This window comes from Candidatus Poriferisocius sp. (assembly GCF_965204145.1).
In the GTDB taxonomy this organism is placed as follows: Bacteria; Actinomycetota; Acidimicrobiia; order Acidimicrobiales; family Bin134; genus Poriferisocius.
In genome coordinates, this window is record NZ_OZ241977.1 from 2,850,365 (window position 1) to 2,907,686 (window position 57,322).

A 57,322-nucleotide genomic window follows, 5' to 3' on the forward strand; every position below is an offset into this window, starting at 1 on the left:
GTCGGAAAACCGCAGGTCGTAGCACACGAACGGGGTGATTCTCACTCCCTCGATGGCAACCGTCAGGCGCTCAGAACCGGCGGCGTAGTGCTCGTGCTCGCCGCCGTAGGAGAACGGGTGGATCTTGTCGTAGAAGGCGGCCACCCCGTCGGGGCCAGCCAGCACGAATCGGTTGTAGGGCAGCTCGGCGCTCGACGGATCCCGCACCGGCACCGACCCGCACACCCATACTCCGTGGGCGGCGGCCTGCTCGGCCAGAAAGCCGACGCTGGACCCGTCGGGGGACTCGGCCACCCGGTCGGAGGCCATGGAGAAGCCGGTGGAGTACATCTCGGCCAGCACCACCAGCCGGGCACCGTCGGCCGCGGCCTGGGCCACCTTGGGAGCCAGCCGTTCGAAGTTCGCCTCAGGGTCCTCCCACACGATGTCGTGCTGAACCGCGGCGACCTTCATGAGCCGGTCCCCAGCTTGGCCAGCCGCTCCACCGCCTCGTCGAGCACCTCGGGACGCTTGCAGAAGGCGAACCGCACCAGATGCCGCCCCTCGTCCTCATTGTCGTAGAACACCACGCTGGGCACGGCCACCACGCCGCACAGCTCGGGCAGCCTGCGGCACAAGGCCATCCCGTCGTCAAACCCCAGCGGCCGCACATCGGCGGTCACGAAGTAGGTGCCCGCCGGTCGGTACACCTCGAACCCGGCGGCGGCCAGCCCATCGGAAAGCTGATCGCGCCGGGCCATCAAGTTGGCCCGCAGGCCGTCGAAGTACTCGTCACCCAGCCGCAGCCCCACCGCGATGGCGTGCTGGAACGGCGCCCCGTTGACGAAGGTCAAAAACTGCTTCGTGGTGGTGACCGCGTCCCGCAACTCGGGAATCGCGCACACCCAGCCGATCTTCCACCCGGTGAACGAGAACGTCTTGCCCCCCGACGACACCGAGATGGTGCGCTCCCGCATCCCCGGCAGCGAGACCAGGGGGATGTGCTCGCCGTCGTAGGCCAGGTGCTCGTACACCTCGTCGGTCACTGCCAACAGGTCGTGCTGGCAGCACAGGTCGGCAATCAGCTCGAGCTCCTCCCGGTCGAACACCTTGCCGGTGGGGTTGTGGGGCGAGTTCACCACGATCATCCGGGTGCGGGGCCCGATGGCCGCGGCCAGCTCGTCGGGATCGAACCGATAATGGGGAGGCCGCAGCGTCACCAGCCGCCGCTGGGCCCCGGCCATGGCAATCCCGGCGATGTGGGAGTCGTAGTAGGGCTCGAACAACACCACCTCGTCGCCCGGCTCCAACAGCGACAGCATGACGGCGGCGATTGCCTCGGTAGCCCCCGCGGTAATGAGCACCTCGGTGTCCGGATCAAAATCCAGGTCATAGAACCGCTTCTGGTGCTCCGCCACCGCTAGCCGCAGATCGGCAATCCCCAGCCCCGGCGGATACTGGTTGTGCCCCGCCCGAATAGCCGCCACCGCCGCATCCGCCACCTCCCGCGGCCCATCAGTATCCGGAAACCCCTGCCCCAAATTGATAGCCCCCGTAGCCAAAGCCAAAGCCGACATCTCCGCAAAAATCGTCGTCCCAAACTCCACCAACCGCTCATTCAACAACCGCTCCGGCACAACGCCAACCTTAACCCTGGATGTGCTAGCAACCACACATGACTTCTGATGCTCAAACCTATGGCGGCAAAGTCGGCAACACCGTCGCCGACTCGACTCCGTGGTGGCCCACCCCCGTAACCCCGCCGCCGAACAGCCCCAACGTGGTAATGGTCGTCCTCGACGACGTCGGCTTCGCCGACCTGGGCTGCTTCGGCTCCGAAATCGAAACCCCCACCATGAACGCCCTCGCCGCCGCCGGCCTGCGCTACAACAACTTCCACACCACCTCCATCTGCTCCCCCACCCGGGCGTCCCTGCTCACCGGGCGCAACCACCACTCCGTGGGCATGGCGGTGGTCAGCAACTGGGACACCGGCTATCCCGGCTGCACCGGCCGCATCACCAATCGAGCGGCCACTCTGGCCGAGATCCTCCGCCCCGCGGGCTACTCCACCTTCGCAGTGGGCAAGTGGCACCTGGCCCCCATCGAGGACACCACCCCGGCCGGCCCCTTCGACCAGTGGCCCCTCCAGCGGGGCTTCGACCGGTACTACGGCTTCTTGGACGGCGCCACCAACCACTGGGACCCCGACCTGGTAGCCGACAACCACCACATCGACCGGCCCGAGCGGCCCGACTACCACGCCACCGAGGATTTGGTGGACCAGGCCATCGCCATGGTCAGCGCCCAGACCTCGGCGTGGCCCGAGCGGCCCTTCTTCCTGTACCTGTGCTTCGGCACCGGCCACTACCCGATCCACGTCCCCAAGCCCTACGTCGACCGCTACAACAGCCGCTACGACGCCGGCTGGGGCGCCATCCGAGAAGAGCGGTACCACCGCCAGAAGGACAACGGCATCGTTCCCGCCGACACCGAGCTGCCCCCGTTCAACCCTGGTGTGCCCGACTGGAGCGACCTGAGCGCCGACGAGCAGAAGGTGGCCGCCCGGATGCAGCAGGCCTATGCCGGGATGCTCACCCACACCGACGAGCACCTCGGCCGGCTCATCGCCACGCTTAAGGAGATCGGCCAGGCCGACAACACCGTTGTCGTGCTGTTGTCCGACAACGGGGCCACCCAAGAGGGCGGCCCGTCGGGCCACGAGAACGCCATGCGCTATGTGAACGGCCTCGACCCCCGGCCCATCGACCAGCAGTTGGCCAATATCGACGACATCGGCGGGCCTGGCAACTGGATGGTGTACCCCATGGGCTGGGCTATGGCCGGAAACACCCCGCTGAAGTGGTACAAGCAGAACACCCATGCCGGCGGGGTGCGCGACCCGCTCATCATCTCCTGGCCAGCCGGGATCACAGACGGGGGCGCGGTCCGCACCCAATACCACCACGTGAGCGACATCACCCCCACGCTGTTGGAGGCCATCGGGCTGGAGCCGCCCGCCGAGGTGGCCGGGGTCGACCAGATGCCGATGGAGGGCACCAGCATGATGTACTCCTTCGCCGACGCTGGTGCCTCCACCGCCAAGGCCGAGCAGTACTACGAGATGTTCGGCCACCGGGCCATGTGGGTCGACGGCTGGAAGGCGGTGACCCGTCACATCCCCGGGGAGAACTTCGACGACGACCGCTGGGAGCTGTACCACCTCGATCAGGACTTCTCCGAGGCCCGGGATCTGGCCCAAGCCGAGCCCGAGCGGCTGGCCGCGCTCGTCGACCGGTGGTGGGAGGCCGCCCGGGCCTACCAAGTGCTGCCCCTCGACGACCGCATTTTGGAGCGGTTCCACGTGCCCAAGCCCCGGCCTATCACCGGCCGGTCCCGATTCGTTTATTACGACGGGGCGTACATCCCCAGCGACGGCTGCCCCGACCTCAAGAACGTGTCCTATGAGATCACCGCGGAGCTGACCCGGGCCGACGGCGACGACGGCACCCTGGTGGCCTGCGGCGACGTGGCATCAGGCTTCGCCCTGTTCATCCAGGGCGGGCGGCTGGTGTGGGACTACAACATGGCCTGGGAGCACTACGTGGCCGAAACCGAGCCCTTGCCCACCGGCACGGTTACGGTGACCGCCGCCTTCGAGCGAACCGGCAGCTACGCCGGTACAACCCGGCTGCTAGTGGATGGCGTTGAGACCGCCTTGGTGGACATGCCCATCACCCACAACACCCATATCCACGCAGTGGGCATCAGCGTGGGCTTCACCAAAGCCCCATCCCCCAGCCCTCGAACCACCGGCCAATTCCCCTTCACCGGCACCCTCAGCCGAGTGGTGATCGATGTCGCCGACGACCGCGAGCTCCCAGACCAACTGCTGGTTCTCGACTGAGAGCGAAGCGCGATATTTTGACTTCGTGGCTGCTGGCAACCAGAAGTGGAGCTTCGTCGTCGCGGCCAATCGCCTTCCGGTCAGGCGGGTGTGGGAGGGCGAGACGGCCAAGTGGGTTCCCAGCCCTGGCGGGCTGGTATCGGCTCTGCGCCCCGTCATGTCCGGCAATCCCGACGCGGTCTGGGCTGGCTGGACGGGCGTGCCCGGGCCGGGCACCGAGCCGTTCGAGGTGGACGGCTTCCAGTGCCATCCGGTAGGCGTGAGCCAGGGCGAGCTCCAGCTGTTCTACGAGGGGTTCTCCAACGCCACCCTGTGGCCGCTGTTTCACGACGCTCTGGTCCCCCCCGAATACCACCGCACCTGGTGGGACGTCTATCGCACCGTCAACCAGCGTTACGCCGCCACGGTGGCCGACCTGGCCGCCCCCGGTGCCACCGTGTGGATCCACGACTACCACCTGCTGCTGGTACCCGGCCTGCTGCGGGAGGCCCGGCCTGACCTGCGGATCGGGTTCTACCTCCACATCCCCTTCCCGGCCCGCGAGCTGTACATCCGGCTGCCGTGGCGGACCGAGATCATCGACGGCCTTTTGGGCGCGGACCTGATCGGCCTGCAAACCCCCTTGGGTGCCGACAACTTTTGCCGGGCAGTGAACCGCATCACTGGAGCCAAAACCACCGGAAGGGTGATCCAGCACAACGGGCGGACCAGCCAAGTGGGCGCCTTCCCCATCGGCATCGACACCGACCGGATCGCCGGGTTGGCCGCCGATCCCGCGGTGCAAGCCCGGTCGGTGGAGATTCGCCAATCCCTGGGCTCGCCTCGCACGGTGCTGCTGGGAGTGGACCGCCTCGACTACACCAAGGGCATCGAGGTGCGGTTGCGAGCCTTCCGGGAGCTCTTGGCCGAAGGGCGGCTGTCGGTGGACGACTGCGTGCTAGTGCAGATCGCCGAACCCAGCCGCTCGCAGGTCACCGGCTACGCCGAGGTTCGCCGGGCGGTGGAGCAGTTGGTGGGCGACGTGAACGGGAACTTCGGGGTGATGGGCCGACCGGTGGTCCACTACCTGCATCAGAGCCACCCCATCGAAGAGCTGGTGGCCATGTACCTCATCGCCGATGTGATGCTGGTGACCCCGCTGCGCGACGGCATGAACCTGGTGGCCAAGGAGTATGTGGCCTGTCGCCCCGAGAACAACGGAGTGCTGGTGCTGTCGGAGTTCACCGGGGCGGCCCAGGAGCTGCGGACTGCCGAGCTGATCAACCCTCACGACATTGAGGGGCTGAAAACCGCCATGGAGGCCGCCGCCCATCGCTCCGACGCCGACGCCGAGTCGGCCATGCGGGCCATGCGACGAATAGTGCGGACCAACACCGCCCAGCGCTGGGCCGAGCGCTTCCTGGCCCGCCTGGAGGCCTGCGAATGACCGAGGCCAGCCCAATCATGTTGGCCGAAGAAGTGGACGCCCGGCTACGAGAGCTGGCCCGAGTGCCGGTGCTGCTGGTGGCCTGCGACTACGACGGCACCCTGGCCCCCATCATCGACAACCCAGACGAAGCCCGACCCACCCGGGAGTCGGTGGCCGCGCTTCGCCAGCTGGCGGCCATGCCCGACACCCACGTGGCGGTGATTTCCGGGCGGGCCCTGCGGGATCTGGCCGCACTGAGCCGCCTGCCCGAGGAGATCCACTTGGTGGGCAGCCACGGCACTGAATTCGATGTCGGTTTCGCTGATGACTTGTCCTCAGAGCAGCGGGACCTGCGCGACCGGGTACTGGGGGAGCTGAACGACATCGCCCGGCGCGACCACGGGTTCATCATCGAGCCCAAGCCGGCCGGAGTCGCCTTCCACTATCGCAAGGCCGAACCCGAGATCGCTGCCATCGCGGTGGAAGACGTGCTGAGCGGACCGGGCTCCCGGGATGGCGTTCACGTCAAGACCGGCAAGATGGTGGTGGAGCTGTCGGTGCTGGACCTCAACAAGGGCGACGCCCTCGACCGGCTGAGAACCGACGTTTCGGCCGAGGCGGTGATCTTCGCCGGCGACGACGTGACCGACGAGGACGCCTTCGCCCGGCTTACGGGCCCCGACCTCGGTCTGAAGGTGGGACCGGGGCCGACCCTGGCCCGGGCCCGCCTGCACGACCCCCGGTCAGTGGCTCAGATGCTGGCCCTTGTGGCCGAGCGCCGGCGGGCGTGGCTCATGGGTGAACACGACCTGGCCATCGAGCGCCACAGCCTGCTCAGCGACCAGCGGACAGTGGCGCTGGTCACCTCCGACGCCTCGGTGAACTGGATGTGCCACCCCCGGGCCGACTCACCGGCGGTGTTCGCCGGACTGCTGGGGGGCGCCCGAGCCGGGCATTTCTCCATCACCCGCCACGACGACAGCCCGCCCATCTCCCACCGCTACCTGGACGGCACCATGGTGGTCGAGACCCGGTGGTCAGATGTGACCGTTACCGATTACCTGGACTGCTCCCGGGGGCGGCCCCTTAAGTCAGCGGGCCGCACCACCTTGGTCCGAGTCGTCGAGGGCACCGGGAAGATCGACATCGAGTTCGCCCCCCGATTGGACTTCGGCCGGGCCCCCACCGGCCTGCACGTGGTCCACGACGGCCTCGAGATCACCGGCGCCGCCGAGACCATGATGCTGACCGCGCCCGGGTTGAGCTGGGACATTGTGGACGACGGCCCCCATCAGACCGCGGTGGCCCATGTCGAGCTCGACGGCGCGCCGTTGGAGCTTATGCTGCGTCTGGGCGTTCCCGGCCGGTTCGGCTGGTCGGAGGCTACTGAGCCCGATCGCCGCGAGGCCACCGAGCAGTACTGGCGCGACTGGACAGAGAAGCTCACGCTGCCGTCGGTGGCGGCCGAGGAAGTGGAGCGATCAGCGCTGGTGATCAAGGCGCTGTGCCACCAGCCCTCGGGAGCGATCCTGGCCGCCGCCACCACCAGCCTGCCCGAGGTGATGGGCGGCGTCCGCAACTGGGACTACCGCTACTGCTGGCCTCGAGACGCCAGCATGAGCGCAGCCGCGCTGCTGGCTCTGGGCAGCAGCCAAGAGGCGTGCCAACTGCTGGATTGGATCCTCGACCGGGTGGAGCACCTCCCCGGACCCGAACAGCTCCGCCCGGTGTATCCCCTGGTCGGCGACGAAGCCCTGCCGGAGGCGGTGCTGCCCGAGCTGGCCGGGTACGCCGGCAGCCGCCCGGTGCGAATCGGCAATGCCGCTGAGCACCAAGTGCAGCTCGACGTGTTCGGTCCGGTGGTGGACTTGGCCTGGCGACTGTGCGAGGCCCAAGTGACCCTCACCGACCAGCACTGGGAGGTGGTCAAGGCAGTGGTGGGGGCGGTGGCCGCCCGCTGGCACGAGCCCGACCACGGCATCTGGGAGGAGCGCCGCCCGCCCCGCCACCACGTCCACTCCAAGGTCATGTGCTGGATGGCCGTAGATCGAGCCATCAAGATCGCCCAGCGCATCGACCCCGAGCTGGCCTCGTACTGGAGCCCGCTTCGCCACCAGATCGCCGCCGATGTGATCTTGAACGGGTGGAACGAGCAGCGCCGCTCCTACACCACCGCCTACGGCTCGACTGACCTGGATGCCAGCCTGCTGTGGATCGGCTTGAGCGGACTGCTCCCCCCCGACGACTCCCGCTTCGTCTCCACCCTCAAAGCGGTAGAGAGTGATCTGCGAGACGGCCAGACGGTATACCGCTACCGCCACGACGACGGTCTGCCCGGCACCGAAGGCGGCTTTCTGATCTGCACGTCGTGGCTGATCGAGGCCTACGCGCTCATCGGCCAGATCGACGACGCTCGAGCCCTGTTCGACCGCTACCTCGACCTATGCGGCCCCACCGGCCTGCTTCCCGAGCAATACGACCCCGCCAGCGAGCGCCTACTCGGCAACCACCCCCAGGCCTACTCGCACCTCGGCCTGATCAACGCCGCAATAGCCCTCTCAGCCCCCGCCGGCGGCTAGGAGGATCCTGCGACCCGGAGATCAGCTCCCAGATTCGCTCGGGCGTGGCCGGCATCTCAATATCGTTGATCCCCAGGGGGGATAGCGCGTCGGCAATGGCGTTGACCACTGCTGGTGTGGAGGCGATGGTGCCAGCCTCACCGATGCCCTTCACCCCCATCGGGTTGGTGGGGCTGGGGGTCACCGTGGAGTCGGTGCGGAACGACGGGGTCTCAGCCGATGACGGCACCAGATAGTCCAGGAAGCTCACGTTGCGGGGCTGGCCGTCGGCATCGAACGCGGCCTCCTCCCACAGCGCCTGGGCCACCCCTTGGAGGATGCCGCCGTGAACCTGGCCCTCCACCACCATCGGGTTGATCTGGTTGCCGCAGTCGTCCACCGCCACGTAGTCCACCATTTCCACTTCGCCGGTCTCGGTGTCCACCTCCACCACGGCCACGTGGGTCCCGAACGGGAAGGTGAAGTTGGGCGGATCCCAGGTCATGTGGCCCTCCAGGTTGGGCTCCATGCCGTCGGGCAGATTGTGGGCGGTGAACGCCTCGAAGGCCACCGCGGCCATCGGCATCTCCGCGTCGGGCTGGCCCCGCACCCGGAACGTGCCATCGGAGAACTCCAAGTCCTCCACGTTGGCCTCCATCTGGTGGGCAGCGATGAGCCGGGCCTTGTCGATGACCTTCTCGGCCGCCATGTACACCGCGGTGCCGCCTACCGACAGCGACCGGGAGCCATAGGAGTCGAGCCCTAGCGGAGAGATGGCAGTGTCGGAGTGCAGCACCTCCACGTCGTCGGGATCAACGCCCAGCTGATCGGCCACGATCATCGACCAGCACGTCTCATGGCCTTGGCCGTGGGGCGATGTTCCGGTCACCACCTGAACTTTGGCGGTGGGCAGCACCCGTACGGTGGCCGATTCCCAGCCGCCCGCCGCGTAGTTCAACGAGGCCAGCACCCGGCTGGGGGCCAAACCGCACATCTCCACGTAGCTCGACAGGCCCACGCCCACCTGACGGGTGTCCCCCGCGGCCCGGCGCTCGACCTGCTGGGCCCGCAGCCCCTCGTAGTCCACCACTTCCAGGGCTCGCCCCAAGGTCTGGGGATAGTTGCCGCTGTCGAACACCAGCCCAGGGGCCGACTCGTAGGGGAACTGCTCGGGGCCGATGAAGTTGCGCCGCCGGATCTCAGCCGGGTCCACCCCCACCGCGGCGGCCAGCGAGTCCATGGCCCGCTCAATGGCGTAGGTGGCCTCGGGCCGGCCCGCCCCCCGGTAGGCGTCGGTGGGGGTCATGTTGGTGAACACTCCCGTGCACACGAAGGAGTAGTTCGGGATGTCGTAGCAGCCGTGGTACAGGAAGGCACCCAGGAGCGGCACACCCGGGGTGACCAACTGAAGATACGCCCCCATGTCGGCCACCAGCTTCACCCGCACCGCGCTTATCCGGCCCTCGGCGTCGGCAGCCAGCTCGATGTCTTGGATCTGGCCCCGACCCTGGATGGTGGACCCGGCGGCCTCGGAGCGGCCCTCGGTCCAGCGCACCGGCACACCGTGGCGCAGGGCCAGCGCAGTACACATGATCTCTTCGGCGTACACGTTCAGCTTGGAGCCGAAACCGCCCCCCACCGAGGGAGCCACCACCCGCACCTTCTGCTCGGGCAACCCCAGGGTGAGTGCCACCATGACCTTGAGGATGTGGGGAATCTGGGTGGCCGAGTAGATGGTGATGTCGCCCCCGAACGGAGCGGGCACCGCCACTACCCCCCGAGGCTCCATGGCCGCGGGGATCAGCCTCTGCTGGATGTAGCGCTCGGCCACCACGTGGTCTGCCGTAGAGAATGCGGCCTCCACCGCGTCGGCATCAGGAGTCAGCTCCCAGGTGTAGGAGGCGTTGGTACCCAGATCCTCGTGGATGACGACGCTGTCGGCCACGGCGTCCTCGAGGTCGACCACCGCATCGAGAGGCTCGTAGTCCACCTCCACCAGGGCGGCAGCGTCGACCGCCTTGTAGCGATCATCAGCCAGCACCACCGCCACGACATCGCCCACATAATTGGCCTTGTCCACCGCAATCGGCAGATGGGCCGGATTCTTCATGTCGTCGGTCACCGGCCAAGCACAAGGCAACGGCCCCCAAGACTCCGCCAGATCCGCCCCCGAATAAGCAGCCACCACCCCATCAGCGTCAAGAGCAGCACCAAGATCGACCGAGTTGATGCGAGCATGAGCATGCGGACTCCGCACACACGCCACCCACAACGCCCCCGTGAGGTCCAGATCGTCCACAAACCGGGCCTCCCCAGTAAGCAACTCCGGATCCTCCTTCCGAAGCAACCTACTCCCCACCACCGAAGACTCAGTCACCGTCATCAGCCACCTCCCGTTCCCTCCCCGAGAGTACCCCTCCCATTCGTTCAGTGCAGCCGATCCTCCGCCCCGCAGCGAGAGAACAGAGGCGGGTCTGCGGACAGAAAGTAAACCCAGGTGGCTGGGGGGTGGCGCCGCAGGCGGACTTGGCCGCACCGACGGCCAAGCCGCCGTAGGTGACAGGACCCGCCGCCAACCGGGGGAAGCTAGTTGGAAGCAGCCGTGCGGAGGTCGGCCAACGTCTCCATCCACCACAGGTTGGTCACCGTGGTGTTGCCGGGAAGCGTGGCCAGGCAGTCGTCGACTTGGGCGACCACTTCGGGAAGATCAGCAGCGGCGAGACGCAGGTCCAACAGTCCGTCCACCACCCGGGAGCGGCTCGTGAGCTCTCCATCAATGGCGTCCAGCAGCCGATCCACCAACTCGGTGATCTCGATGAGGGCCGCTGGGTTGCGGACTGTTTCCAATGTCACTGCTCTCTCCTTCGCTACCGGTTGAGGTTACAACCGCCGGACACCCGGATATGTTCCCTTCGCTTCCATGCTATCGACCTTAGCGACATCCGACGACCGGGATATCGTGTGCGGCGTGCGGAAAACCGGAAGAACCAAGGCCAACCCCAAGTGGCACAAGCTGATGATCGCCCTCTTGGCACTTGCCCTGCTGGGCTCAGCCTGCGGCAACGACGAAGCGCCAAAGGAGGTGGTCATCGGATTGGAGCAGGAGATCACCAACTTCAACAATCTGACCGCCGCCGACCAGCTCCTGGCCGGTCGCCAGATCATGCGAGCCGTCTGGCCCACCTGCGTTCGGATCCGGCCTGATTTCTCCTTCGAGCCGTACTTCTGCGAGTCGCTTCCCACCGTCATCACCGAGGATCCGCTGGTTGTGGAATACCGGCTGCGGGAAGACGCCACCTGGAGCGACGGTACTCCGGTCAGCTCCGACGACCTGGTGTTCTTTTTCGAGAACTGCAACGAGGCCGGGGACGACTGCGGCAGCACCGCGGGCTTCGACAGCGCGGAACTGGAAGTCGTGGACGATAAGGCCGTTCGGCTCAGTTGGCCAGCGGGCCAGCCCTACGTTGAGTACATCCAGCTGTTCTCCGGCCCGTTCCCGCCCGCCCATCTGGGCCGTGACTGGAGCGAGGGATTCCGCACCGACCCGGGAGTCGGCGCCGGCCCCTATGTGGTGGACGAGTACAACCCGGGCAGCGATCTGACCCTGGTGGCCAACCCCACCTGGTTCGGCGCCGGGCCCGGCATCGACGAGGTCACGTTCCGGTTCATCAGCGATGTGGGCAACCTGCCGCTGGCGCTGGAGAACGGCGAGGTTGACGTGATCTACCCGCAACCCCAAGTGGACCTGGTGGAGCAGGTCAACCGTATCGGCGGGGTGGAGACCTCTATCACCTTCGGGCCCACCTGGGAGCAGATCACGTTCAACACCACCACGGTGCCGCTGGAGGCCCGCCGGGCCATCGCGCTGGCCCTCGACCGGGAGTTGATCGTGACCGCGCTGATGCGGCCGTTCTCCGAGTCGGCCCAGGCCCTGGGCAACCGGGTATTCATGAACGGCCAAACCCAGTACGAGGACCACACTCCCGCGGAGTTCCAGCAGCGGGACCCCGCCGCCGCCCGCACCGTTCTGGAAGCCGCCGGCTGGGAGCTGGACGGCGATGTCTACGCCAAAGACGGCCGGCGCCTGAGCCTGCGCATCCGCACCACCGGGGGCAACAACCGCCGTGAGCAGTTCCAAGAACTGGTGCAGAACCAACTGGCCGAGGCCGGTATCCAGATCACCATCGACAACCTGCCCGGCGGAGAGATCTTCCCAGCGCTCCTCGGCGCCCACAACGACCCGCCGGGCCCGCCGGGAGACTTCGACTTGGCCATCTTCGCCTGGGTAGGCGGTCCCCTCCCCGCGGCCTCAGCCTCTCAAGTATTCGGCATCGACAGCGAGACCAACCTGGGGGCCTACGTCGACGATCGGGTTGACGAGCTCTTGACCGAAGCCACCTTCACCCTCGACCTCGACCGCCAAGCCGAGCTGTTGAACCAGGCCGACGCCCTGATGTGGGAGACGCTCCCCAACATCCCCGTCTACCAACTCCCCTTCTTCTTGGCCTGGGATGAGAACATCCAGAACATCCAAGACAACCCCACCACCGAAAGCTTCACATGGAACCTCGAAGAATGGGAGCTGGCTAGCTAGCTTTTTCCATAAGTGCTCGGTTACGCGACACGCAAGCTGCTCATATCGGTCGTCGTACTGTTCTTCGCCACCCTGGTGGCCTTCCTGCTGGTGGCCACCGTGGACCCCATCGCCGAGCAACGGGTCTTTCTCATGTCGCAACCGGGAGGCGCTGAGCAGGTCGATCGGCTGGAAGCCAGTTTGGGCCTCGACAAGCCCCTCATCGAGCGCTACGGGAGCTGGCTCGGCGATCTGGTCACCGGCGACATGGGCACTTCTACAGACAAAGGCCGACCGGTCACCACCCTGCTGGGCGAGGCCATCCCGGTCACCTTGCGGTTGGTAATAGCCGCCACCGTTATCTCGGTGATCGTCGGCGTGGCAGTGGGGGTGGTGAGCGCGATCCGCCAATACGGCGCGTTCGACAACATCTCCACCTTCTTCGCCTTCTTGTTCTTCGCCATGCCGGTGTTCTGGCTGGGCGCAGTGCTCAAGGACCTGGGTATCCGGTTCAACGACTGGTGGGGTCGGCGCATCTTCTACACCATCGGCGAGCAGTCGCCCCGGCTTGATGCCGACTTCTGGGGGACTTGGGCCGACCGGGCCGGCCACATCATCCTTCCCGCCCTCACCCTCATCGCGATCCAATTGGCCGCCACCAGCCGCTTCCAGCGTTCGGCCATGCTCGATGTGCTGGAAAGCGACTACATCCGAACCGCCCGAGCCAAAGGAGTGCCGCGGCGCCGGGTCATCACCCACCATGCCCTGCGCAACGCGCTCCTGCCGGTAGTGAGCTTCACCGGGCTCACCTTCGGCACCCTCATCGGCGGCACGGTTGTCACCGAAGTGGTCTTCAACTGGAAGGGCATGGGCCGCCTGTTCCTGGAGTCTCTGCTGAACGGCGATGTCGCCGTTGCCCAGGGCTGGCTCCTGGCCGTGGGCATATCGGTGATCATCGTCAACCTGCTTACCGATCTGACCTATGGCCTTCTGGATCCGAGGGTGAGAGATGGCTGAAGTACCGGTCGGAATCCTCGTCGGCGCTCCGGCCGAACCGGAAGCCCGAACTGGCTCTATGCCTGGCCAAGGCGGTGCCCCAACCGAGCCAGAGGCAAAATCGCAATGGCGGCTGGTGCTTCGCCGGTTTCTCGCCCACCGGGTGGCCGTGGCCGCCGGCATCGTGCTGGTGGCGGCCTACGTGTTCAGCTACGCCGCCGAGCCGCTCACCGGCTGGGGTTACAAGGACTTGTCGTCTGATCTCTCCGAGGGACCGTCAGCCGACCACTGGTTTGGAACCGACACCATCGGCCACGACATGTTCGCCCAGTCGATGCGGGGACTTCAGGTGTCAGTCCACGTCAGCTTGGTAGTGGCGGGCATCGCCACCGTGCTGGGGTCGATCATGGGCGCGGTGCAGGGATGGTTCCGGGGCCGGGTAGACGGCGCTCTGGGGCTGTTGGTGGATTTCCTGCTCATCCTTCCCCTCCTGCCGGTGCTGATGGTGCTGGGCACCCGCACTCGGGCCAGCGGCGGCAGCTCGCTCATGTTCGTGGCGGTGGTAATCGGCCTGTTCCTGTGGGCACCGTTGGCCCGGGTGGTGCGGGGCGAGGTGTTCTCCATCCGGGAGAAGGAGTACATCGAGGCGGCCGAGGCCCTGGGGGCGTCGAACTCCCGGATTATCTTCCGCCACCTCATCCCCAACGCAATGAGCTCGATCATCGTGTACGCCACCCTGACGGTGGCCACCGCCATCCTGCTGGAGACCGCGCTGGCCTTTTTGGGCTTCGGCATCCAGCCCCCCGAGGTGTCGCTGGGATCGCTGGTGGACGAGGGGCGCGACGCGGCCCGCACCCGGTGGTGGCTCTTCTATCTGCCGGGCGCGGTGCTGGTGCTGCTGGTGCTGTGTGTGAACTTCGTGGGCGACGGGCTGCGCGACGCCCTCGACCCCCGCCGGGAGCAGCGGCGATGACCGGCCAAGCTGGAACTGGAGGCGACGTCCCGGTGCTGTCGGTGCGGGACTTGGAGGTGGTGTTCCCCACTCCTGACGGCGACGTGCAGGCGGTACGGGGGGTGAGCTGGGATGTGTACGAGGGCGAGGTGCTGGCCATCGCTGGCGAATCCGGCTCGGGAAAGTCGGTCAGCGTTATGGCCGCCTTGGGCCTGCTGCCGGCCACGGCCCAAGTGAGCGGCACCATCGCCTACCGGGGCCGCGACGTGCTGGCCATGACCGACAAGGAACTCGAAAAACTGCGGGGATCGGCCATCTCCATGGTGTTCCAAGACCCGATGACCTCGCTGAACCCGGTGATGACCGTCGGGGCCCAGATAGCCGAGGGGGTCCGCATCCACCAGCAGACCAAGACTGCTGTCGCCCGGACGAAAGCAGTCGAGCTGCTCGACTTGGTGGGCATCCCCAACGCCCCCCAGCGGGTGGACTCCTATCCCCACGAGCTGTCGGGCGGCATGCGCCAGCGGGCCATGATCGCCATGGCCATCGCCAACGACCCCGATCTGCTGATCGCCGACGAGCCCACCACCGCCCTCGACGTCACCATTCAGGCCCAAGTGCTCGACGTGCTGGAGCGGGCCCGAGAGGCCGCCGGCTCAGCTTTGGTGGTGATCACCCACGACCTCGGCGTGGTAGCCCGCACCGCCCACCGGCTGCTGGTGATGTACGCCGGTCGGATAGCCGAGACCGGAATGGCCGACAACGTGTTCGAACGCCCCGCCCACCCCTACACCGCCGGCCTTCTCGGCGCCATACCCCGCCTCGACGCCCCCAAGGGCACCCGCCTGATGCCCATCGAGGGCACCCCGCCATCCATGCTGGCCCCACCCCCCGGATGCGCCTTCGCCCCCCGCTGCCCCCGAGCCACCGACATCTGCTCCCAAGAGACCCCCGCCCTGCGCCCCATAGGCAACCAACTCGCCGCCTGCCACCACGCCGAAGACCAGTACCACTCACACAACAACAAAACAAAAGAGGACCGAGATGACCAACGGTAGGCGGCTCGGGGGGTGGCGCCGGTGGCGGACCTGGCCGCTCCGACGGCCAGGCCGGCCTCCGGTGACAGGACCCGCCGAGCCGCCGGTGGATGGTAAACCCCTGGTCGAAGTCACCGACCTAGTCAAAACCTTCCCCATAAAGTCCAAAGGCGTAGTCCGCCGCACAGTAGGCACAGTCCAAGCAGTAAGCGGCGTCTCCCTACACATCAACCAAGGCGAGACCCTAGGCCTGGTCGGCGAATCGGGTTCCGGCAAATCCACCATCGCCCGCTGCATCCTCCGCCTCACTCAACCCACCTCGGGCTCGGTGCGATTCAAAGGCCAAGACCTGGGCGAGCTGAGCCGCCGCCAGCTCCAAGCCCTACGGCAAAACATGCAGATCGTGTTCCAAGACCCGATGGCCTCGCTCAACCCCCGCATGACGGTGTCGGCCATCATCGCCGAGCCCCTGCGGATCCACCGCACGGGCGGCGACATCCAAGCCCGGGTGGGCGAACTTCTGGAACTGGTCGGCTTGAACCCCGAGCACAGCAACCGCTATCCCCACGAGTTCTCCGGCGGCCAGCGCCAGCGCATCGGCATCGCTCGAGCCCTCGCCCTCAAGCCCGAGCTGATCATCCTGGACGAGCCGGTGTCGGCCCTCGACGTGAGCATCCAGGCGGGCGTGCTCAACCTGCTGGAAGACCTCCAGCGCACCCTGGGACTGACCTACCTCTTCGTGGCCCACGACCTGTCGGTGGTCCGCCACATCTCCGACCGGGTGGCAGTCATGTATCTGGGGCGGATTGTGGAGACCGGTACCGGATCGGAGGTGTACGAAACCCCGGCCCATCCCTACACCCAGGCTTTACTGTCAGCAGTTCCGATTCCCGATCCCAAGCTCGAGAAGAGGCGGCGACGCATCGTGCTTGAAGGGGATGCGCCAAACCCAGCCTCGCCCCCGTCAGGATGCCGCTTTCGGACACGATGCTGGAAGGCGCAGTCAATCTGCGCCGAGTACGACCCGGAGTTGCTTGATCTGGGCATCGGACACCCGGTTGCCTGCCACTTCCCCACCCCCGACGACCTGATGGGGGCTGAGCAGGGATAGGGTTTCGGCCAGTGTCCGACATCGTCATCTCCGCTCGAGGAGTGCAAAAGAGCTACGGGTCGAATCACGTACTCCAGGGCCTGGACTGCGACGTCGGGCGGGGCATCACCGGGCTGCTGGGACCCAACGGCGCGGGCAAGAGCACTTTCATGGGGCTGATCCTGGGGCTGCGCCCCCGCCAGGGCGGCCAGCTCAACGTGCTGGGGGTCGACCCCGACCAGAGCGGGCCTGAGCTGCGAGCCCGACTGGGCTATGCCCCTGAGCACCACGATCTGCCCGAAGACGTGCAGGCCGCCGACCTGGTGCGCCACATCGCCCAACTCCACGGCCTGCCCCGACGGGCAGCCACTGAGCGGGCCAGCGACGCCCTGTGGCAGGTCGGCCTGGGCGAAGAGCGGTTCCGCCCCATCGGCACCATGTCCACCGGGCAGCGCCAGCGGGTGAAAATGGCCCAGGCCATCGCCCACGACCCCGACCTGCTTCTACTGGACGAGCCCACCGACGGCCTCGATCCGGTACAGCGCGACGACATGCTGGCCCTCATCCGCCGGGTGGGCAGCGAGTTCGGCATCGACATCCTGCTGTCGTCGCACCTGCTGGAGGAAGTGGAGCGGGTGTGCGACTCGGTGGTCATCCTGGCCAACGGCGTGGTGGGCCACAGCGGCACACTTCAAGATTTGGGATCCACCTCCGCTGGGGTGAGGGTGGAACTAGACAGCGATCCCCAACCGCTGGCTGCCGCGTTGGCTGCCCGGGGCGCCGAGGCCGCGGTTGACGGCCACACCCTCATCGTGACCGGCGTCGATGCCTCCACAGACCTGATTCGGGATCTGGTGGCCGATCTGGGCCTGGGCCTTCGCAGGCTGGAGCCCCGTCGCACCAGTCTCGAAGACGTGTTCATCGAGGCCTCCCGATGACCGAGGCCCGCATCCACGACCGAGGCTATCTGGCCTACGACGGCCCTCGTCACGGCACGCAGCGCGCCATGATGAATCTGAGCTTTCACACTATGCAACGAGTGCTGGGGCTGAAGCGGTCCAATTGGCAGAAGGTCCTCCCCGCCATCGCCCTGTTGATCGCGTTCGTGCCCGCAATCGTGTTCATCGGAATTGCTGCCTTTCTGCCTCGCGGGGATGAACTGGGGCTGGATTCCACCTCCGACTACTACGGGTTCATCACCGGCGCCCTTTTCCTGTTCACGGCGTTCGTCGCCCCGGAGGCGGTATGCACCGATCGCCGCAGCGGCATGCTGGGGCTGTATCTGGCATCGCCGCTGAGCCGGGACACCTATCTGGCGGCCAAGTTCACCGCTGTCGCCGCCGTGCTCAGCATGATGACCTTGGGGCCTCCCCTGTTGATGCTCATCGCCTACACCCTGGCCGACGCGGGACCCGATGGGGTGAGCGGCTGGCTGACCGACCTGGGCCGAATACTGGCGTCGGGAGCAGCTCTGGCCATTTTCTGGACAGCTCTGTCGCTGGCGTTGTCCAGCCTCACCTCACGCCGCTCCCTGGCCAGCGTGGGTATATTCGTCGGCTTGCTGGCGAGCTCTGCGGTGGGCGACGGCCTCTCCGAGGGTGCTGATCTCGGCGATTCGTATGCCCTGTTCAACCTGGTCGCCCTGCCTTTCGAGGCTGTCTATCGCATCTTCGGAGAAACCAACGTCGACGGGCCGCCCATCATTGACGTCGACACTTGGGTGATATTCCTAGCCCTCGTCGGGCTCATCGCCGCCTTCGGAGCATTCGCCCGCTGGCGATACCAGCGAATCGAGGTCGAGGGATGAGCCAAGCGCAAGCCAGCCCTCCGCCCATGGTGCAGGCCGCCGGGGTGTCCAAGTGGTTCGGCGACTTGGTGGCGGTGTCAGATGTCAGCTTCAGCATCGGGGCCGGGGTCACCGCGTTGCTGGGACCCAACGGCGCGGGCAAGTCCACCCTGCTGCGAATGATGTGCGGCTTGGCCCGGCCGTCCAACGGAGCGGTAACCGTGCTGGGCAAAGACCCCCGCGCCGACGTGACCGTGCTGGGCCGCATCGGCATGGCCCCCCAACAGGAGTCGCTGCTCGATTACTTGAGCGGTCGTGAGTTCGTGGAGTTGGCCGCCCAACTTCACCAGGTCCCCGATCCGGTCGAGGCGGCCAGGCACGCCATCCAGACGGTAGAACTCGACCCCGACGATCCCCGGCGACTGTCTACCTACTCCAAGGGGATGCGCCAGCGCATCAAACTGGCCCAGGCCATCGTCCACAACCCTCTGGTCATCGCCCTCGACGAACCCCTCACCGGCCTCGACCCCCGCCAGCGGCGGGAGATGATCGATCTCTTCCACCGGCTGGGGGCTGAGGGCAAGTGCGTGATCGTGTCCAGCCACGTGCTCGACGAGGTGGAGCGGTTCGGCTCCCGGGTGCTTGTGATCGCCCAAGGACGGCTGGCCGCCGAGGGGGACTTCCGGGAGATCCGCAATCTGATGGACGACCGGCCGCTGCGCATCAGCATCCGCACCGATCAGCCCCGAGCCCTGGCCATAGCGCTCTTGGACCGAGGTGTGATCTCCGGTTGCCGCCTGGAAGGGGACAACTCGGTGGTGGTGGACACCTCGGATCCAGTGGCATTCCGCCGGGCAGTGGCTCCGGCAGCCCGCGATCGGGATGCCTCGCTCCTAGAGTTGCGCCCGGTCGACGATGACTTGGAGAGCGTCTTTCGATATCTGGTGGGCCAATGAAGACGCATCTGGAGGCCCAGTGAATCCCCACATCTACCGGGTGGTTGTTCGCAGCCAAATCAGCACCGGCCGGCTGCTGGCATTGTCCGGGCTGAGCGGCGTGGCCATCCTTCTTGCATTCGTGGCCCGAGCAGCCGACGACCCGGTGGAAGTCGCCACCAGGAGCATGGGCACATTCGGCACCAACGTCTTCGCCCCATTCATCGCCTTGGCACTGGGCTCGGCCGCGCTGGGAAATCTGGTGGAAGACCGCACCCTGGTGTACGTGTGGCTGCGCCCGGTTCCCCGCCACACCGTCGCCACCGCAGCTTTCGCGGCGGTGATCAGCGTGGTTGGTCCCATTGTGGTGGCAGTGATGACTGTGGCCGCGGCCATCACCGGCGTCAGCGATCTCCTGGTCGCCACCGCGGTGGCGACCGCACTGGCGGTGTTCGCCTATTCCGGGCTCTTCTTGGCTCTCGGGCTTCGATTCAAACGGTCACTGCTTATCGGCTTGGGCTATATCGCCATCTGGGAGTTGCTTCTGTCCCGATTGGGCGACTGGTTCGCCCGGCTATCAGTGCGCAGTTACCCCATGAGCATCCTCTCTGACGCCACTGACGTGAGCATGCGGCTGGCCGACCGCTCCACGCTGGCGTCGTACATTGTTCCGCTGGCCGTCGGGCTGGCCGGGCTGGTCTACACGTCCTGGCGCCTCACCCGCACCGAGATCGACTGACGCGCCGCTAGGGGTCATCGGCCAAGCAAGGGCATAAGATTCCCCCATGCTTGACATGATGGTTGCCCCCACCGCCCAGCACATCGGAGAGGACGACCTCCCCTGGGCCTACGGCGAAGACGGAATCGGCCTCAAGGTGCTCCAGATCAAAGAGAGCGAGGGATTGTGGGTCATCAAGAACCAGTTCCCACCGGGCTATTCGGTGCAGACCCACAAGCACACCGGCCAAGTGTTCGCCTACACCAGCGCCGGGGCCTGGGGGTACGCGGAGAGCGACTTCTTGAACCGGGCCGGGTCGTTCCTCTATGAGCCGGCTGGCTCCGTCCACACTCTGTACACCCCCGAGGACAACACCGAGACCACCGACGTGTTCTTCGCCATCTGGGGCGCCAACCTGAACATGGACGCCGAGGGCAACATCGAGAGCATCACCGATGGCCAAACCGTGTTGATGGGCTACTACTTCATGCTCGAAGCCCAGGGCACTCCCCGGCCCAACAACATCCTGCTGGATTAGCCGCTGCTTGGCGCTCAGCCGCCAGCGGAGTCCAAGAGGGACTCCAGTTCCCCGATAAGACCGTCGAGGCGGCGGCGGTCCTCGTCGATGGAATCCTGGGTGGTCCGCAGCTCTGAGATGAGCTCGCTTAGCGCTTGCCGGGTGTCCTCGTCTATTGGGGTCTCATCGGAAATCGATGGCGCCGCGGTGGGAGCAGGAGCAGGCTCGGCGTCGTCAGGCTCCGGCGTAGCCGACTGAGCGGGAAATACCGACAGCCCGTCCTGATCGGACAGGGCGGCCAAGGCCTCGTCCAGGGTCGGGCGGATAACGAGCACGAAATCGTCGTCGTTTCCGATACCGGCGATCACCTGCTTCACCTGGGGCAGCTCGGTCTCCCCGGTGGCCTGGACGTAGACCGGGCGCACGAACAGCAGCGAGTCACCCACCGGGAGCATCAGCAGGTTTCCCTGGAGAACGGTGGACCCCTGCTGGTTCAGCTGGGTGAAGGCGTCGGCAATCTGGGTGTCGGCCTGGATCTTGGCGTCCACGATGCTCGGACCGGGAATGTTGGTGCCCGGCACGGTGTACACCACCAACTCCCCGTACTCGTCGATGTCGCTCTTGGCGGCGATGAACGCGGTCAGCTCTTTGCGCTCGTCCTGGTCGTCGCCCGATCCGGATATGGGGACGAACGTTCGGAAGATCACGAAGTCCACGTCGTCCTCTTCGGGGAGTTGGAGAAGCTGGTAGAACGGCCGGATTCTCCGCTCAAGCTGGCGGGTGGCCGCTGCGGTGGCGGTTTCCTCGGCGGCAATAGCCTCGGTCACCTCGTCCAGGAACGTCCGGGCGGTGATCCGGGTGCCGGGGTCCTGGGCCACGGCCCAAGTCACCGAGTTGGCGTAGAAGGTCTCGGGATCGTCAATGAAGTAGCGGGCCCACATAGTGGTCTGTACTCGGAACAGGTCTTCGGGGTAGCGCAGATGGTTCTGGAGATCGGCGGGCATCTGCTCGAAGTCCTGGAACAGCCCGGGGAAGATCTTGCGCCATGCCTGGATGATGGGATCTTCGGGGTCGATCACATAGAAGGTGGTGGTGCCGTCGAAGGCGTCCACGACCACCTTCACCGAGTTGCGGACGTAGTTGAACCGCTTGCGCAGCCCGCTGTCCGCCGACAAGTCGCTCACGTCCGGTCGCTGGCCGTAGGGATAGCGGTCGCTGGTGGTGTAGGCATCGACGATGTAGAACACCCGCCCATCGGAGACCACCGGATAGGGATCAGCGTCCAGCTCCAAGAACGGGGCCAGGTTTTGCACCCGGAGCCGCAGGTCCCGGTTGAAAATGATCCGGGAATCGCCGTCCACAAAACCGGATATGAGCGGGTTGATGTCCCCGAAACGCAGGGCAAACGCCGCTTGGCGGAAGAAGCCGCCGATGCCCACGCCGTCGTCGCCGTCGTATTCGAACGGGACCGTCTCGTTTGCCTTGGTGTAGTCCACCTCGGGAATCGAGGCCCCAACGATGGCGTAGCCGGTGAGGTTCTCGCCGATGTAGAGCTGAGGCCGGGTCAGCTCAAAGTCGGCGCTGGCCACCACCGGAACGTCGCCGACCGCGAAGTCGGGAGAACCCTGGGTGGTGACCGAGTTCACCGGGGCCACCGCCACGCCGTACCCGTGGGTGTACTGGACGTGGCGACCCTCCCACGACTGCTGGGGGACGTCGGCCACGTTGAGTTGGCGGGCGCCGATCACAACCTCGGTAACCTCCCCTTCGATCTCGTAGCGGTCGACGTCCACCTCGTTGTTGAAGGTGTAGAAGGTCCGCTCCGACTGCTCCACTTGGAAGGCATTGGGCACGATATCGGGGTCCAACAACCGGATATTGCGCACGCTGGGATTGCCGGCGAGCTCTTCGGCGGTTATCTCAGTGTCAAGTTCGTCGAACGAGATGGTGGTGACGTTGTCTGTTTTGTTTGCGTCTCCGGGGACTTTGTCGAATCCCAGGGCGTGGCGGGTGGCCTCGATATTGCGCTCGATGTACTCCTTCTCTTTCGTGGACTCTTCCGGCTCGACCTGGAATCGCTGGATGATGGCCGGATATATCGCCCCCATGACGATGGCCACCACCATCCACAGGCCCACCGCAGTCACCGGCAGCACCCAGCCCCGCTGCCAGATGTTGATGACCAGCAGAACCGCCGACAGCGCGGAGATCAGCAGCAGCAATCTGAGCGCGGGCAACTGGGCGTTGACGTCGGTGAAGGTGGCGCCGTCCACCGGTCCTCGAGACGAGAAGTTGAGGCCGAACCGGTCGTAGTAGTAGCCCACGGCCCGAACCAGGGCGATCAGGGCCAAGAGAACCGACAGGTGGACTTTCACCTGGGGAGTCACCCGCTGCCCGGTGGTCTGCACCCGGATGCCGCCGTTCACGTAATGGGCGATGGCGGTGATGACCGCCACGATGATGAGGGCCCGGAAGAACCAGCTGATCAAGAACTGGATAAACGGCAATTGGAAGACGTAGAAGCCGATGTCGCGTTGGAACTGCGGATCATCGATGCCGAAGTCCACGCTGTTGAAGAACAGCATGGCTTTCTGCCACTCCCCGCCAGTGCCACCGCCCACGATGAGGGCGAACAAGATGGCTACCACCACACTCACCAGCCGGCGGCGATGGCCTACCGCATCGTGGTAGTGGCGAATCAGCTCCTCTTCAGGCCCCGGCGGGCGGGTTTGGGGCGCCAGGCGGTCGGCGATGGCCAGATTGGAGTACAGCAGCAAGAAGAAGATGGCGATGAAGATGACCGACAAGACAACTCGGTAGACCAGCATCTCGGTCCAGACATCCCCGTGGCCCAGCGAGTCGAACCACAGGTAATCGGTCCACATGCGGGCCGTACCCCGCAGAGACAGGATGGCGGCCAGCAATACCAGCAAGATGAGCCCAGCAATGATCTTGGACCGGCGAGAGAACCGCGGCCGAGACGGAGGACGCGGCCTGAACACATCTCGGGGATTTCGCATACCGAGTGCAGACTAGTCTTTGGCCACTGGAGCTTCGGCAGCGTCCTGGGTTGAATCTTGCGATTGGTCGCCCTGCGAGCGCAGGCGGGCGAATATGGCGTCCACTTCACGGCTGTCGTCAACACTGGCCAGCACGGGATGCTTGGCCGCAGCCTCCACCGGATCTGGCTCGACAGAGGACAGCAGCGTCACGCCTTCCTGGACTTCGGGAGCGGAGTCGCTTTCTTGGATCTGAGGAGCGGGATCGGCTTCGGGGATCATCCCTACGTTTTCGGCATCATCCAATTCCGACAACAGGGCCAAGTCGGTGGGTTCGGCCTCGTCCTCCACCCGACGGGCGGCGGCATCGGCCTGGACCTTGGCCTCGGCCAACGAGAGTTTGGCCGACTCCATCGACTGGTCGATGGAACTGCGGGCTTCACTCAAGATGGACATGAGCTTGTCGCGGCCCGCCCGCAGCCGCTCGACCTGGGCCCGGGCTGCCTGGCGGCGACGGGCCATATCTCGCAACACGGTGAGACGGAGGGTCTTGGCCTTCTCCACGATCTCCCGACCTTGGGCCCGGCCGTGCTCTACTTCGGCCTCCGCCTGCTCTCGAGCCTCCTGAAGCAGCCCGGACACCGCCTGGGCCTGGTCGTACGCTTGCTCCAGGAGCTCGGCCAGCTCGTCAACTCCCGTGACGTCCTGCTGGGATCGCAACTCCTCGACCGTGGCTTGAAGCTCTTCGGCCAGGCGACGGGCTCGAGTGGCCATCTCGCCAGCCTCGGCCTGAGTCTGCCGTCGAGAAGCCTCCACATCGCTGACGAGCAGCTTCACCCCCTCCGAGCTGAACTCAGCCTCGGGCTCGGGCTGCAACTCGGCTTGGGCCACCTGCTCTCGAAGGTCTCGGATCTGCTGCTGGCCGGCCTTGATCTGATTGCCGACCGACACCAGATAGGCCTGGACTTGCTTCTGGTCGAATCCCTTGCGGGCAATGGCGAAACCCTGGCCAGACACGTGGTCAGGGTCCAGTCGCTCAAAAGGAGTCTCCGCGGGAAGGCGCTCGGCCATCGCTCAGATCTTAGTTCCCTGCTAATGCGGCCAACGCCTCTTGAAGGGTGTCCACGCCTACTACCCGCATATCGCCGCTGACATGGTCGAGGGCGTTGCGCAGGTTGGCGGTGGGGACCAATAGCAGGTCGACGCCCGCCCTTTCTGCCGCGATGGCCTTCTGATCCACTTCGCCGATGGCCCCCACCGACCCGTCGAAAGAGATCGTGCCGGTGGCCGCCACGTGACGTCCGTTGGTCAGCTCTCCAGGCATCATGAGGTCGATGATTCCAAGAGTGAGGGCCAGCCCGGCCGACGGACCCCCGATTGTGCCGCTGTCGATGTCGACCTCTACCGGCAGGTCGCCGATGTCGACCCGCTCGCGTGCCTCAACTCCGATCAGCGTCCGGTCGGCATCGTCCGGGGACGCAATCAACTCCACCGTGACCGACTCAACGGGACCGTCTTCATACCATTCGACATCCAAGACCACCGTCTCTCCGGCGCTCCGCGCCAACAACACTTCGGCCAAATCTTTCAATTCGGCCACGGGGACGCCATCAATGCCCACGATCACGTCGCCCCGCTCCAAGACTGTGGCGGCGGGTGACCCGGGTATGGCCTCAGCCACGATGACCCCGGAGGCGTGACGGGGGATCTCATAGCCCAGGTGCTCCAGTGCCACCACGACCGCCGTGTGCTGGGAGGTTTCCATTCTCAGCTCGTTAAGCCGGCGAAGCTCCTTGCGGGTACCGCCCCCGGTGAAGGTCTGCTCCGGTTCGATGTCGACCCCCGACTCGAACTCGGCGCCGATCCGCTCCCAAATGGTCAGCCGCTGGCTGACCAGCACGGTCACCAGGGCAATCTCGCTGTCGGGGGGATAGACCTCGGCGCCCGAAATGGTGACCCGCGACGGAACGTCTTCCACTGAGCCGGGGCGAACCGCCACCTGATCGGTGAGCCAGAAGGTGAACACCACTGAGGTGATCGCCATCAAGAAGATCACCACGCCCACCGGGATCAGCCATTTCATGTGGCGCCGCCACCATGACGGCGCCCGGTCTTCGGCCGGTGGAACTATCCTGGAGGGCTCTGTGGTCGATTGGTCGCGCATTTGGGTTTCCCTCTCCGACGATACTTGGGCAACGCTGAAAAACGGGTGGCAGCGCAAGTGGGCCGAATGGCGAGAGACGCGGGCCGAGCGGGATGTGCTGGCCTCCTACCGGGCCGACTACGGCGAAGGGGCCCGCTTTCGATGGTGGCAGCGGTTGCGGGCCGCCGTCGGCCTGCTTTTTGTGGTCGTGCTGCTCGGAGCAGGCCTGACCATGTTGGTGGGGCTCTTCTTCATCGGTTTCACGATCGCGTTGGAAACGCTGGTGTGAAAGAACCCAGAGAAGACCCCCATGAGCCAAGCCGACGCGAAGTGGTGATCGCCGGACACATCGGTGATGTAAACACGGCGCGGGCTGCCGAGAACGACGAAGACCCCCGCGTTCGGGCATCGGCTCTCGGGGCCTTGGACCGGATGGGAGTGCTGGCCGACGGCGAACTGCGAGACGCTCTGTGCGATCCGGCACCGAAGGTGCGGATGCGAGCCGCTGCTTTGACGGTTGGGCGTCCGACGGTGTCGCCTGCCCCCCTGTTGGACGACCCCAGCGACGACGTGGTGGAGACTGCCGCATGGGCCTGCGGGGAGCGAGAGACGGTAGATCGGGACGCGGTGTCCCGGCTGGCGGAGTTGGCCACCGGCCATTCGAACCCCCTAGTGCGAGAGGCGGCCGTCGCCGCGTTGGGAGCCATCGGACATCCCGACGGACTCGACGCCATATTGGCGGCAACCACCGACCGCGTGACCGTGCGCCGTCGGGCAGTACTGGCTCTGGCACCGTTTGACGGCCCGGAGGTGGACGCCGCCCTCAATCGGGCCTCCCAGGACCGGGACTGGCAAACGAGAGACGCCGCCGAGCTGCTCACCAACTCTGACTAGCGGTCCGGCTCACCCCATGAACCCAAATCACTCCATGAACCCAAATCACTCCATAAACATCGCTTGGACGTCTTCGAAGGACTCCAGGCAGCGGCCCGCTCCCACCACCACCGACTCCAGGGGAGCGTCCACCAGGCTGACGGGGACCTCCGCGGCCTGGGACAGCCGATCGGCCAAGCCCCGCAACAGCGAGCCGCCTCCGACCAAATGGATGCCGCGGGTGATCACGTCTTGGGACAGCTCCGGTGGGGCTTCAATCAGACACGCCACCACCGAGTCGACCACTGCGGAGAGAACCTCAGCCACCGCGGAGCGCACTTCGAACGGCGACAAGACAATGGTCTCCGGGAGTCCGTTCATGAGATTGCGGCCCCGAACCTCGGCATTGCACTCGCCGGGAACATAGGCGGCGGAGCCGATGGTGATCTTCACCTCCTCGGCGGTGCGCTCGCCGATGGCGATGCCGAACTCGCGCCGAACGTAGGCCTGGATGGCGGCGTCGATGTCGAACGAGCCCACTCGGATGGCCTTGAGCGAGATGACCCCGCCCATGGATATCAGCGCGGTCTCACTGGTTCCGCCTCCGATGTCGACCACCATGTTGCCGATGGGCTCGTGGATGGGCAACGAAGCCCCGATGGCCGCGGCCAACGGCTGCTCGATGAGCCGGGTTTCAGCCGCCCCCGCTCGTCGAGCGGCCTCGACCACCGCCCGCCTCTCGACGGCAGTAATAGCCGAGGGCACACAGATCACTACCTTGGGCCGGCTGAACCGGTTGACCCCGGCGTCCATCAAGAGCAAGCGGATCATGCGCTGGGTCACCTCGAAATCGGTGATCGCCCCCTTGCGCAGCGGACGCACGGCCACGATGTGGGCGGGCGTGCGGCCGATCATCTGCCATGCTTCTCGTCCCATCGCCAGCACTTCGTTGGTTCTGCGGTTCAACGCGATCACCGAGGGCTCGTTCAGGATGATCCCCTGACCGCGGGCATAGACCAGCGTGTTGGCGGTGCCCAGATCGATCGCCAGGTCTCGAGCCATGGATTAGCGGACCGATTCTCCCGAAGGATGGACGGCTTCGGCATCAGAGATGTGCTGGGCTTCCAAGCCCCAACTCTCGCCTCCTTGCCAGGCTTCCTTCTTCCAGATGGGAACGGTGGCCTTCAGACCGTCGATGCAGAACCGGGCGGCGGCAAACGCCTCCTCGCGGTGGGGCGTCGAAACCGCAGCCACCACCGCCGAATCGCCGATCTCCACCCGGCCCACTCGATGCAGCAGCGCCACCCGGCCGATGTCCGGCCACCGGGCCCGAGCCTCGTCGACCAACGCCTCCAGACGAGGCACCACCTGCTCTTCGTACGCCTCGTACTCCAACACGGTCACCCCAGGGCGTCCCTCTGAGTGGTCGCGGGCCGTGCCGCTGAACAGGACGGTGCCACCGCAATCCGGTCGACCGACCCAAGCAAGCACGCGGTCCAGCGGCAGGGGCGCCTCGCTCAGCCCAATCCACACCTCAGCGGCTTCAGGCGGATTCACAGACTGAGTGTAAACCCTTCTCTCCCGTCGGTTTCCAACACGGCCGCCATCAGCGGCGAAATAGCCGACGGGCAACAGCCAGCACGCCCCACGCGACGCCCAACCCTCCCGCCACCGCGCCGAACAGGGCAATCTGCTGACGGCGGCGGGAATCCAGCATGCCCCATGGGGGGCTCTTGTGCCCGGAGATGAAGGCCTGCTCGCTGGTGAACTGGGGGGACCAGCCCGCGGCCCGCAGCCGGTCGCTGGCCACCACCCAGGGAAATCGGGCGTAGCGGAACACGCCGGGGCTGGTGGGCGCCGAGCCGTTGCCCAAAGACAGCACCCCGGCGCGCGAAAGAGCGGGGCCCTTCTTCCACCACCATGTCGTCACACGGCGCAGGAGCTGTTCAGACATGTTGAACCGGTGGGTGCGGCCCACGAGATCGAGGGCCGTCCCGCTGCTGATCCAGCCCTGCGGGGCCACGTTGTACACCCCGGTCAGATCGCCCACCACGCACAGCTCCACCGCCGCCGCCAAGTCATCCATGTGGAGGAATTGAACGGGGACCTCGCTCTCCCCGTTCAGGTTGGCCGCCGACCGCAGGGAGCGGACCACCCAGCCCACATGCTCCTCGGCCAAGCTGGCCGTGGGCCGCAAGGTGACGATGTCCACCTTGGGATGCTCTTCGGCCCACTGGGCGGCAAACCGCTCCTGCTCGGCCTTGTTGACGGCAAAACCGCACTCGGGAAGGGGGCGCAGCGCCGAGGCCTCGGTGAGCGGCACCGGATTGTCGGGCCAAGCGCCATAGACCATGGCCGAGGACATCAGCACCAGTCGGCCGACTCCGGCGGTGCCAGCGGCATCCAGCAGCCGACGAGTCACCTCGGCATCTCGAGTGCCCTCCGACTCGTCCTCCGACCACGGCTCCAGCGCCGACACCAGATGAACCAGAACGTCCACATCAGCCAACAGGGCCTCGAGGTCCAGCTCTGCAATGTCGCCGGAGACGTATTCCATCCCGACGATGCCGGGATCGGGGCGCAGGTCGAGGCCGATCACCGAGTCGACCCGGCAGTGATCCACCAGTCGGCGGCCGACGCGACGGCCGAGAGGGCCGCACGCGCCGGCAACAGCCACAGAAATCGCAGCGGTATCGGCCACCTATCGAGGCTACGGGGATTTCGCCTCAACTGCTACTGGAGTATTGCCGGTAGCCTCACAGTGTGAGCGAACCTGACTCGCCCGAGGAGTTCAACCCTTTCAAGGGAATGCCGATTTTCGGAGACCTCGGCAAGCTCTTTTCCCAGCAGGCCTCGTCCACCTGGGAGACAGCGCGCCAGTTCGCGGTGGCAGTGGCCACCGAAGGTCAGTCTGAGCCCAACGTCGACCCCCGCGACCGCATCACTCTGGAGGAACTGGGCCGGGTGGCCGAGCTCCAAGTGGCCAATGCCACCGGGCTGTCCACAACCCGCGACGGCCAAGCTGCCACGATCCTGCCGGTGACCCGAGCACAATGGGCCACCGCCACACTGGACGCCTACCAAGATCTGCTTGAGCCCATTGGGAACGTGGCAAGCCGGGTTGAATCGGAGGAGGCATCCTTTGATCCCGCCCAGGCCATGTTCGGCCAGATTTTGAAGATGATCGGCCCGGTCATGCTGAGCATGACGGCCGGAAGCATGGTGGGCAATCTCGCCCGCCGAAGCCTGGGCCAATACGACCTGCCCATTCCCCGCGGCGGCTCGGAGTTGATGGTGGTGCCCGCCAACATCGACGCCTTGGCCGACGAGTGGAGTTTGGACCCCTCTGACCTGCGGCTTTGGGTGTGCCTGAGCGAACTGACCCATCATGCGGTGCTGTCGATTCCCCATGTGAGCCAGCGGATTGACGAGCTGTTGGCCGATTATGTCCGGGGATTCGAGGCTGACCCTGGTGCGCTGGAGAGCCGATTGGGCGAACTGGACCTGGCCAACCCCGATTCGCTGAGCGACCTCCAGTCGGTGCTGGGCGACCCCGAGGTCATCCTGGGGGCGATCCAGTCGCCGGCCCAACGGGTGCTGCTACCGCAGGTCACTGCCTTGGTGACGGTGATCGCCGGCTATGTGGACTGGACCATGGACAGCATCGGACAGGGGCTCATCGGCTCCTACCAGCGTCTCAGCGAGGCTCTGAGGCGGCGACGGGTGACCACCGATGTGTCCGACCGCTTCATTGAGAGGATGTTCGGCCTCGAACTCACCCAGGACCAGTACGACCGGGGATCGGCCTTCGCCAGCGGGGTGGTGGAGCGGGCCGGGGCCGACGGCTTGGCCCGGCTGTGGCATTCGGCGCGTGAGCTGCCTACCCCTGCTGAGGTTGATGCTCCCGGTTTGTGGCTGGCCCGAATCGACCTACCCGACTAGGAGACCGCCGCAGCCAGAAGAGCAGGACAGCGGCTGCCGCGGCGACGGCGATGAGAATGAAGCCGATGCGGATGGGAATGGGAATGACCACGGGGATCAGCGCGCCCAGCACCCAGAAGATCTGGAAGCGGGTCTCGAAGACGGCGAACGAGCGGCCATGGTCGGCACCCTCGGCGTCGCGCTGGACAATGGAGTCGAAGGAGAGCTTGCCGGCACTGGCGGTCATGCCCACTCCCAGGGCAAGCAGCAGAGTGGAGCCGTAGCCCCCACCCCATGCGGCCACCAGGCCGACGAGGAACAGGGCGACCAGCGCGGCGGCGATAATCACCTCCTCGCGAATCCGGTCCCGCAGCTTGGGGGCGAGGAGCGAGCCGACCAAGAAGCCGCCGACCAAGGCGGCGGCCACCAAGCCCAGCTTCCACGCCGGGCTGGCGTCGGAGGCCACATCTCCCTGAAGGGCATGGCGAATTCCGGCCCCGAATGCTCTGCCCACCCCGGAGAGGTCCACATCATCAGCGCCGCCCCGCAAAGCGAACGCGGCCAGAAAGGTCGTGAACCCCACGATGCCCCGCAGCGTGCCGGTGGCCGACGCCGCCTTGCGGATGCCCACGCCGCGGAGTTTGCTCACCTCGTCATCGTCAATCGGTTCCGGCACTACTCGGCCCGGAGGAAGCGACAGGCAGGACAGGGCGCACAGGATGTACACCACCATGGCCATCCCCACCGCCCACGAAGGCCCTCCCAGCCAGTTGGCCAGCAGCGCGGGAGCAGCTCCGATGAAACCGCAAACGCTTCCCACCAGCGCCAACCGGGCATTGCCCCCCACAAACTGCTGCTCATTCCGCAAGATGAGGGGCACCATGGAGGCCTTGGCCACCCCGTAGCTCTTCTGGAGGATCAACATGGCGAAGGAGAGGGGAAACAGCAGCAGCGAATCCATGTTGGAGATCATCAAGAAGGCGAAGAGCGCCCGCCCCGCGTTGATGGCGAAGATCATGGGGCGCCGCCCGCCCCGGAAGCGGTCCAGGGCCGGGCCGATCAACGGGCCGACCACCGCGAACGGGGCCATGGTCAACAGCAGATAGAGGGTGACCCGAAGCCGGGCCGCGCTGGGATCAATGGAGAAGAAGAGCGACCCGGCCAATGCCACCGTGACCATGGCATCGCCTGCGGCCCCGAGGGCATGAACCCTGACCAGCCGCAAGAACGGGGTATTGATCACACTATGAAGATATCGGCGGGGCCTAGGGCGGCGCGGTCTCTGCCGGGACGCCGGTGGCGTACTTGTAGCCCAGGCCGCGGATGGTCACGATTCGGCAGGGATTGGAGGGATCGTCTTCGATCTTGGATCGAAGACGCTTGATGTGGACATCGAGGGTCTTGGTGTCGCCCACATAGTCGCTGCCCCAGACCTGGTCGATCAGCGCGTCGCGGGTCAATACCCGCCCTGCGTTGGTCAACAGCAGCTCAAGGAGGTCGAACTCCTTGAGCGGGAGCTCGATCGGCTCGCCCCGCACAAACACCTCATGGCGCTCGGGGTCGACCGCCACATCGCCCACTTCGATGACGTCTCCCCGGAATGTTTCGCTCTCGGCGGTCCATCGGGATCGCCGCAGCAGCGAGCGCATGCGGGAGATCAGCTCTCGCAGGCGATAGGGCTTGGTCACGTAGTCGTCGGCCCCCACCTCCAGGCCGACCACCGCGTCGATCTCCTCGCCCTTGGCGGTGACCATGATGATGGGCACCTGGGAGCGGGCCCGGATCTGGCGGCAGACATCCACCCCGGAAACCAGGGGCAGCATCACGTCGAGCAGCACGATGTCGGGGGAGTAGGCGTTGAAGAAATCGAGGGCTTCCTTGCCGTCGCGGGCCACGTTCACAGTGAAGCCCTCCCGGGTCAGCCCCACGGTCAGCGCCTCGACAAACGACTCCTCATCTTCAACGATGAGAACCCGGGCCGACCCGCTCATGCCTGCGCTCCAATTGGTTGCAGGATTTCGGACATCGGCACCGTCAGCGTGAATGCTGACCCTTCTCCAACCGTCGACTCCACCCGGACCTCGCCCCCATGGTTGGTGGCCACATGACGCACAATGGCCAAGCCCAGGCCCACGCCGCCATCGGTGCGCTCTCGGGACCGATCCACCTGGTAGAAGCGTTCGAAGATGCGCTCTTGGTGGCCCGGGGGAATCCCAAAGCCCTGGTCGCGAACCTCCACCTCAACCCAATCTCCCTCCAACCGAGTTGTGACCTTCACCGGTCGGGCGGCCTCCGAATACTTGACCGCATTGTCCAACAAGTTGAACACCGCGGAGGTGAGCTGCCGACGGTCAGCGTGGACCACCAAGTCCAGCGCGGGGAGAACGGTTTCGATGGGAACCTCCTTCTCCTCTGCGGAGGGCTTGGCCCGGGAGAGGGCATCGCTGATCACATGCTGGATCGCAATTGGTGCCCGCTCGGATGACTCATCGCTCTCGATCCGGCTGAGCTCTAGGAGGTCGTCCATGATGTCGGACAGGCGAATGGCCTCGGCCTGCACTCTCATCGCCAGCCGAGAGGCCACCTCGGAGTCGCGCTCGCCGGCCAGAGTCTCGGCCAGCAGGCTGAGCGCCCCCATCGGGGTCCGGAGCTCGTGGCTGATGTTGGCCACGAAATCCCGGCGCATGGCGTCAAGGCGCTGGGGTTCGGTGATGTCGTCGATGAGGGCGACCGAGCCGTAGTCCCGGCCTTCAAGCGTCAGCGGCATGGCGCTGACGAACAGGCAGCGGCGAGGGGGTCCGAACAGCTCGACCTCCCGCTCCACCGCTCGCCCTCGGGCCGCCTCGGCGAGCAGCTCGGCCACCGCGGCCTCCACCAGGGCCTCACCGTGGCGGGCTTCGGTGAACTGCCGGGCGTAGGAGTTGCGGTACAGCACATTGCCGGCGTCATCGGCCATCACCACACCTTGGGTAATGGCGTCCAGCGACAGCCGGAGTCGGGCCTCGCTTTCCGCCACCTCGTCCTCATGGCGGCGGTGCATCTCATCGTCTCGGCGGCGGCTCTCCTCGGCGTCGACAAAGTGCCGGTGCTCTCGCCACGCCACCGCCCCCACCAGCACCAGGCCCACCACCGCGGCCACCACAACCAAGGCCACGATCACGGGTCAATCCTCGTCGGTCTCTTCGTCGGTTTCGTCGGTGAGGTAGATCTCTGGCCCTTCGTGGGCGCCACCACCGGTTTCGTCGAGGTGCTGGTGCTCTCGGATCTTCAACCGGGCCGACCCGGTGTGCTCCGGAAGCCATCCCGTCACCATGTACACCACCCGTTCCCCGATGTTCACCGCATGGTCGCCGATGCGCTCGTAGTACCGGCTGATGAGGCAGAGCTGCACCGCGGCTTGAAGGTCGATGGAGCCGTCGTTGTGGGCTTGGAACACGGCCTGCACACAGTCGCGGTTTAAGCCGTCGAGTTGGTCGTCGATGTCGTCGAGGGCGGCGGCCAATCCCGCGTTGCCGTCAACATAGGAGTCGATGGCCAGACGCATCAGCCGACAGGCCTCTTCGCTCATCCTCACCAGCAGGCCCCGAAGGGTGGCGTCGTAGCGGGTGCCGTAGATGCGCCGGGTAGCCTTGGCGATGTTGACGGCCAGATCGCCCGACCGCTCCAGTTCGGCATTCAAACGGAGGGCAGAGCTGAGGGCCCGAAGATCACTGGCCATGGGGGCCTGGAGAGCCAGCACATGGTGGCAGCGCTCCTCGAGGTACACCGACAGGTCGTCGAGTTGGTCGTCGCCGGTGATGAGTTGCTGGGCCAATTCCAGGTTGGACTCAAGCAGTGCCTCGGTGGCCCGGGGAACGGCCTCGGTCACCAGCGCGGCCATGCGCACGATGCCAGCCTGGATCTCGTCCAGTTCCTCGTGGAAGGACTTGCGCAGTTCTCCCACCCCGGGCTCGGGACCGGTACTCAGCCGAACCTCCCGGTGACGTAGTTCTCGGTCCGCTCATCGGAGGGGTTCGAGAAGATGGTCTCGGTGCGGTCGTACTCCACCAAGAGCCCGCACCGCTGGTCGGTGGTGGAGTCGAGTTGCGCAGTGAAGAACGCGGTGCGGTTGCTGATGCGGGCCGCCTGTTGCATGTTGTGGGTGACGATCACGATGGTGTAGTCGTTTTTGATCTCCTGCATCAGATCTTCAATGCGGGCGGTGGCGATGGGGTCGAGAGCCGAGCACGGCTCGTCCATCAAAAGAACGTCGGGATCGACGGCTATGGCGCGGGCGATGCACAGACGCTGCTGCTGGCCGCCGGACAACCCGAGGGCGGAGTCCTTCATCCGGTCGTTTACCTCGTCCCACAGGGCGGCCCGGTTCAGAGACCGCTCCACGATGTCGTCCAAGTCGCTCTTCTTCTTGGCCATTCCGGTAACCCGGGGGCCGAAGGCGATGTTGTCGTAGATCGACTTGGGGAACGGGTTGGGCTTCTGGAACACCATGCCGATGCGGCGGCGCACTTCAACTGGGTCTACCCGGGGGTCGTAGATGGGCACGTTCTGGAAGTCCAGGCGGCCCTCCACCCGGGCGGTGGGGATGAGGTCGTTCATCCGGTTGAAGCAGCGCAGCACCGTGGTCTTGCCGCAACCGGAGGGGCCGATCATGGCGGTGATCTCGTGCTTGTACACCGTGAAGGAAGCATCTTGAACGGCCCGAAAGTCGCCGTAGTACACGTTCAGGTCTTCCACCTCGAACACCGCGTCGCCCACGGCATCCGGGGCGGCGGCCTGCACCGTTCGGTCGAGGTCCAGACCGAGACGGGGAGAGGCTTCCGGTTCTGCTTGCTCCATCTGGTCGGTCCTTATGCTCTCAGTGACAGCTTCCACGAGTCATCCTCTCTTCTTCTCGAAGTGGTTGCGCAAGAAGATGGCCGCCGCATTCATCAGGATAACGAATACCAACAGCACGACGATGGCCGCCGCCGCGGCCTCGGCAAAGCCCGGATCGCGGCCCGAGTTCTGCACCCACTCCACGATGATCACCGGCATGGCCATGAAGTGCTTGGCGTTGATGGCGCTGAGGTCGAAGAATCCCGGATTGCCTCCCAGCCGGCCGGAGACCGCCCCCACCAAGAGCAGCGGAGCAGCCTCGCCGATGCCTCGTGACATAGACAGCAGCGTCCCGGTGAAGATGCCGGGCGCGGCGTAGGGCAGCACCTGGCTGCGAATCATGGTCCACTTGGTGGCCCCCACCCCGTAGGCCCCCTCCTTCAGCCCCTGGGGTACCGCTCGGATGGCCTCTTGGGCGGTGATGATCACGATGGGAAGCACCAGGATGGCCAGAGTGATGCCCGCGGCGGCAATGGACTTGCCGCCGGTGAGATCACCCAGGCTCTTCACGAACAAGAACAGTCCGAGCAGGCCGTACACAATTGAGGGGACCCCGGCCAGGTTGCGGATGTTCAGCTCGATGAACCGGGTGAACCGGTTCTTGGGAGCGTATTCCTCCAACCAGATGGCGGCGCCGATGCCGATGGGGAAGGCCAGCACGGCGACGAAAACCGCGATCCAGAACGTGCCCACCAAGGCTTGATGCACGCCCAGCTTGGGGTCGTCGGAGAGGGAGCGCATGGTACCTGCCAAGAAGCCGCCCGGTCGTCCGGTGAGCACGCCCCAGGAATCAACCACCACGTCCACAATCAGCACGCCGAGGATGAACAGCGAGATCAGCAGGGTGGTCAGCAGGGTGATCTGAAACACTCGGCCCCGCACATCGGTGGTCCGGCGCTCCATGGCCTTCACCATCATCTTGTTGGTGCGATCCCCGACGAGCCGTGCCTTGGCCATCAGTACTGCTCTCTCACTCGGTGGACGAATCGATCGGCCACCAGATTCAAACCGAAGGTCACGATGAACAGCACTAGACCCACGAAGAAGAGGCTCTGGAAGGTGAGGCCCTCGCCCACCACGCTGTCGGTTCCCCGGGCCAACGAGGTCATCCCCGCTGTCATCGTGAGGCTGCCGTCCAGCGGGTCATGGGTGTAGACGGCGGTTTGGGCCGCGCCCCCGGCCATGAACACCACCATTGTCTCGCCCAAAGCCCGAGAAACGGCCACTATAAACGCCGCCATCAAGCCTGAGACGGCGGCGGGCAGCACCACTCGGACCGTGGTGGTGATCTTGCGGGCCCCCAACCCGGAGGATGCTTCCCGCAGCGCCATCGGCACCGCCTTCATGGCGTCCTCAGAGATGGACGCCACCAGTGGAACCACGAGAACCCCTACGCCGATACCGGCGGCCAGCAGCGAGCCGGCCGCCGGTCCTCCGAAGAGGGTTTTGACCACGTTGGGGGCTATCCACTCCAGAGCGAAGAAGCCGAGCACCACGCTGGGAATCCCGGCCAGGATCTCCAAGATGGGCTTGAGGGTTCGGCGGACACCCGGTCGGGCGTATTCCGACAAATAGATGGCGGCGCCCAAGCCCAACGGGCCAGCCACGATCATGGCGATGCCGGTGACAATCAAGCTGGCCACGATCAGCGTCTTGATGTCGTAGATGCCCCGGCGGGGGAACCAGCCGATATCCCAGACCGCGCCCCAATCCACCTCGACCATGAACGTCCAGGCTTCGGAGAACAGCGACCAGATGATCAGGCCGGAGATCAACACCGACACCAGCGCGGTGGCCCCCAGAGAGTCTCTAATCAACCGCTCCTTGCGGGCCTGCCGGGGGTTCGCCGCCAGCGATTCGACGGAGAACCCCTCAGCAGGATCGACCCGGGTGTCGGTCACGAGCACACGCTACTGGTCATCGGCACTGCCATTTGGCTTCTCCGGTTTAGCGTCCGGCCCAGTTGGCCCGGGTGGCGCCCTTGGCGTCGTCGGTGAGGTTCACGTAGCCCACGTCGCTGACCGCGGTGCCCAGGCCGTCGTCGCTCATGTAGTAGTCGACGTAGGCAACCAGGGCCGGGTTGGCCGCTGCCTTGGCCTTGTTCACGTAGATGTACAGCGAGCGAGACACGGGGTACTCGCCCGAGGCGATGGTGTCGGCGTTGGCGCCCATGCAGCCGTCGCCGCCGTCCACGTCAAGGAGCTTCACGCCCGAGGCGTGGGCCGCGAAGGCGAACCCGACCCAGCCGAAGCTGGTGTCGCTCGACTGGATGCCCTGGATGATCACGTTGTCATCAGCGTTGGCGTTGTAATCGGGACGGGTCGTGGCGTCCTGGCCCCGCTCGTCGGCAATGTCCTCCAGCACGATCTCGATGAAGCTGTCAAACGTGCCCGACTCCTCGCCCGGACCGTAGATGTCCAGATCGGCGTCCGGCAGATCAGAGGTATCAAGTCCCAGCGTCCCGGCGTCAGACCACGAGCCGAACCCGGTCGACTCGGGGCCAACCAGGCCGTAGATGTCGTTGAAACTCACGCACTCAACCGAGTTGCCCTCGCCGGTCATCACCGCGATGCCGTCGATGCCCACCCGCAACTCGACGAATTCGATGCCATTCGCCGCGCAGTCCTCAGCCTCAGAGTCCTTGATGGCGCGGGAGGCGTCAGAGATGTCGGTCTCGCCCTCGCAGAACAGCTTGAACCCATCACCGGTGCCCGGACCGTCCACCGTCACCTGTACATCGGGCTCCACATCCTCGAACAGTTCGGCCACCCGCACCGAGATCGGCTCCACGGTCGACGAGCCCGAAATCGTCACCGAGCCAGAGATGCTTCCCGAGGGGGCCTCATCGACGGGAGCTTCCTGAGCGCCATCATCGCCGGTGTCGCCGGCATCAGCTTGGCCCGCCATGTCTGGGGCTGCGCCCCCATCGTCGTCATCGTTGCCGCACGCGGCCGCGACGAGCGCGAACGTAGTCATAAGCCCGAGAATGAGCACGAGCAGTTTCCGTAGCCTCACATGTCCTCCTTGAATGCACGCTGAACACACCGATCAGCGCAAAGGGTCAGTCGTAAAACTAGGAGGGGCGGGTTTCTGGCCTGCCGCGACTGTCTGAACGGAAGGTGAACAGGGACGAAAACTTTGGAGCGGCCGAGATCAGGCCAGAACGCTGTCGCCCACCAAGGTCAAGAACGAGTCCACCATCTTGAGGTCGCGTTCGTTAGTGAAGTAGTTCAGCGACTCCACCACCGGCACCCAGTCGATGGCGTCCACCTCGAGAGTGGGGGTGAAGCTTCCGGAGATGACGTCCATTTCCCAGTAGTGCACCTGGCGGGTCCGGCCTTTGCGGTCGATGTAATCCACCATGCCCAACTCGCGGCCCAACTCGCAGATATAGCCCGTCTCCTCGTGCACCTCCCGCAGCGCGCACTCAGCCAGAGTCTCCCCCGGATCAAGCTTGCCTGCGGGCAGCGACCAGTCGAGATGCTTGGGGCGGTGGACCATCAGAACTTCCAACACGCCGTCATTGTGACGGGTGACGAGCCCGCCACCGCCGAGGATGACCGCTACCGTTCCGAAACGCACGGAATAAAACGGTAGGTCCTAAACGCACCGAAAATGCGGATACTCAAGGGTGGGATGGAACTATCTGTTAAGATATTGAGGCCGCGGCCAGCCGCTCAAATGCGGTGTGGGCCTCAAACCCGGTCCGGGAAGGAACCCGCTGCCAAGTGCCATCGGCCATCAGATCCCAGGCCAATGCATCGTCGTTGAGGTTGAACTCCAGCACCTGGTCGAGACGCTGACGCAGACCCGGATTGACCACCGCCACCAAGGCCTCGATTCGGCGGTTGAGGTTGCGGGGCATGAGGTCGGCTGAGCCGATGTAGTAGGCCGGGGCGCCGATGCCCTCCCCGTTTCCGAAGTAGTAGATGCGGCTGTGCTCCAGGTACCGCCCGATGAGGGAGCGGACCCGGATGGTGTCGGACATGCCGGGCACCCCGGGGCGCAAACAGCAGATGGCACGCACGATCAAGTCGATGTCGACCCCGGCCTGGGAGGCCTCGTACAGGGCTTCGACCATCTCCGCGTCGGCCAGACTGTTCATCTTTATGATGATCCTTCCATCGGGCCCCCGGGCTGCTTCGTTGCGGATCAGATCCATCACCGTGGGGCGCAGACCCTGGGGTGCAGGCACCAGACGGCGGAATTGGATGTCGCGGCCGTAGCCGGTGAGGGAGTTGAACAGCTGGGTCAGATCGACCCCGACCTCGGGGTCGGCGGTGAACAGCCCCAGATCGGTGTACACCCGGGCGGTGATGGAGTTGTAGTTGCCGGTGCCGATATGGCAGTAGCGGCGGACGCCGTCGGCCTCCTCCCGCACCACCAGGCAGGTCTTGGCGTGGACCTTGAGGCCCACCAGTCCATAGGCCACGTGGACCCCGGCCTGCTCCAAGCGGCGGGCCCATTCGATATTGGCCTCTTCGTCGAAGCGGGCCTTCAGCTCGACGACCACCGCCACCTGCTTGCCGCTTTCTGCGGCCCGGATGAGCGACCGCACGATCGGGCTGTCACCCGAGGTTCGGTACAAGGTGAGCTTGATGGCCAGCACCTTGGGGTCGTTGGCCGCCTGCCAGATGAACTCCTGCACGGTGGCGGTGAAGGAGTCGTAGGGATGGTGGACCAGGATGTCGCCCTCGCGGATGCGGGCGAACAGGTCGATCGGCTGGTCGCCGGGCGACTTGGAAGGCAGGGGGTTGACCGGCTGCCACGCCGGGTTCTTGAGATCGGGGCGGTCCACCGCGAACAGGTCCCACAGGCTGGACAGCTCCAGCAGGGTGTCCACCTCGTACACGTCGTCGCGCTCGATGTCGAGCTCGTCGATGAGCAGATTGCGGATCTCCGACGACACCAGGTGCTCCACCTCCAGGCGGACCACGCTGCGGAATCGGCGGCGGCGCAGTTCCACCTCCACCGCGGCCAGCAGGTCTTGGGCCTCGCCCTCGTCCACCGCCAAGTCGGCGTTGCGGGTTACCCGGAAGGCCACCGTCTCGGTGATCTCCATCCCCGGAAACAGCGTGGGGAGGTGAGCGGCGACCACTTGCTCGACGGGGACGAACCGATGCTCGTCGGGGAGCTGGATGAAGCGACCGAATGTCGCCGGCACCTTGAGGCGGGCAAACCGCTGGTGGCCGTCGGCCGGGTCGATCATCAGCACGCCCAAGCTCAGCGACAGATTGGAGATGTAGGGGAACGGATGCCCGAGGTCAACCGCCAGAGGGGTCAGCACCGGGTAGATGCGGTCGTCGAACTCGCCGGAAAGGAACTTGCGGTCCTCGTCGTCCAAGTCGTCCCAGTTCAGGATCTCGATTCCGGCATCGGCCATCTCTACGGTCAGGCTGCTCAGACAGCGGGCGGCCCGGTCCATCTGGTCGTCCACCTCGATGCGGATCTCATGGAGCTGCTGGGCCGCGGTGCGGCCGTCGGGGGTGGTGCCGGTGAACTGGCCAGCGAGCTGGTCTTTGAGTCCAGCTACTCGAACCTGGAAGAACTCATCCAGGTTGGAGCACCAGATGGCACAGAACTTGACCCGTTCCAACAGGGGCACCGAGGGATCCTCCGCCTGGGCCAGCACACGGCTGTTGAAGTCCAGCCAAGAGAGCTCGCGATTGATGAATCGCCCTGACTCAGCCTCTATGTCGATGGACTCCAATGCCATTCTGTGCTGCTCTCGCGACTACCCCTCGTCGGTCTCGCTCTCCTCGTCCTCTTCGTCGTAACCCAGGTCCCAGTCGATGAGCAGGTTCTCCCGCTCGGCATCCCGGTTGATCCGCTCCCGATTCCGGCGGAACTGCGGATCGTGGGGAGGCAGCAGCAAAAGGCGGGCCTCGGCCCGGGTCCTGAACTGCTCGATGATCCCCGAGTCGCCAAAGTCGGACATGAAGTCCCAGTGGGGGGCTACTGGGCCCATATAAACCACCTTGACGTGCCCTTCCGGCGGCTCGGGAAGGGCATCCATGGTGTCAGTCATCGCGTTGCTCCTGTGGGAATTGAGGCCGTGCCATTCTAGCCGCAACACAGCGACATCCCGAATGCGCACTCTGGAGCCGAGCCTGGACGACTCCCCCTGTATCGAATCCACCGCTATGATGAGCCACCGGACGGCCGATAGCTCTTTAATTCTTTCTGACAAGGGAACTTTTGGCTGCGGTGGGGCGTCATACATGCGGGGGCATGTACCCGATGGAGGTCCCATGAGCGAGAGCTGGATGGCTTACGGCAAGTGCGTCGAAGAGTCGCCCGACGTGTTTTTCCCCAGTGATGGGCTGGGGGTGGAGAAGGCCAAGAGAATCTGCCAGGAGTGCATGGTGCAGGAGGCTTGTTTGGCCTATGCCCTGTGCAACCGGATCAAGCACGGGGTATGGGGCGGCCGTTCCGAGCGCCAACGCCGTCGAATGCTGCGCCGAGCCGCGGCCTGACCGCGGTTCCGGATTGAGGGACCGGCGTCGCTACTCCATCACCGAGCGCGACGCAGCGAGCACTTGGGGGGCCATGGTCTGGGGGCCGCCCGCGGCCAGAGTGGTGCTGAAGACTTCGGGAAACCAGATCGGCGATGCACCGGAATCGGTGATGATGCCCAAGACCTCGGCGAAGTCGACCGCACCGTCGCCGGGTAGAAGCCGGGCGGTCATGGTCTCGGTGGCGATGTCCATGTCGTTGGGAAGCTCGGCGGCGGCGTCGCAGAGCTGAACCACCCTCAGCTTCTCGGACGGGATCTGACGCAGCAGGTCGGGGTTGGGACCGCCAGGCTGGCGGAACCAGTGCCACGTGTCGACCATGATGCCGCTGTTGTCGCAGTCGGCTCGTTGGATGATCTCCCACGCGGTAGCCAGGTCGGGAATGCCGGTCCAGGGCAAGAATTCCACACTGACCTGCAATCCCGAATCCCCCGCGGCCTGGCATAGGGCTCGGAAGCAGGCTGCTGTCTCGTCCATGGACGGCAGCGTGGACTCCATGGTGACCGCCACCACTTCCCGGCTCCCTACCGCGGTGGCGTACTCGCTCAAGCTGCCGATCTCGGCTGCGGCCGCGTCGCGGTCGGAGTTCAGCCACCCGAACGCCGCCTCCGTCACCGGGTGGGATAGCTGGAGCTCAGCAAGCCGGTCCACCAGCCAAGACACGTCCACACCGGCCATCGGAAGGGTAAATGGCCAGACGCTGATTCCGGTGTAACCCGCGTCGGCTGTGGCGGCCAACGACGATTCCAATTGCTCGAATGACAATTCGAAGGGATTGACCGACAGGGTGGCCAAAGACATGACCATTTCGTCAGAGGGGGATATCGCGCTCATCAAGCTGCGATGTTAGGACGAATCAGGCGTCCTTAGGATTCTCGTCGGTCGTGTCGTCGGGTTTTGAGCTCTCGGTCACGCCCTCCTTGAACTCCTTCTGGGCTCGGCCCAGCGAACGAGCCAGCTTGGGGAGCTTGGCCCCGCCGAACAGCACTAGCAGGATGACCAAGACGATGATCAGCTCCGCGGGTCCGAGATTCATGGGCTAAGGCTACCCCGAAACTGTGTCGCCTGCGTCAAGGGCAGGGCCGTTTCGAATTGCTTTGAGGCAGCTCAAGCACCGGAGGTGTCGGCCACCGCGGTCAGCGGCTCCCGCACACGGGTGAGTCCCCGGGCCCGGCGGACCCGGCGTCGCTCTCGCTCGCTCATGCCACCCCAGATCCCGAATTTCTCGCCGTTCACGATGGCGTACTCCAGGCACTCCTCGCGCACCACACAGGCTCGACAGACCTCCTTGGCCTCCCGGGTGGAGGCCCCCCGCTCCGGGAAGAACAGATCGGGGTCTACCCCCAGACAGTTGGCCAGTGCTTGCCAAGCCCGACCATCGTCGCCGGTCTGCGACGGCTTCGTAGTCGTCTCTACGAGTTTCATAGTGCCCTCCTGGACATGGAATGTGTCGCACCTTGCCCGCCGCCCCCGGCCTTGGGCCTGATCAGCCCTCTGATTGGGAACAACGTGCTTGTAATTTCAACAACGTAACCTTGACACGGAAACGCGCCAAGCGCAAGAAGAAATTTTTCCAGCAGAAAGAGAATTTCGGGACCGGTTCAGTGGCGGCGGCTGCCCAGCAGCTTGCGCTTGTGCTCCACGAAGTCCACCAGCACATAGTCGCCCAGGGTCTCCGGCGTGGTGAAGAAGGCCCGACCGCCGTTCATCTTGGAGATCTGCTCGATGAAGTTGGTGAGATACGAGGTGGCATCCAGCATGAAGGTGTTTATGCGGATGCCCTCCCGGGTGGCTCGCATGACCTGCTCCAGTGTCTTCTCCACTGTCGCCCGGGCCGGCGGGTAGGAGAAGAAGGGCCGACCGTCCTCGTCCACGTGGGCGGTGGGCTCGCCGTCAGTCACCATGATGATCTGCTTGGTGCCGCTGTGTCGGGCCAGCATCTGGCGGGCCAGCATGAACCCGTGCTGCATGTTGGTGCCGTACACGAAGTCCCATGACACCTCGGGCAACTGCTCGGGCTTCACTTCCCGGGCTACTTCGCTGAAGCCCACGATGCCCAGGAAGTCGCGGGGATATTGCGAGCTGATGAGGGAGTGGAGGGCCATGGCCACCTTCTTGGCCGGCAGGAAGTTGTCCCTCATCGGCATCGACAGCGACAGGTCGAGCATCAGCACAGTGGAAGAGCGCACGATGTTCTCGGTGCGCTCCACCTCGAAGTCCTCCGACGACAGCTCCACCGGGGTGCCGCCCCCCGTGCGTTGGATGGCGTTGCGGATGGTCCGCTCGATGTCCAGGTTGAAGGGGTCGCCGAACTCGTAGGGCTTGGTGTGGTATTCCCGCTCGTGGCCCCCACCGAACATCTCCATGGTGTGCTGGCCCACCCGGTCTTGCTGGAGCTTCTTGAACAGGTCTGACAGGGCGTTCTGACCGATCCGGCGAATCGCCCGGGGGGTGAGCTCCAGACGGCCCTCCCGGTTCTCGATCAATCCGGCCTCTTCCAGCAGCTTGGCCAGATCGGCCATCTGCTCGAGGCTCTGGGCCGCCTCGTCGCCCAGCAGCTCGCGGGCTCGGTCGATGTCCACCTCGGCCAGCGCACCGGGGTTGTTGGCGCTCCGCAGCAAGTTGTCGAGCTGGTCCAAGTCGCCCAACTCCTGCATCATCTGGGCGGCCGAGGCGAAGTCCAGCGGATCGGCTCCGCTGAAGTCGTACGACCGGTCCCAGCCGGCGTCGGGGAACATGGCTTGGAGGTTCTGGGAAAGCTGGTCCACCTGCCAGCGCAGGTCCATGTCCTGCAACAACTGCTCGGCCAGGCCCTGGAGCTGCGCCCGCTGCTCGGGCGTCATCGACGCCATCATCGCCGACATGGCCGCCATGCGCCGGGCCATGACCTCCAACAGCTCGCTCAGCGTTCGGGGGTTCTCGGGGAAAAAATCGCCGAACCGCTCCATGAAGCTGTCGAAGTCGGATTGCAGGCGCTCGTCCAGCATCCGGTTGCGCTCGGCCGGATCGTCGATGTCGGGGGAGAGCTGCTCATCGGCCGTTTGGCGCTTTTCCAGCAGGCTGTTCAGCTCGGCCATCATGTCTTTGGCCCTCGCCAGGTCCTCGGGAGAGAGGTTGTTCATGCCGTCGGTCATCTGGTTGACGTAGTTCTGCATGAGCTGCTGGCGGAGCTGCTCCACCAGGTCGTCAAACCGCTGCTGGGCCTCCGACGAGGTGAACTGGTAGTTCTCCAGATCTTTGATCTGGCCGGCCAAGTCGGGGGGCAACATGTCGAGTTGGAACCGGCGCTGGTCCACGGTCTCGGTGGTGATGGCCGCCCGGCGCTCATCGCCCGATTCAGCCGCCGAGGCGGCCAGATCGTCGAGGGCGTCGCGCTCCATGTCGACCACGTCGCGCAGCTCTTGGGCGATGTCGTCGTAGACCCCGCCCAGATCGTGCTGCTCCAATCGCTCCTGGCGCCGGCGGCGGAGCTCCTCCATCATCTCCCGCAGGCCCTGCACCTGCTGGCCATCGACTTCGAAGCCCTGCTGGAGGAGCCGTCGTAGAGCCGCGTTGACGTCCCCGTGATAGAGGAGGTCGTCGTTCATCTGGGCGAACAGGTCGGAGGTGGAGAAGTCGAACCCGGTTTGGGTGCCGTCCCAGCGGGAGTAGGCCACCCGGTGGGATGACCCGCGGCGGGCCCTTCGCCATCTCCGAAGCATCCCGCCAACCTACTCTGAACGAGATGGATGGCCATACCGGTCCTGATTTCGCTTGGGGGTGGACCGCGGACTCGGTGGCGCTTGAGGGGGTTGCCCCCGCGGCGGACTGGTCGGTGTGGGAGCGGGAGGGTCGGGCACACCGGTCGGGAGAGGGATGCGGTTTCGGCATCGACTTCCGGGCCGACCTGGAACTCCTGGCCGAGTGGGGTTTCACCCACTGCCGGCTTCCGGTGGAGTGGGCCCGCGTCGAGCCCGAGCCCGGCAGGCTGGACCACGACGCCGTCGACCGATATCTGGACATGCTGGCCGCCGCCCGCGACGCCGGGCTGCAAACCTGGCTGGTGCTCCAGAACACCACGCTGCCAGGGTGGTTTGCCGACGATGAGGGCGGCTGGAGCACCCGACAGGGGCGCACGCTGTGGTGGGCCCGCTGGGTGGACCGGTGCGGCGAGTGGTTCTCCGATCGGGTGGCCGGGTGGGTGCCGGTGGAAGACCCGGTGGGCTGGGCGGTGCGGAGCCGCCTCTTGGCCCAGCGTCCTCCCGGACGGCGGAGCACGGCCGCCGCGATGGAGGCGGCCCAGCACGGGCTGGAGGCCATGTTCGAGGCCTGCCGCCTGCTCCGAAGCGGGAGCCAGCCGATCATGGGGGTTTTCGGCCTCCACACCGTGTTCGCCGCCGATCAGCGGGCCGACTCCTTTGCCTGGCAGGGATGGTGGGACCGGCTGTTGTGGCAGAGCTGGACCTCGGCGCTGACCGACGGAGAGATCACCGTGCCCGACCGCCCGATAGTCGCCCGCGAAGAGTTCCGGGAATCACTCGACGTGGTGGGAGTGTGCTTCGACGCTCCAGTGTCGGTGGACCAACACGGCCACCTCGGGCCGTATCCGGCTGCCGCTCGGTGCGACGACTCTGGCTTGGCCCCCGAGCCCGAAGAACTGGGCCGGGCGCTGGCCCGCCTGGCCGACATGTTGGGCGATGTGCCGCTGGCGGTGGCCGGCGCCGGCGTGTCCACTGCCGACGAGACCTGGCGCGACCAACTCCTGAGCCGGACGTTGGATCAGGTAGACGCCGCGCGGGCCGACGGCATCAACGTAGTGGGGTTTTTCGCCGATACCGCCGTGGACGGCTACCAGTGGCACTTGGGGCGGTCATCGGCCCGCGGCCTGTTCGACCGCGACCGCAACCCGAAAGACGCCGCCTTCACGCTGCGGGACCGCATCCGGGGTATCGAAGCTGGTTAAGTCCTGCCCCGGTAGACGGCCGCGCCGGCCAGAGACTCCTTGTTGAGGCGTTTGGAGAGGTGGAGCCCTTCCAACACGAACTCGATGCCGCTGGCCACCAGAGCCGGGTTCTCCAGATCGCCGGGCTCATAGCCCAATGCGGCCAGCGCGCCGGCGAAGGCGGGCACCTCCTCGACGAGGGCGGCATAGTCGGTCGAGGAGATGTCGTCCCCCGCATTGACCACCCGGCCCTCTTCGAATGCCTCCACCACCTCCTGCTGCACCTCGTGCTCCACCGCATCCTTGAAGGCCTGGCGGACGGCCTCTTTGCGGAGGTTGTCAACAATCTCGCCGTCCCGGCCGTCGTCGATGGTCTCAATCTCGATCTTGCCCAAGGTGGAGGGATTCAGTGCGTCCAAGTCGGTCACCCGGGGCACGGCGGTGGCCTCCCCGGTGCGCAGGGCCCGCCGGATGGCGGCGGCGGCCAGCGTCTCGTAGTTGGACACGGTCAACCGCACCGACACCCCCGAGCGCTGATTGATGTGGGGGTTCTGGCGGGCTAGCTGGCTGAGATACACCAGCACCTCGCTCATGAAGTCGGGCATGACCACCGGCATGTCGGCCTCGGGCATCGTGGCCTCCTGCTCGGTGATGTCCAACTCGATGTCCACATCGGTGGGATAGTGGGTGCGGATCTGGGCGCCGAAGCGGTCCTTCAGCGGGGTGATGATGCGGCCCCGGTTGGTGTAGTCCTCGGGATTGGCCGACGCGAACAGCAAGATGTCGAGGGGCAGGCGGATCTTGTGGCCCCGGATCTGCACGTCCCGCTCCTCCAATACGTTGAGCAGCCCCACCTGGATGCGCTCAGCCAGGTCGGGCAGCTCGTTGATGGCGAACACCCCCCGGTTGGTGCGGGGCACCAGGCCGTAGTGGATGGTGAGCTCGTCGGACAGATAGCGGCCCTCGGCCACCTTGATGGGGTCGACCTCGCCGATCAGATCGGCAATCGAGGTATCGGGGGTGGCCAGCTTCTCCCCGTAGCGCTCACTGCGATGGACCCATGAGATCGGCGTGTTGTCGCCCTCGGCGGCGATCAAGTCTTTGGCGTGCTTGGACACCGGGTTGTCGGGGTCGTCGTTGACCTCGGAGCCAGCCACAATCGGAATCCACTCGTCGAGCAGTTCGAGCACCAGGCGGATCATCCGGGTCTTGGCCTGGCCCCGCTCGCCCAGGAAGATCACGTCGTGGCCGGCCAGCAGCGCAGTCTCCATTTGGGGGATGACGGTATCTTCGTAGCCCCAGATGCCGGGGAACAGATCCTCGCCGGCTCGGATGCGGGCGATCGCGTTGCGGCGGATCTCGTGCTTGACGGGGACAGACTGCCAGCCAGAATCCTTGAGCTCGCCGATAGTGGTGGGTTGCGACATAGGTGAGAAACCTAGCCCATAGATTAAGCGAGTGGACCTAGGCGGGACGTGGGCGGCTGCTCAGGGGGGCGGGGCGTTATCGGGGTTTCCCGACGATGGATTTGATGACTCTGACTGGGTCTCGGTGGATGTGCCGGGGCATTGGGGGCGGGTCTCGGAGCTGGCGGATGCCGGCGCAGTGCGCTATCGGCACCGGTTCAACCAGCAGCCTCCAGCGGCGGGCGAGCGGCGGTGGCTGGTGTTCGAGGGGCTGCTGTATCAGGCCGACGTCTGGCTGAACGGAAGCTATCTCGGCGATGTGGAGGGCTATTTCATGGCCCACCAGTTCGACGTGACCGAGGCCATGGCCGGTGGCCGGGACCACCTCTTGGCCTTGGAGCTGTCGTGCCCGCCCCGCTCGGCGGACATATCCGAGGGCCACATGCTGGGATCGCTGGGGCAGGCACCAGAGCTGCTGCCGCCGGGCAACTCCGGGGGGCTGTGGGCGCCGGTCAGGATGGACAGCACCGGCGAGGTCCGCATCTTGGAATTGCGGGTGGGCACCGAGAGCGCCACTGACCATCGGGCGGTGGTGGCCCTGCAAGTCGACTTGGACGCGGCCCGGGCCGGCCTGGTGCGACTGCACACCACAATCGGCAATGGAGACAGCGGCGAAGTGGAGCACACCGGGGACCATGTGCTGGCCGCCGGGCTCAACCACGTGGAGTGGCGGGTTGAGGTGCCCGAGCCCTGCCGGTGGTGGCCCCACCAGCTTGGGGACCAGCCCTTCTACAACGTCACGGTGGAGGCGGGCACCACCCAGGGCGGCCTCAGCGACCGGGGTCGGGTCCGCACCGGGCTGCGAGCGGTGCAGATGGACAACTGGCAGTTCTCCGTCAACGGCGTGCGGATGTTCTTGAAGGGCACCAGCTTCGGGCCGGCCACCCCGTGGTGGGCCGAGGCGAACAAGACCGAATTGCGACGCGATGTGGAGCTGGCCAAAGAGGCGGGGCTGAACCTCATCCGGGTGTACGGCCATGTGGCCCCACCCCCGCTGTACGACGCCGCTGACGAGGCCGGGATGATGATCTGGCAAGACCTCCCGCTGCTCGGTCCGTTTCCCCGAGGCAACCGCGACGCGGCCACCGATTGCGCCCGAGCCGCCGTGGGGGCGGTGGGCGCCCACCCCAGCGTGATCCTGTGGTGCGGGCATGTGGACCCGTTGGGCGACAGCGCCAACCTGCCGAGCCAACAGGGCATCGCCCGCGGCAAATTCAAGCGCTCACCGGGCGGGCTGCTCGGAGAGGCCGGGCGAAGTCTGGGCAGGCAGTTAGCCACTCACCAACGGCCGAGCTGGAACCTGTCGGTGCTGGACCGGAGCGTCAAGCGAGAGCTCGAACGGCGCGATCCCACCCGCCCGGCGGTGGCCTATTCGGGGGTGCTCCCCCATCTGCCCCGCCTGGACGGCACCGACACCCACCTGTGGCTGGGCTGGAAGCGGGGCCAAGAGCGAGACCTGGAGCAGTTCGCGGCCCGCTGGCCACGGACGGTTCGGTTCGTGTCGCAGTTCGGCGCCCAGTCGCCGCCCCAAGAAATGCCGCTGCTCAGCCCGCAGACATGGCCCGACTTGGACTGGGCGGAATTGGCCCGCAGCCACGGCTTGGATGCCGCGGCCATGAACCGCCACGTCCCGCCGCGCGAGCACTCCACGCTGGAGGGTTGGCAGGAGGCATCCTGGGCCTACCAGGCCATGCTGGTGCGTCGGCACATCGAGACCCTGCGGCGGCTCAAGTACCGGCCGGCCGGCGGGTTCTGCCAGCACTTCTTCGCCGACTCCCACCCCGCCGTGTCCACCGCGCTGCTCGACTGGCAGCGCTGGCCCAAACCGGCCTTTGAGTCGCTGGCCAAGGCCTGCCAGCCGGTCATCGTGGTGGCCGACCGACTGCCCGCCGAGCTGACCCCCGGCGACGAGCTGTCGATTGGCGTCCACGTGGTGAGCGACCACCGCGAGCCGGTGGTCGGTCTGCACGCCGAGGCCATCCTCGAATGGCCCGGGGGCAGCCAAACCTGGAGCTGGGAGGGAGCGGTAGGACGCGACGAATGCGTGTTGGTGGGAACCCTGCATTGGAGGGTTCCCGACGCCTCCGGCCCCGCCGCCCTCCACCTTCGCCTCACCGGCCCCGTCGAAGCCAACAACCGCTACGACGCGGTCATATTCGGCTGACAGAGCGTGCTTGCCAGGGGAAGCCCCGGTACAGCTAGCCGCAGGGAGCGGGGCGCCGGTACCGTCGGCGGGAGCGCGAGTGCTTCCGGGCTGCGGGTGGCCTGGAGCGGAGGCAACCGATGGCCCAGACCATGACGAGAGTGAGCACGCCGCCGCCGGTGCGGTCGGACCCCAAAGTTAAGCTCCCGTGGCCGCTCAGCATCTACCAGACCGCGGTGGGCAAGAAGTGGGTGATGGGCCTCACCGGTGTCGCCCTATTGGGCTTCATCGTGGTCCACATGATCGGCAACCTCCACCTCTACGAGGGACCGCTGGAGATCCACGAATACGCCGAGACCCTGCGGGATCTGGGCACCAAGCTCCTCCCCCGCACCTGGCTGCTGTGGATCATGCGCATCGGCCTGATCGTCGCCTTCGCCCTGCACATCCACTCGGCCTACTCCCTGAGCCGGATGAGCCTGGCCGCCGACCAGCGCTATCCGGGCGGGCGCAACTACATCGCCGCCAACTTCGCCTCCCGCACTATGCGGTGGACCGGTCCCATCATCGGGCTGTACCTCTTCTACCACCTGGCCGATCTCACCTGGGGCTGGTTCAACCCCGACTTCGTGCGGGGCGACCCCTACCACAACGTGTCGGAGAGCCTCAGCAGCATCCCGGTGGCGATCCTGTACATCGTGGCCAACACCGCGCTGGCCGTCCACATCTTCCACGGCACCTGGAGCATGTTCCAGAGCCTGGGGGTGAACAGCCCCCGCTACAACCACCTGCGCCGCTACCTGGCCGCCGGGCTGGCCGGGATCATCCTGGTGGGCAACCTCAGTTTCCCGATCTTCGTGCAGGCCGGGGTGATCGACGACAACGGGCGCTCCATCGTGGAGGAACTCCAGCAGCACGGCGCCACCGAAGGGGAGGACCACTGATGCTCGGCTCGCTCGACGCCCGCATCCCGGCCGGATCGCTGGACAGCAAGTGGACCGACCACAAGTTCTCGATGCGGCTGGTGAACCCCAACAACAAGCGCCGCTTCGACGTGATCGTGGTGGGCTCGGGGCTGGCCGGCGCGTCGGCCGCGGCCTCGCTGGGCGAGCTGGGCTATCGGGTCAAGGTGCTCACCTACCACGACTCCCCCCGCCGGGCCCACAGCATCGCTGCCCAGGGCGGCATCAACGCGGCCAAGAACTACCAGAACGACGGCGACAGCGTGTACCGGCTGTTCTACGACACCATCAAGGGGGGCGATTACCGGGCCCGGGAGGCCAATGTGTACCGCCTGGCCGAAGTGTCGGTGGACATCATCGACCAGGCCACCGCCCAGGGCGTGCCCTTCGCCCGGGAATACGGCGGGCTGCTCGACAACCGCTCCTTCGGCGGCGCCCAGGTGTCCCGCACGTTCTACGCCCGGGGCCAGACCGGCCAGCAGCTCCTTTTGGGGGCGTACTCGGCGCTGATGCGCCAGGTGGCCGCGGGCACGGTGGAGCTGCACACCCGCTCGGAGATGCTGGACCTGGTGATGCACGACGGCCGGGCCGTGGGCGTGGTGACCCGCGACCTCATCACCGGCGAGATTGTGTCGCACTCGGCCCACGCGGTGGTACTGGCCACCGGGGGCTACGGCAACGTGTACTTCCTGTCGACCAACGCCAAGATGTGCAACGTCACCGCGGCGTGGCGGGCGCACCGCAAGGGGGCGCTGTTCGCCAACCCCTGCTACACCCAGATCCACCCCACCTGCATCCCGGCCAGCGACGACTTCCAGTCGAAGCTGACCCTGATGTCGGAATCGCTGCGCAACGACGGGCGCATCTGGGTGCCGCTGGCCCACGACGACGGGCGGGCGCCCCACGAGATCCCCGACGCCGACCGCGACTACTTCTTGGAGCGCAAGTACCCGGCCTTCGGCAACCTCGTGCCCCGCGACGTGGCCTCCCGCAACGCCAAGACCGTGGTGGACGAGGGCCGGGGAGTGGGACCGCTGCGCAACGGCGTCTACCTTGACTTCTCCGGGGCCATGGCCCGCGACGGCGAGGCGGTGATCCGGGCCAAGTACGGGAATCTGTTCGACATGTACGAGCGCATCACCGGTGAGGATCCCTACCGGGTGCCCATGCGCATCTACCCCGCCACCCACTACACCATGGGTGGTCTGTGGGTGGACTACGAGCTGATGAGCAACGTGCCCGGCCTGTTCGTGCTGGGCGAGGCCAACTTCAGCGACCACGGGGCCAACCGGCTGGGGGCCTCGGCCCTCATGCAGGGGCTGGCCGACGGCTACTTCATCCTGCCCTACACCATCGGCAACTACCTGTCGGATTTCTTGGGCGACCCGGCGCTGGGCACCACCGAGCCGGTGTTCGCCGACGCCGAGCAGGCGGTGGCCGACGAGATGAACCGCTGGCTGTCGATCGGGGGCACCCGCTCGGTGGACCACTACCACCGGGAGCTGGGCAAGCTGGTGTGGGACTACATCGGCATGGCCCGCAACAAGACCGGCTTGGAGAAGGCCCTGTCGGAGATCCCCGCCCTGCGCGAGGAGTACCACCGCAACGTGCGGGTGCTGGGCTCGGCCGACACCCTCAACCAGTCGCTGGAGAAGGCCGGCCGGGTGGCCGACCTGTTCGAGCTGGCCGAGCTCATGGCCCGAGACGCCCTGACCCGAGAAGAGTCCTGCGGCGGCCACTTCCGGGAGGAGCACCAGACTGAAGAGGGCGAGGCTATGCGGGACGATGACAACTTCACCCACGTGGCCGCTTGGGAGTGGAATGGCGAGGGCACCCCCCAAACCCGCCATCGCGAGGAACTGGAGTTCGACAACGTGGAGCTGACCCAGAGGAGCTACAAGTGAGCGCCGAGATCAACCTCACGCTCAAGGTGTGGCGCCAGGCCGGTCCCAACGCCGAGGGCCGTTTCGTGACCTATGAGGCCGGCGGCATCAGCACCGATGCATCGTTCTTGGAGATGCTCGACATTGTCAACGAGCGGCTCATCGAGGCGGGCGAAGAGCCCATCGTGTTCGAGTCTGACTGCCGGGAGGGCATCTGCGGCACCTGCGGGCTGATGATCAACGGCCAAGCCCACGGCCCCCAGAAGGGCACGGCCACCTGCCAGCTCCACATGCGCAGCTTCAGTGACGGCGACCACATCGTGATCGAGCCGTGGCGGGCCACATCATTCCCTGTGCTGCGGGACTTGGCGGTGGACCGCCGCGCCATGGACGCCATCATCGGCGCCGGCGGCTACATCTCGGTGAACACCGGCGCCGCCCCCGACGCCAACCTCACCCCCGTGCCCAAGGAGACCGCCGACACTGCCTTCGACGCGGCGGCCTGCATCGGCTGCGGGGCCTGCGTAGCCGCCTGCCCCAACAGCGCGGCGCAGCTGTTCACCGCAGCCAAGGTGCAGCACCTGAACCTGCTCCCCCAGGGTCAGGCCCAGCGGTGGGCCCGAACCGAGGCCATGGTGGAGACCATGGAGGCGTTCTTCGGCTCGTGTACCAACCACGGCGAGTGCGAAGAGGCCTGCCCCAAGGAGATCCCCATCGACTTCATCGCCTGGACCAACCGCGACTACATCAAGGCCAAGGTCAAAAACCGCAAACTGGTCGGCTAGCGATAGCGTCACGGGGCAATGGCCAGAGCGAGGGAGGCCGCCCAGCAGGTGGTGCGGGGGGTGCTCATGGGGGCGGCTGATGTGGTGCCTGGTGTTTCGGGGGGCACGGTGGCGCTGCTGCTGGGGATCTATGCCCGGTTGATCGACACCGTGCGGGCCGGAGCCGGGGTGTTGGGGGCGCTGCTGCGGGGTCGGTGGCGAGAAGTGTGGGCCCGACTGCGGGGCTTCGACTGGTGGTTTGCCGTGCCGCTGGTTGTGGGCATCGTGGTGGCCGTCGTGGCCCTGGCGTCGGTGATCGACGAGCTGTTGACCGACGAGCCCGAGGCCATGGGCGGGTTGTTCTTCGGACTGGTGGCGGCATCGGTGGTGGTGGCCTGGAAGATGGTGGAGAATCCCAGCGCAAGGCTTGCCCTGACCGCTCTGGTGGTGGGCGGGTTGTTCTTCTGGCTGCTGGGACTCCAGTCAGGGCCGGTGGCAGATCCGACAGTTCTGGCACTGTTCGGGTCGGGGATCGTGGCGATATGCGCCATGTTGCTGCCCGGCATCTCCGGGGCATTCATCTTGTTGATGCTGGGGGTGTACCCGGCAGCGATAGCCGCGGTGGACGACCGGGTCTGGGCTGACCTGGCCGCACTGGGCGCCGGGGCAGTGCTCGGGCTCGCCCTGTTCTCCAACCTCATCGGCAGAGTGCTCCACCGCTGGCACGACCGCACCCTGGCGGTGATGGTCGGCCTGCTGCTGGGCTCGCTGCGGGTGCTGTGGCCCTGGCCCGCCGGAGTGGGCGTGATCAGCCGCCATGCGGAGGAGTCCATCGACGGCACCGGCCTCGCCTGGGCTCCCGCCACCGACTTGTGGCTCCCCGCCATCCTGGCCGCCGCTGCCTCCTCCCTGGTTCTCGTTCTCTCCCGCCTAGCCCGCTCCCGCGCCTGACCCTCCCAAGACGTTTCGCTCGGTCCAAGTGGGGCCATCGGCAGTAGCCACCAGGGATCGCTCCAGACGGGCGCGCTGGGCGGTGTCGGGGTGGTCTACGGGGAGGGGGGCGGAGGCGATCACGGGAACGCCGGTGGGGCCGTTGGTCCACTCTTGGTCCCACCAGGCGGGCGTGCCTTGCCAGTGGAAACGACGGCCTCGGCCGTCCAGCTCAATTGTCTCGTCTCCCACCAGCACTTGGCCGTGAACGAGATCGGGTAATCCAGGCGCGGCTTCCCACTCCAATTCCAGGCCGTAGGGCACTCGGTCGCCCCAGCCTTTGTCGAATACCTCTTCGGGATCGTCCAATGCCACGGCGAACGCTTCCAGGTCCACGGTGAAATGCTCGTCGGGGATCTGTTCGATGAACTCGGTCCACAGGCCGGGGGCGCGCAACTCCAGGGTGGATGGCCGGGGCAGCGGGGCGTCGGTCTCCACCAGCACAACAGGACGGCGATCGGGACCGACCAGCGCCGACCAGAACCAGCTTCGCCCCAGGTTGGGCCACAACGTGAGCTGCGCGTAGCCGCCCAGCGAGCCGTCGGGCGCGGCGAAATCGCCGTACCACGACTCGGCCCACAGTCGGTGTGTTGGTGCTGTCGTCATAGGTCCTCGCCGGTACGGTAGGGCCTAGTGCTGGAGTACTTGAGCAAAGAGTGGATCGAGGAGGCCGACGCCGCCCTGCGAGCGTCAGGGCTGTGCGCGCCGGACGGCCACCGATTCGCGGTCCAACAGCAAGTGGGCGAGGTGATGTTCCACATGGTGTTCGACGGTGAGGGCGCTCGCGTCAGCTCCGGGCCAGCCCCCGACCCTGAGGTGGTTTTCAGCCAGACCCGCGAGACGGCAGTGGCCATCGCCAAAGGGGAGTTGTCGGCTGAAGAGGCGGTGTTGAACGGGGAGGTCACGTTTGAAGGCGACCCCATGGCCCTCTTGTCCCACCGCCGGTTGCTGGCGAGAGCCGAAGACATCTTCGCCGAGGTGCGGGGCCGCACAGCCTGGAACTAATCCACAGCGCCGACCAAGGCCGACGACCACCGACCGGCCAGGTCAATAGTCGAGGCCCTTTTTGGCCAGGATCTGGCTGTCGAAGGCGTGCTTGACCTTGACCATCTCGGTGACGGTGTCGGCCACGTCGACCACCTCATCGGCCATGTCCCGCCCGGTGAGGATGACGCTGACCCGCTCCGGTCGAGACTCCAGTGCCGCGGCCACTTCGGCGGCATCGATCCAATCCCACGTCATGGCGTAGCTGATCTCGTCCAACACCACCAGGCGATACTCGCCTCCGGCGATGAGCTGGGCCGAGAACTCCCAGGCAGCCACCGCCTTGGCGCGGGACTCGTCGAGATCGTCGGAATCCCAGGTGAACCCGTCGCCCGCCGAAAACCACTGCACCCCCAGCTCTCGGCACACCTTCTCCTCGCCGGTGCTCCAATCGCCGCTTTTGAGGAACTGCACTACCGCCACCGGCCAGCTCTGCGACACCGCTCGCAAAATGGTGCCGAAGGCGGCGGTGGACTTGCCCTTGCCGTCGCCGGTGTTCACCAGCACCAGGGATGACGCGGTGCGCATCTCAGAGAGGTCGTAGGGGCGCTCTTCTTGGGGAGTTGTGTCGCTGCTCATGAGGGCTCTTTCTCTCGCTGACGGGGGGCGGGCAGCACCACCAGCTCGCCGTCGATGGTTTGAACAGTAAGCGGCGTGGCGTAGACCGCGGACAGCAGATCGGCATTCAGCACCTCGGTGGGAGTGCCCTGGGCCACGATTCGGCCGTGGTCGATGAGGATGAGCCGGTCGGCGAACCGGCCCGCGGCGCTCAGATCGTGCATGGCCGCCAACACGCTGAGACCCTCGGTGCGGCGCAGATCGTCCACCAACTCCAGCACCGACACCTGATGGCCCACATCGAGGGCGCTGGTGGGCTCGTCCAGCAACAGCACCGGGCACTGCTGAGCCAGCGCCCGGGCCACCACCACTTGCTGAGCCTCACCACCCGACAAAGTGGACACAAGGCGGTCGGCAAATGCCGAGAGCTCCAGGCGTTGCAGCACCGAGGACACGATCTGCCGATCAACCTGCGATTCGCGGGCCAGCCACCCCAGGTGCGCGGTGCGCCCCAACAGCACGTACTCGGCCACGGTCATGCCCTTGGGCAGCACGGGGAATTGCGGCACCAGGGCGACATCGACGGGTCCCGGGGCGCGTCCGTCGCCCATCGCTGCCGTGCCAAGGAAGTCGACCAGTCCGACAATCGACCGCAACAGCGTGGACTTGCCCGCCCCGTTGGGGCCGATGATGCCGAGCCATTCCCCGGTGCTCACCTCCAGATCGACGCCGCACACCACTTCGTGGCCGCGGAACGCAACTCGCACGCCCTGACAGGAGAGGGCTGGCGATCCTTGATTCAACAGGCG

53 protein-coding genes (2 of these 53 cut by a window edge) are annotated in these 57,322 nt (G+C 66.0%); 24 read left to right on the forward strand and 29 right to left on the reverse strand.

Annotated features, from left to right (window positions below; translation table 11 throughout):
* Nucleotides 1-453, reverse strand: partial view of a carbon-nitrogen family hydrolase gene (locus tag ACOGI7_RS13240; RefSeq protein ID WP_419849228.1) — the 5' portion only. 312 nt of this gene lie to the left of the window's left edge; 453 of the gene's 765 nt are visible here — the first part of the coding sequence; it begins with the start codon at nucleotides 451-453; its stop codon lies beyond the left edge, outside the window.
* Nucleotides 450-1,616, reverse strand: a complete 1,167-nt coding sequence (locus ACOGI7_RS13245; RefSeq protein ID WP_419849229.1) for a pyridoxal phosphate-dependent aminotransferase — start codon at nucleotides 1,614-1,616, stop codon at nucleotides 450-452. Before ACOGI7_RS13245 ends, ACOGI7_RS13240 begins: the two co-directional genes overlap by 4 nt.
* A gap of 38 nt (nucleotides 1,617-1,654) precedes the next feature.
* Between ACOGI7_RS13245 and ACOGI7_RS13250 the strand changes: the two genes are divergently transcribed.
* The 3 genes from ACOGI7_RS13250 to otsB are packed head-to-tail and all read left to right on the forward strand — an operon-like array spanning nucleotide 1,655 to nucleotide 7,873.
* Nucleotides 1,655-3,886, forward strand: coding sequence for an arylsulfatase (locus tag ACOGI7_RS13250; RefSeq protein ID WP_419849230.1), 2,232 nt, complete (start codon nucleotides 1,655-1,657; stop codon nucleotides 3,884-3,886).
* Nucleotides 3,887-3,911: 25 nt separating this feature from the next.
* Nucleotides 3,912-5,312 carry an alpha,alpha-trehalose-phosphate synthase (UDP-forming) gene (locus tag ACOGI7_RS13255; RefSeq protein ID WP_419849231.1) on the forward strand — a complete coding sequence of 467 codons (1,401 nt, stop codon included), beginning with the start codon at nucleotides 3,912-3,914 and terminating at the stop codon, nucleotides 5,310-5,312.
* The gene (otsB, locus tag ACOGI7_RS13260) at nucleotides 5,309-7,873 is read left to right on the forward strand and encodes a trehalose-phosphatase (protein WP_419849232.1); all 2,565 of its coding nucleotides are present in this window, start codon (nucleotides 5,309-5,311) and stop codon (nucleotides 7,871-7,873) included. Before ACOGI7_RS13255 ends, otsB begins: the two co-directional genes overlap by 4 nt.
* Here the strand turns inward: otsB and ACOGI7_RS13265 are convergent.
* Entirely contained in the window at nucleotides 7,833-10,235 is a 2,403-nt protein-coding gene (locus tag ACOGI7_RS13265) for a xanthine dehydrogenase family protein molybdopterin-binding subunit (protein WP_419849233.1), read from the reverse strand. The two genes, otsB and ACOGI7_RS13265, sit on opposite strands and share 41 nt — an antisense overlap.
* A 203-nt stretch (nucleotides 10,236-10,438) precedes the next feature.
* Nucleotides 10,439-10,705, reverse strand: coding sequence for a hypothetical protein (locus ACOGI7_RS13270; protein WP_419849234.1), 267 nt, complete (start codon nucleotides 10,703-10,705; stop codon nucleotides 10,439-10,441).
* A 115-nt stretch (nucleotides 10,706-10,820) separates the two neighbouring features.
* Between ACOGI7_RS13270 and ACOGI7_RS13275 the strand changes: the two genes are divergently transcribed.
* The 10 genes from ACOGI7_RS13275 to ACOGI7_RS13320 all read left to right on the forward strand — a co-directional run bounded on the left by ACOGI7_RS13275 (nucleotide 10,821) and on the right by ACOGI7_RS13320 (nucleotide 20,477).
* Nucleotides 10,821-12,446 carry an ABC transporter family substrate-binding protein gene (locus ACOGI7_RS13275; RefSeq protein WP_419849235.1) on the forward strand — a complete coding sequence of 542 codons (1,626 nt, stop codon included), beginning with the start codon at nucleotides 10,821-10,823 and terminating at the stop codon, nucleotides 12,444-12,446.
* A gap of 12 nt (nucleotides 12,447-12,458) precedes the next feature.
* Nucleotides 12,459-13,442, forward strand: a complete 984-nt coding sequence (locus ACOGI7_RS13280; protein WP_419849236.1) for an ABC transporter permease — start codon at nucleotides 12,459-12,461, stop codon at nucleotides 13,440-13,442.
* The gene (locus tag ACOGI7_RS13285; protein ID WP_419849237.1) at nucleotides 13,435-14,394 is read left to right on the forward strand and encodes an ABC transporter permease; all 960 of its coding nucleotides are present in this window, start codon (nucleotides 13,435-13,437) and stop codon (nucleotides 14,392-14,394) included. Before ACOGI7_RS13280 ends, ACOGI7_RS13285 begins: the two co-directional genes overlap by 8 nt.
* A complete protein-coding gene (locus tag ACOGI7_RS13290; protein WP_419849238.1) occupies nucleotides 14,391-15,431 on the forward strand; it encodes an ABC transporter ATP-binding protein in 1,041 nt (346 codons plus the stop codon). The genes ACOGI7_RS13285 and ACOGI7_RS13290 overlap by 4 nt, the downstream gene beginning before the upstream one ends.
* A gap of 85 nt (nucleotides 15,432-15,516) precedes the next feature.
* On the forward strand, nucleotides 15,517-16,521 hold the full coding sequence (locus tag ACOGI7_RS13295) for an ABC transporter ATP-binding protein (protein WP_419849239.1): 1,005 nt from the start codon (nucleotides 15,517-15,519) through the stop codon (nucleotides 16,519-16,521).
* 11 nt (nucleotides 16,522-16,532) lie between these two features.
* Nucleotides 16,533-17,438 (forward strand): ATP-binding cassette domain-containing protein, encoded by a 906-nt coding sequence (locus ACOGI7_RS13300; protein ID WP_419849240.1) that lies wholly within the window; start codon nucleotides 16,533-16,535, stop codon nucleotides 17,436-17,438.
* On the forward strand, nucleotides 17,435-18,307 hold the full coding sequence (locus ACOGI7_RS13305) for an ABC transporter permease subunit (RefSeq protein WP_419849241.1): 873 nt from the start codon (nucleotides 17,435-17,437) through the stop codon (nucleotides 18,305-18,307). The genes ACOGI7_RS13300 and ACOGI7_RS13305 overlap by 4 nt, the downstream gene beginning before the upstream one ends.
* The gene (locus ACOGI7_RS13310) at nucleotides 18,304-19,242 is read left to right on the forward strand and encodes an ABC transporter ATP-binding protein (protein ID WP_419849242.1); all 939 of its coding nucleotides are present in this window, start codon (nucleotides 18,304-18,306) and stop codon (nucleotides 19,240-19,242) included. Before ACOGI7_RS13305 ends, ACOGI7_RS13310 begins: the two co-directional genes overlap by 4 nt.
* A 19-nt stretch (nucleotides 19,243-19,261) precedes the next feature.
* Nucleotides 19,262-19,960, forward strand: coding sequence for a hypothetical protein (locus ACOGI7_RS13315; RefSeq protein ID WP_419849243.1), 699 nt, complete (start codon nucleotides 19,262-19,264; stop codon nucleotides 19,958-19,960).
* A 46-nt stretch (nucleotides 19,961-20,006) separates the two neighbouring features.
* Nucleotides 20,007-20,477, forward strand: coding sequence for a 2,4'-dihydroxyacetophenone dioxygenase family protein (locus ACOGI7_RS13320; RefSeq protein WP_419849244.1), 471 nt, complete (start codon nucleotides 20,007-20,009; stop codon nucleotides 20,475-20,477).
* A 14-nt stretch (nucleotides 20,478-20,491) separates the two neighbouring features.
* Here ACOGI7_RS13320 and ACOGI7_RS13325 read toward each other — a convergent pair whose 3' ends face one another.
* The 3 genes from ACOGI7_RS13325 to ACOGI7_RS13335 are packed head-to-tail and all read right to left on the reverse strand — an operon-like array spanning nucleotide 20,492 to nucleotide 25,499.
* Nucleotides 20,492-23,476: a UPF0182 family protein gene (locus tag ACOGI7_RS13325; protein ID WP_419849245.1), complete on the reverse strand. Its 2,985-nt coding sequence runs from the start codon at nucleotides 23,474-23,476 to the stop codon at nucleotides 20,492-20,494.
* Between the two features lie 12 nt (nucleotides 23,477-23,488).
* Nucleotides 23,489-24,526 carry a hypothetical protein gene (locus ACOGI7_RS13330; protein WP_419849246.1) on the reverse strand — a complete coding sequence of 346 codons (1,038 nt, stop codon included), beginning with the start codon at nucleotides 24,524-24,526 and terminating at the stop codon, nucleotides 23,489-23,491.
* Between the two features lie 10 nt (nucleotides 24,527-24,536).
* Nucleotides 24,537-25,499 (reverse strand): PDZ domain-containing protein, encoded by a 963-nt coding sequence (locus ACOGI7_RS13335; protein ID WP_419849247.1) that lies wholly within the window; start codon nucleotides 25,497-25,499, stop codon nucleotides 24,537-24,539.
* Between ACOGI7_RS13335 and ACOGI7_RS13340 the strand changes: the two genes are divergently transcribed.
* On the forward strand, nucleotides 25,474-25,887 hold the full coding sequence (locus ACOGI7_RS13340; protein ID WP_419849248.1) for a hypothetical protein: 414 nt from the start codon (nucleotides 25,474-25,476) through the stop codon (nucleotides 25,885-25,887). The two genes, ACOGI7_RS13335 and ACOGI7_RS13340, sit on opposite strands and share 26 nt — an antisense overlap.
* Nucleotides 25,884-26,492: a HEAT repeat domain-containing protein gene (locus tag ACOGI7_RS13345; protein WP_419849249.1), complete on the forward strand. Its 609-nt coding sequence runs from the start codon at nucleotides 25,884-25,886 to the stop codon at nucleotides 26,490-26,492. The genes ACOGI7_RS13340 and ACOGI7_RS13345 overlap by 4 nt, the downstream gene beginning before the upstream one ends.
* Nucleotides 26,493-26,537: 45 nt before the next feature.
* Here the strand turns inward: ACOGI7_RS13345 and ACOGI7_RS13350 are convergent, their stop codons facing one another.
* The 3 genes from ACOGI7_RS13350 to ACOGI7_RS13360 are packed head-to-tail and all read right to left on the reverse strand — an operon-like array spanning nucleotide 26,538 to nucleotide 29,172.
* Nucleotides 26,538-27,533 carry a rod shape-determining protein gene (locus ACOGI7_RS13350; RefSeq protein WP_419849250.1) on the reverse strand — a complete coding sequence of 332 codons (996 nt, stop codon included), beginning with the start codon at nucleotides 27,531-27,533 and terminating at the stop codon, nucleotides 26,538-26,540.
* A 3-nt stretch (nucleotides 27,534-27,536) separates the two neighbouring features.
* Complete coding sequence (locus tag ACOGI7_RS13355; RefSeq protein WP_419849251.1) at nucleotides 27,537-28,028, reverse strand: molybdenum cofactor biosynthesis protein MoaE; 492 nt, start codon at nucleotides 28,026-28,028, stop codon at nucleotides 27,537-27,539.
* Between the two features lie 49 nt (nucleotides 28,029-28,077).
* The gene (locus tag ACOGI7_RS13360) at nucleotides 28,078-29,172 is read right to left on the reverse strand and encodes an NAD-dependent epimerase/dehydratase family protein (protein ID WP_419849252.1); all 1,095 of its coding nucleotides are present in this window, start codon (nucleotides 29,170-29,172) and stop codon (nucleotides 28,078-28,080) included.
* Between the two features lie 62 nt (nucleotides 29,173-29,234).
* Between ACOGI7_RS13360 and ACOGI7_RS13365 the strand changes: the two genes are divergently transcribed.
* The gene (locus ACOGI7_RS13365; RefSeq protein ID WP_419849253.1) at nucleotides 29,235-30,413 is read left to right on the forward strand and encodes a zinc-dependent metalloprotease; all 1,179 of its coding nucleotides are present in this window, start codon (nucleotides 29,235-29,237) and stop codon (nucleotides 30,411-30,413) included.
* Here the strand turns inward: ACOGI7_RS13365 and ACOGI7_RS13370 are convergent.
* From ACOGI7_RS13370 to ACOGI7_RS13420, 11 genes are all read right to left on the reverse strand, one after another.
* On the reverse strand, nucleotides 30,352-31,635 hold the full coding sequence (locus ACOGI7_RS13370; RefSeq protein ID WP_419849254.1) for an MFS transporter: 1,284 nt from the start codon (nucleotides 31,633-31,635) through the stop codon (nucleotides 30,352-30,354). The genes ACOGI7_RS13365 and ACOGI7_RS13370 overlap by 62 nt on opposite strands.
* Nucleotides 31,636-31,657: 22 nt before the next feature.
* Nucleotides 31,658-32,383, reverse strand: a complete 726-nt coding sequence (locus tag ACOGI7_RS13375) for a response regulator (protein WP_419849255.1) — start codon at nucleotides 32,381-32,383, stop codon at nucleotides 31,658-31,660.
* Nucleotides 32,380-33,552 (reverse strand): sensor histidine kinase, encoded by a 1,173-nt coding sequence (locus ACOGI7_RS13380; protein ID WP_419849256.1) that lies wholly within the window; start codon nucleotides 33,550-33,552, stop codon nucleotides 32,380-32,382. The genes ACOGI7_RS13375 and ACOGI7_RS13380 overlap by 4 nt, the downstream gene beginning before the upstream one ends.
* Nucleotides 33,553-33,555: 3 nt before the next feature.
* Nucleotides 33,556-34,335, reverse strand: a complete 780-nt coding sequence (gene phoU, locus ACOGI7_RS13385) for a phosphate signaling complex protein PhoU (RefSeq protein WP_419849257.1) — start codon at nucleotides 34,333-34,335, stop codon at nucleotides 33,556-33,558.
* A 20-nt stretch (nucleotides 34,336-34,355) separates the two neighbouring features.
* On the reverse strand, nucleotides 34,356-35,228 hold the full coding sequence (gene pstB / locus ACOGI7_RS13390; RefSeq protein ID WP_419849258.1) for a phosphate ABC transporter ATP-binding protein PstB: 873 nt from the start codon (nucleotides 35,226-35,228) through the stop codon (nucleotides 34,356-34,358).
* A gap of 39 nt (nucleotides 35,229-35,267) precedes the next feature.
* Entirely contained in the window at nucleotides 35,268-36,224 is a 957-nt protein-coding gene (gene pstA / locus ACOGI7_RS13395) for a phosphate ABC transporter permease PstA (RefSeq protein WP_419849259.1), read from the reverse strand.
* The gene (gene pstC / locus ACOGI7_RS13400; RefSeq protein WP_419849260.1) at nucleotides 36,224-37,168 is read right to left on the reverse strand and encodes a phosphate ABC transporter permease subunit PstC; all 945 of its coding nucleotides are present in this window, start codon (nucleotides 37,166-37,168) and stop codon (nucleotides 36,224-36,226) included. The genes pstA and pstC overlap by 1 nt, the downstream gene beginning before the upstream one ends.
* A gap of 46 nt (nucleotides 37,169-37,214) precedes the next feature.
* Complete coding sequence (locus ACOGI7_RS13405; RefSeq protein WP_419849261.1) at nucleotides 37,215-38,243, reverse strand: substrate-binding domain-containing protein; 1,029 nt, start codon at nucleotides 38,241-38,243, stop codon at nucleotides 37,215-37,217.
* Nucleotides 38,244-38,420: 177 nt separating this feature from the next.
* Nucleotides 38,421-38,849, reverse strand: a complete 429-nt coding sequence (locus ACOGI7_RS13410; protein WP_419849262.1) for an NUDIX hydrolase — start codon at nucleotides 38,847-38,849, stop codon at nucleotides 38,421-38,423.
* A gap of 67 nt (nucleotides 38,850-38,916) precedes the next feature.
* Entirely contained in the window at nucleotides 38,917-40,983 is a 2,067-nt protein-coding gene (gene ppk1 / locus ACOGI7_RS13415; RefSeq protein ID WP_419849263.1) for a polyphosphate kinase 1, read from the reverse strand.
* Between the two features lie 18 nt (nucleotides 40,984-41,001).
* Nucleotides 41,002-41,295: a hypothetical protein gene (locus tag ACOGI7_RS13420; protein ID WP_419849264.1), complete on the reverse strand. Its 294-nt coding sequence runs from the start codon at nucleotides 41,293-41,295 to the stop codon at nucleotides 41,002-41,004.
* A 223-nt stretch (nucleotides 41,296-41,518) separates the two neighbouring features.
* Between ACOGI7_RS13420 and ACOGI7_RS13425 the strand changes: the two genes are divergently transcribed.
* Nucleotides 41,519-41,743, forward strand: coding sequence for a WhiB family transcriptional regulator (locus ACOGI7_RS13425; RefSeq protein WP_419849265.1), 225 nt, complete (start codon nucleotides 41,519-41,521; stop codon nucleotides 41,741-41,743).
* A gap of 30 nt (nucleotides 41,744-41,773) precedes the next feature.
* On the opposite strand, the gene ACOGI7_RS13430 is transcribed toward ACOGI7_RS13425, so the two are convergent.
* The 4 genes from ACOGI7_RS13430 to ACOGI7_RS13445 form a co-directional block, all read right to left on the reverse strand.
* Complete coding sequence (locus ACOGI7_RS13430; protein WP_419849266.1) at nucleotides 41,774-42,616, reverse strand: sugar phosphate isomerase/epimerase family protein; 843 nt, start codon at nucleotides 42,614-42,616, stop codon at nucleotides 41,774-41,776.
* A gap of 22 nt (nucleotides 42,617-42,638) precedes the next feature.
* A complete protein-coding gene (gene tatA / locus ACOGI7_RS13435; RefSeq protein WP_419849267.1) occupies nucleotides 42,639-42,818 on the reverse strand; it encodes a twin-arginine translocase TatA/TatE family subunit in 180 nt (59 codons plus the stop codon).
* A gap of 71 nt (nucleotides 42,819-42,889) precedes the next feature.
* Nucleotides 42,890-43,207, reverse strand: a complete 318-nt coding sequence (locus tag ACOGI7_RS13440; RefSeq protein ID WP_419849268.1) for a WhiB family transcriptional regulator — start codon at nucleotides 43,205-43,207, stop codon at nucleotides 42,890-42,892.
* 176 nt (nucleotides 43,208-43,383) lie between these two features.
* The gene (locus ACOGI7_RS13445) at nucleotides 43,384-45,483 is read right to left on the reverse strand and encodes a vWA domain-containing protein (RefSeq protein ID WP_419849269.1); all 2,100 of its coding nucleotides are present in this window, start codon (nucleotides 45,481-45,483) and stop codon (nucleotides 43,384-43,386) included.
* 23 nt (nucleotides 45,484-45,506) lie between these two features.
* Here ACOGI7_RS13445 and ACOGI7_RS13450 point away from each other — a divergent pair, with 23 nt between their 5' ends.
* Nucleotides 45,507-46,724, forward strand: coding sequence for a family 1 glycosylhydrolase (locus ACOGI7_RS13450; RefSeq protein ID WP_419849270.1), 1,218 nt, complete (start codon nucleotides 45,507-45,509; stop codon nucleotides 46,722-46,724).
* On the opposite strand, the gene ACOGI7_RS13455 is transcribed toward ACOGI7_RS13450, so the two are convergent.
* Nucleotides 46,721-48,130 (reverse strand): magnesium chelatase, encoded by a 1,410-nt coding sequence (locus tag ACOGI7_RS13455; protein ID WP_419849271.1) that lies wholly within the window; start codon nucleotides 48,128-48,130, stop codon nucleotides 46,721-46,723. The two genes, ACOGI7_RS13450 and ACOGI7_RS13455, sit on opposite strands and share 4 nt — an antisense overlap.
* 31 nt (nucleotides 48,131-48,161) lie before the next feature.
* Between ACOGI7_RS13455 and ACOGI7_RS13460 the strand changes: the two genes are divergently transcribed.
* The 5 genes from ACOGI7_RS13460 (at nucleotide 48,162) to ACOGI7_RS13480 (ending at nucleotide 54,872) form a co-directional block, all read left to right on the forward strand.
* On the forward strand, nucleotides 48,162-50,333 hold the full coding sequence (locus ACOGI7_RS13460) for a glycoside hydrolase family 2 protein (RefSeq protein ID WP_419849272.1): 2,172 nt from the start codon (nucleotides 48,162-48,164) through the stop codon (nucleotides 50,331-50,333).
* Between the two features lie 140 nt (nucleotides 50,334-50,473).
* Nucleotides 50,474-51,256, forward strand: coding sequence for a succinate dehydrogenase cytochrome b subunit (locus ACOGI7_RS13465; RefSeq protein WP_419849273.1), 783 nt, complete (start codon nucleotides 50,474-50,476; stop codon nucleotides 51,254-51,256).
* Complete coding sequence (locus ACOGI7_RS13470) at nucleotides 51,256-53,178, forward strand: fumarate reductase/succinate dehydrogenase flavoprotein subunit (protein ID WP_419849274.1); 1,923 nt, start codon at nucleotides 51,256-51,258, stop codon at nucleotides 53,176-53,178. Before ACOGI7_RS13465 ends, ACOGI7_RS13470 begins: the two co-directional genes overlap by 1 nt.
* A gap of 8 nt (nucleotides 53,179-53,186) precedes the next feature.
* Entirely contained in the window at nucleotides 53,187-53,942 is a 756-nt protein-coding gene (locus ACOGI7_RS13475; RefSeq protein WP_419851512.1) for a succinate dehydrogenase/fumarate reductase iron-sulfur subunit, read from the forward strand.
* An 18-nt stretch (nucleotides 53,943-53,960) separates the two neighbouring features.
* Nucleotides 53,961-54,872: a DUF368 domain-containing protein gene (locus tag ACOGI7_RS13480; RefSeq protein ID WP_419849275.1), complete on the forward strand. Its 912-nt coding sequence runs from the start codon at nucleotides 53,961-53,963 to the stop codon at nucleotides 54,870-54,872.
* Here the strand turns inward: ACOGI7_RS13480 and ACOGI7_RS13485 are convergent.
* Entirely contained in the window at nucleotides 54,852-55,517 is a 666-nt protein-coding gene (locus ACOGI7_RS13485; protein ID WP_419849276.1) for a hypothetical protein, read from the reverse strand. The two genes, ACOGI7_RS13480 and ACOGI7_RS13485, sit on opposite strands and share 21 nt — an antisense overlap.
* Nucleotides 55,518-55,544: 27 nt before the next feature.
* Here ACOGI7_RS13485 and ACOGI7_RS13490 point away from each other — a divergent pair, with 27 nt between their 5' ends.
* Nucleotides 55,545-55,916, forward strand: coding sequence for an SCP2 sterol-binding domain-containing protein (locus ACOGI7_RS13490; protein WP_419849277.1), 372 nt, complete (start codon nucleotides 55,545-55,547; stop codon nucleotides 55,914-55,916).
* Between the two features lie 42 nt (nucleotides 55,917-55,958).
* Here the strand turns inward: ACOGI7_RS13490 and cobO are convergent, their stop codons facing one another.
* Nucleotides 55,959-56,534, reverse strand: coding sequence for a cob(I)yrinic acid a,c-diamide adenosyltransferase (gene cobO, locus ACOGI7_RS13495; RefSeq protein ID WP_419849278.1), 576 nt, complete (start codon nucleotides 56,532-56,534; stop codon nucleotides 55,959-55,961).
* Nucleotides 56,531-57,322 carry the 3' portion of an ABC transporter ATP-binding protein gene (locus ACOGI7_RS13500; protein WP_419849279.1) on the reverse strand. Its footprint extends 27 nt past the window's final position, so only the last 792 of its 819 coding nucleotides appear in the window; its start codon lies off the right edge, out of view — the gene reads right to left on this strand; its stop codon occupies nucleotides 56,531-56,533. Before ACOGI7_RS13500 ends, cobO begins: the two co-directional genes overlap by 4 nt.

Bases quoted from the DNA above. Each gene is read 5' to 3' on its own strand.
- ACOGI7_RS13375 (WP_419849255.1), bottom strand. From the start codon at position 32,383: ATGAGCGGGTCGGCCCGGGTTCTCATCGTTGAAGATGAGGAGTCGTTT.
- ACOGI7_RS13425 (WP_419849265.1), top strand. From the start codon at position 41,519: ATGAGCGAGAGCTGGATGGCTTACGGCAAGTGCGTCGAAGAGTCGCCC.
- ACOGI7_RS13325 (WP_419849245.1), bottom strand. From the start codon at position 23,476: ATGCGAAATCCCCGAGATGTGTTCAGGCCGCGTCCTCCGTCTCGGCCG.
- ACOGI7_RS13445 (WP_419849269.1), bottom strand. From the start codon at position 45,483: ATGCTTCGGAGATGGCGAAGGGCCCGCCGCGGGTCATCCCACCGGGTG.
- ACOGI7_RS13450 (WP_419849270.1), top strand. From the start codon at position 45,507: ATGGATGGCCATACCGGTCCTGATTTCGCTTGGGGGTGGACCGCGGAC.
- tatA (WP_419849267.1), bottom strand. From the start codon at position 42,818: ATGAATCTCGGACCCGCGGAGCTGATCATCGTCTTGGTCATCCTGCTA.
- ACOGI7_RS13405 (WP_419849261.1), bottom strand. From the start codon at position 38,243: ATGACTACGTTCGCGCTCGTCGCGGCCGCGTGCGGCAACGATGACGAC.
- ACOGI7_RS13320 (WP_419849244.1), top strand. From the start codon at position 20,007: ATGCTTGACATGATGGTTGCCCCCACCGCCCAGCACATCGGAGAGGAC.
- ACOGI7_RS13350 (WP_419849250.1), bottom strand. From the start codon at position 27,533: ATGGCTCGAGACCTGGCGATCGATCTGGGCACCGCCAACACGCTGGTC.
- ACOGI7_RS13305 (WP_419849241.1), top strand. From the start codon at position 17,435: ATGACCGAGGCCCGCATCCACGACCGAGGCTATCTGGCCTACGACGGC.
- ACOGI7_RS13285 (WP_419849237.1), top strand. From the start codon at position 13,435: ATGGCTGAAGTACCGGTCGGAATCCTCGTCGGCGCTCCGGCCGAACCG.
- ACOGI7_RS13265 (WP_419849233.1), bottom strand. From the start codon at position 10,235: ATGACGGTGACTGAGTCTTCGGTGGTGGGGAGTAGGTTGCTTCGGAAG.
- ACOGI7_RS13310 (WP_419849242.1), top strand. From the start codon at position 18,304: ATGAGCCAAGCGCAAGCCAGCCCTCCGCCCATGGTGCAGGCCGCCGGG.
- cobO (WP_419849278.1), bottom strand. From the start codon at position 56,534: ATGAGCAGCGACACAACTCCCCAAGAAGAGCGCCCCTACGACCTCTCT.
- pstB (WP_419849258.1), bottom strand. From the start codon at position 35,228: ATGGAGCAAGCAGAACCGGAAGCCTCTCCCCGTCTCGGTCTGGACCTC.
- pstA (WP_419849259.1), bottom strand. From the start codon at position 36,224: ATGGCCAAGGCACGGCTCGTCGGGGATCGCACCAACAAGATGATGGTG.
- ACOGI7_RS13330 (WP_419849246.1), bottom strand. From the start codon at position 24,526: ATGGCCGAGCGCCTTCCCGCGGAGACTCCTTTTGAGCGACTGGACCCT.
- ppk1 (WP_419849263.1), bottom strand. From the start codon at position 40,983: ATGGCATTGGAGTCCATCGACATAGAGGCTGAGTCAGGGCGATTCATC.
- ACOGI7_RS13335 (WP_419849247.1), bottom strand. From the start codon at position 25,499: ATGGCGATCACCTCAGTGGTGTTCACCTTCTGGCTCACCGATCAGGTG.
- ACOGI7_RS13440 (WP_419849268.1), bottom strand. From the start codon at position 43,207: ATGAAACTCGTAGAGACGACTACGAAGCCGTCGCAGACCGGCGACGAT.
- ACOGI7_RS13290 (WP_419849238.1), top strand. From the start codon at position 14,391: ATGACCGGCCAAGCTGGAACTGGAGGCGACGTCCCGGTGCTGTCGGTG.
- otsB (WP_419849232.1), top strand. From the start codon at position 5,309: ATGACCGAGGCCAGCCCAATCATGTTGGCCGAAGAAGTGGACGCCCGG.
- ACOGI7_RS13250 (WP_419849230.1), top strand. From the start codon at position 1,655: ATGACTTCTGATGCTCAAACCTATGGCGGCAAAGTCGGCAACACCGTC.
- ACOGI7_RS13480 (WP_419849275.1), top strand. From the start codon at position 53,961: ATGGCCAGAGCGAGGGAGGCCGCCCAGCAGGTGGTGCGGGGGGTGCTC.
- ACOGI7_RS13485 (WP_419849276.1), bottom strand. From the start codon at position 55,517: ATGACGACAGCACCAACACACCGACTGTGGGCCGAGTCGTGGTACGGC.
- ACOGI7_RS13420 (WP_419849264.1), bottom strand. From the start codon at position 41,295: ATGACTGACACCATGGATGCCCTTCCCGAGCCGCCGGAAGGGCACGTC.
- ACOGI7_RS13455 (WP_419849271.1), bottom strand. From the start codon at position 48,130: ATGTCGCAACCCACCACTATCGGCGAGCTCAAGGATTCTGGCTGGCAG.
- ACOGI7_RS13430 (WP_419849266.1), bottom strand. From the start codon at position 42,616: ATGAGCGCGATATCCCCCTCTGACGAAATGGTCATGTCTTTGGCCACC.
- ACOGI7_RS13470 (WP_419849274.1), top strand. From the start codon at position 51,256: ATGCTCGGCTCGCTCGACGCCCGCATCCCGGCCGGATCGCTGGACAGC.